Below are 57671 nucleotides of genomic sequence, written 5' to 3'. Positions count from 1 at the left end.
GGCCGCGCAGCTGGTTGTCGACGCGGCGCGACTCGTGGCGCTCGGTGCCGATGATGTGCAGGCCGCCGGCGTTGACCACGTGGTCGTGCAGCGATTGCCATTCGTCGCGCAGTTGCTGTGCCTTGGCCGCCTTGTCGGCGTCCGACAACGCGGCGTCGGCTTCGATCAGTTGCACCTGCTTGTCCACATTGCCGCCCAGCACGATGTCGGTGCCGCGGCCGGCCATGTTGGTGGCGATGGTGATCATCTTGGGACGGCCGGCCTGGGCCACGATCTCCGCTTCGCGCGCGTGCTGCTTGGCATTCAACACGTTGTGCGGCAGCTTGGCCTTGTTCAGGATGCCCGACAGCAGTTCCGAGTTCTCGATCGAGGTGGTGCCCACCAGCACCGGCTGGCCGCGGTCGTAGCAATCCTGGATGTCTTTCAGCATCGCCTGGTACTTCTCCTGCGCGGTCTTGTAGACCTGGTCCTGGCGGTCCTTGCGCGCGTTCGGGCGGTTGGGCGGGATCACCACGGTTTCCAGGTGGTAGATCTCCTGGAATTCGTAGGCTTCGGTGTCGGCCGTGCCGGTCATGCCGGCCAGCTTGGCGTACATGCGGAAGTAGTTCTGGAAGGTGATCGAGGCCAGGGTCTGGTTCTCGTTCTGGATCTTCACGCCTTCCTTGGCTTCCACCGCCTGGTGCAGGCCGTCGGACCAGCGGCGGCCGGTCATCAGGCGGCCGGTGAATTCGTCGACGATGGTGACTTCGCCGTTCTGCACCACGTAGTGCTGGTCCTTGTGGTACAGCGTGTGCGCGCGCAGCGCGGCGTACAGGTGGTGGATCAGGGTGATGTTGGCGGCGTCGTACAGCGAGGCGCCTTCCGGCAGCAGGCCCATCTGGGTCAGGATCTGCTCGGCCTTGTCGTGGCCGGCTTCGGTCAGCAGCACCTGGTGGCTCTTCTCGTCCTTGGTGTAGTCGCCCGGGACTTCGATCTTGCCCTTGCCGTCCGGCGTCTCTTCGCCGATCTGCAGCGTCAGCAGCGGCGGCACCGCGTTGATCTTGTGGTACAGCTCGGTGTGGTTCTCGGCCTGGCCGGAAATGATCAGCGGCGTGCGCGCCTCGTCGATCAGGATCGAGTCCACTTCGTCGACGATGGCGAAATTCAGGCCGCGCTGCACGCGGTCCGCGGCGTCGAACACCATGTTGTCGCGCAGGTAGTCGAAGCCGAATTCGTTGTTGGTGCCGTAGGTGATGTCGGCGGCGTAGGCCTGCTGCTTGACGTCATGGTCCATCTGCGACAGGTTCACGCCGGTGGTCAGACCCAGCCAGCCGTACAGACGGCCCATGTCGTCGGCGTCGCGCTGGGCCAGGTAATCGTTGACGGTGACCACGTGCACGCCCTTGCCGGCCAGTGCATTGAGGTAGGCCGGCAGCGTCGCCATCAGGGTCTTGCCTTCGCCGGTGCGCATTTCGGCGATCTTGCCGAAGTGCAGCGCCATGCCGCCCATCAGCTGGACGTCGAAGTGGCGCATCTTGAACACGCGGCGGCTGGCTTCGCGGCAAACCGCGAAGGCTTCCGGCAGGATCGCGTCGAGCGTCTCGCCGTTGGCGATGCGTTGCTTGAATTCGGGCGTCTTGGCTTGGAGTTCGGCATCCGTCAGCTTCTCGATCGACGGTTCCAGCGCGTTAATCTGGCGGACGATTTTTTGATATTGTTTGAGCAACCGCTGGTTGCGGCTGCCGAAAATCTTGGTCAGGAATGACATGCTTGGATTCTATAAAAGCGCCGATAGAAAGATCCGGCAGACAGACGTTTGGCACCCGGCCGATAGAACGCCCAATAATAAACCGCTGATTTTAGCATGCGGCCCCCGTGGCGATGGCTTTCCCGGCATGCCGGCCGGTCGCATCGCCTGTAGATCGGGCCCGATTGCAAAGATTCAATAGAAAAACCCGCCCAAAGGCGGGTTTTACGGGACGATGGAGCAAAAACCGCTCATCGGCCGGCCACGAATACCGGCATCTGCTTGGGCTGGTTGCCGCCGGTGGCGCCCAGCGCCAGGAACTTGCGCGGATCCTGGGCGATGCCCCGGATACGCACCTCGAAATGCAGGTGGGCGCCGGTCGAGCGGCCGGTGGAGCCGACGTCGGCCACGTGCTGGCCGCGCTTGACGATGTCGCCCACCTTCACATAAAGCTGCGAGGCATGGGCGTAGCGCGTGATGATGTTGTTGCCGTGGTCGATTTCCAGCATGTTGCCGAACTGATAATGATACTCCGAGGCAATCACCACGCCGGCCGCCGCCGCCACGATCCGGGTGCCGACCGGCGCCGGGAAATCCAGGCCTTCATGGAAGGCGTTGTGGCCGCTGAAGGGGTCCAGGCGCCAGCCGAAGCTCGACGAGTTATAGGCCACGTTGACCGGCTGGTTGGTCGGCAGCAGGCGCGACTTGATCTTGTCGCCCATCAGCGTCGATTCGACCGCGTTCAGGTAGTCGATGCGATGGCCGGCGCCGTCAGCCAGCGAATCGAGCATCCGGCGCAGCTCATCCATGCCGACCTCGCGGCCGGGGCCGGCGATGCTGGAGACTTCGGCGCCGCCGCGGCCGGGCAATTCCTTGAAGTTGAATTCCTCGGGACGGATGCCGGCCAGGCCTTGCACCCGCTCGCCCAACGCATCCAGGCGCATCATCTGGGCCTGCATCTCGCCGACCTTGACGGCCATCATGGCCAGGTTTTCCTTGAGGTATTTCTCTTTACGATCGTCTTCCTGCTGGCTCATCGAGACGGCCAGCTTGTGGAACATGGGCGAGGCATCGGGGTTGGCCGCATGGCGCAGCATGAGATAGGAGAGCAGTGCCGAGCAGCCGGCAATGACGCCCAGCAACAGAACCAGGATGAACAACAGGTGTTTGGACCCCAGCGTGACGGAACGGGCCCGGGTGAAACGGGGGTGCAACAGGATAATTTGCATCTTTGCTCCTTGGAACCTGTTCAACAGGCCTCCAGACTCCAGCCGCCTGATGGGCGGATGTGATAAGGTTTCAAGATGAAGTACGCATCCACTTTCACCCCTTATCGGCCGGCTCCCACGAGCGCCCAACGCATGGCGAAGAGCACGAAGGGAGCCTCGGATTTCCTGCGGTCGAATTCGGCGATGGCGGCGCTGCTGCCCGCCCTGTCGCGCATGGCCACGCTGCAAAAGGCAGTCGCCGCCGGGTTGCCCGCGATGTTCGCCGCGTGCGAGATCCTGCACTTCGAAGCCGGCGTGCTGGTGATGAGCGCGCCCAATGCTGCATTGGCGGCCCGGCTCAAACAACAGCTCCCCAGGCTGCAAGACCGCTTGCAAAAGGACGGATGGCAGGTTAATTCAATCCGTATCAAAGTGCAAGTTGGCAAGATCGCCCCGCCGCCCGCTCCCAAACGGGTGGTCGAACTGACGGACAACGCCTTGTCCTCCTTTGCCGAACTCAGCAGTACGCTATCGGACGACCCGCGCAGCCAGGGCCTGAAGGATGCCATCGACGCCATGATACGGCGTCGCCAGGGACGCGCATAAGCGAAACAGGGAAGGGAAAGCAGGCTTATTTTCCGCGCGGCAAAAGCGGGTGCCCTTGTTTCCGTAAAAAATTTACGCCTGAAAAGACAAACGCCCCGATGTATCGGGGCGTTTCTCATGGCGCGTTCAGTTCAGCGCCCATTCCTGCTTGGCCTGCATCACGTAAGTCTGCGGCGCGTCCTCCAGCGAATCGAAGGTGACCACCTCATACGCGTCGGGCTGCTTCAGCAGCTCGCGCAGCAACAGGTTGTTCAGGCCGTGGCCGGACTTGTGCGCGTCGTAGCTGGCCAGCAGCGGATGGCCGATGATGTAGAGGTCGCCGATGGCGTCCAGGATCTTGTGGCGCACGAATTCGTTGTCGTAGCGCAGGCCGTCGGCGTTGAGGATGCGATACTCGTCCATCACGATCGCGTTCTCGAACGAGCCGCCGCGCGCCAGGCCCATGCCGCGCAGGGTTTCCACGTCCTGCATGAAGCCGAAGGTGCGCGCGCGGGCGATTTCCTTCACGTACGAATCGCTGCCGAAGTCGACCTCGGCCACCTGGCCGGTGCCGTCCACCGCGGGGTGGTTGAACTCGATGAAGAACTTCAGGCGGAAGCCGTTGTAAGGTTCCAGGCGCGCCCATTTTTCCTTGTCGCCGGTGCCTTCGCGCACTTCGACCGGCTTTTTCACGCGGATGAATTTCTTGGCGGCGTTCTGCTCCTGCAAGCCGGCCTGCTGCAGCAGGAACACGAAGGAGGAAGCCGACCCGTCCATGATCGGGATTTCTTCCGCGGTCAGGTCGATATAGAGGTTGTCGATGCCGAGGCCGGCGCAGGCCGACAGCAAGTGTTCGACGGTGGAAACCTTGGCGCCGTCCTTGGTCAGGGTCGACGCCATGCGCGTATCGCCCACGCCGGTGGCGATCATCGGCAGCTCGACCACCGGGTCGAGGTCGATGCGGCGGAAGATGATGCCGGTGTCCGGCGCGGCCGGACGCAGGGTCAGCTCGACCTTGGTGCCGGAGTGCAGTCCGACGCCGACGGTCTGGACCAGGTTCTTGATTGTGCGCTGTTTCAACATCCAGCCATTATAGCCAAGGCAGGGGATGCCAGGCCGCCGGGTGTTGCAAATCCGGGTCAGCGGAACGCGACTTTTTCCATCGAGCAAGGCCCGGCCGCTTCCGCAAAAGCGGGGACGGCCGGGCCGGGGTTCTTACAGCTGGCCCAGCAGGGTTTCGGCGTTCGAGACTTCGAACTTGCCCGGCGCTTCCAGGTTCAGTTGCTTGACCACGCCGTCCTCGATCAGCATCGAGTAGCGCTGCGAGCGGATGCCCATGCCCTTCTCGGTCAGGTCGAACACCATGCCCAGCGCCTTGGTGAAGGTGGCGCTGCCGTCGCCCAGCATGCGCACGATGCCGGTGGCCTTCTGCTCGCGGCCCCAGGCGCCCATGACGAACGGGTCGTTGACCGACAGGCACCAGATCTCGTCGATGCCCTTGGCCTTGAACTGCGCGGCGTGGGCGATGTAGCCCGGCACGTGCTTGGCCGAACAGGTCGGGGTGAATGCGCCGGGCAGCGCGAACAGCGCGATCTTCTTGCCCTTGACCAGGTCCGACACCTTGAAGGTGTTGGGGCCGAGCGAGCAGCCTTCGGTTTCGGTCTCGATGAATTCAGCCAGGTTGCCTTCCGGCAGGCGGTCGCCGATCTTGATGGTCATGATGTTTCCTTGTCTGGTTGTAAATCTGTGTGACTGAGTGGCCCGTGCGGGCGAAAAAACGCCGCGCTCGGGGCGCGGCGTTAGTATGCCCTGTTACCGACCGGGCTGCTGGAAATCAAACAACCCGGCCAAGCAGGTCAACCGGCGATCAGTCCGCCTGCTTGCGCAGGAAAGCCGGAATGTCGTAGGTTTCCATGCCGTTCTTCTCCAGCGCGCGCACGGTGTCGGAAGCCGACTCGCGGCGCCACACGGCCGGCGCCTTCAGGCCGCCGAAGGTGGCCGCAGGCTGCGCGGCGCCTTGCATCATGGTGCCGGTGCCGGCCATCATCGGCTCGTTGTGGGTACCGGTACGCAGCACCGGGGTCTGCACCAGTTGCACCGTCTTGCGTGCACGGCCCAGGCCGGTCGCCACCACGGTCACGCGGATCTCGTCGCCCATCGTGTCGTCGTAGGCGATACCCTGGGCGATCGATGCGTCGGCGGCCGCGAAAGCGCGCACGGTCGCCATCACTTCCTTGATTTCCTTACCCTTCAGGCTGCGGCTGGCGGTCACGTTGACCAGCACGCCGCGCGCGCCGGACAGGTCGATGCCGTCCAGCAGCGGCGAGGCCACGGCCTGCTCGGCCGCCACGCGCGCGCGATCGACGCCGGAAGCGGTCGCGGTGCCCATCATGGCCTTGCCCTGCTCGCCCATGATGGTCTTGACGTCGTTGAAGTCGACGTTGATGTGACCCGGCACGTTGATGATCTCGGCGATACCGGCAACGGCGTTGTTCAACACGTCGTCGGCGTGCGACAGCCATTCGATCATGCTGTCGTCCTCGTAGATCTCTTCCAGCTTTTCATTGAGGATGATGATCAGCGAGTCGACGTGCTGGGACAGCTCTTCCAGGCCGGCGTCGGCGATGTCCATGCACTTCTGGCCTTCGTACGAGAACGGCTTGGAGACCACCGCAACGGTCAGCGCGCCCTGCTGCTTGGCCACCTGCGCCACCACGGGAGCGGCGCCGGTGCCGGTGCCGCCGCCCATGCCGGCGGCGATGAACACCATGTGCGCGCCGCGCAACGCATCTTCGATGCGCGAGCGGGTTTCTTCCGCCAGGCGGCGGCCGACGTCGGGCTGCATGCCTGCGCCCAGGCCGGTGTCGCCGATCTGGATGACGTTGTGCGCCTTGGACTGCTTGAGCGCCTGCGCGTCGGTGTTGGCGGCGATGAACTCGACGCCCGACACCCCCTTGTTGATCATATGCTGCACAGCGTTGCCGCCTGCGCCGCCGACGCCGACGACCTTGATGATCGTGCCCAGCGTCGCATTGTCGACCATATCGATTTCCATGATGACTCCTTTAAATATGTATGTCTGCAGCAGGCAGTTGATAGGCATCACGCGGTGTGACGACTAGCAACTGAACACTGCACATCCGTCCAATCAATTGATACTGCAAATCCAAAACCAAAAAACAAATACCGATACTGCGATGAAAACTAAACTTCCCAAACCCTACTGCCGTTGACTTTGCTGTCAAAAACCATTTGCCGCCAAACCTTTTACATCCTGAATCACCTTCGGCAACACACTTCAGAAGTTACCGAGGAACCATTCCTTCATGCGCTGCCATACCGCCTTCACCGAACCTTCCTGGCGCGTCACGATGTAGCCGCGCAGGTATTGCTTCTTGGCTTCCTGCAGCAGACCCAGCACGGTCGAGTAGCGCGGGCTGCGCACCACGTCGGCCAGCTGGCCGCTGTATTCCGGCGTGCCCAGGCGCGCCGGTTTCAGGAAGATGTCTTCGGCCAGCTCGGTCATGCCCGGCATCATTGCCGAACCGCCGGTGAGCACGATGCCCGAGGACAGCACTTCTTCGTAACCCGACTCGCGCACCACCTGGTGCACCAGCGCGAACAGCTCTTCCACGCGCGGCTCGATCACCGCCGCCAGCGCCTGGCGCGACAGGGTGCGCGGGTTGCGGTCGCCCAGGCCGGGCACTTCCAGCGTCTCGGTCGGATCGGCCAGGATTTGCTTGGCCACGCCGTAGCGCAATTTGATTTCCTCGGCTTCCAGCGTCGGCGTGCGCAGCGCCATCGCGATGTCGTTGGTGATCTGGTCGCCGGCGATCGGGATCACGGCGGTGTGGCGGATCGCGCCTTCGGTGAACACCGCCACGTCGGTGGTGCCGCCGCCGATGTCGACCAGCACCACGCCCAGCTCGCGCTCGTCGGTGGTCAGCACGGCGTCGGCCGAGGCCATCGGCTGCAGGATCAGGTCCGACACTTCCAGGCCGCAGCGGCGCACGCACTTGACGATGTTCTGCACCGCAGAGACCGCGCCGGTCACGATATGCACTTTCACTTCCAGGCGGATGCCGCTCATGCCGATCGGCTCGCGCACGTCTTCCTGGCTGTCGACGATGAATTCCTGCGGCACCGTATGCAGCAACTGCTGGTCGGTCGGGATGTTGACCGCCTTGGCGGTCTCGATCACGCGCGAGACGTCGGCCGCCGTCACTTCCTTGTCCTTGATCGCCACCATGCCGCTCGAATTGAAGCTGCGGATATGGCTGCCGGCGATGCCGGTATAGACATTTCTGATCTTGCAGTCGGCCATTAGTTCGGCCTCTTCAAGCGCGCGCTGGATGGACTCGACCGTGGCTTCGATATTGACGACCACGCCCTTCTTCAGCCCCTTGGATTCGGACTGGCCCAGGCCGATCACTTCGTGCCGGCCGTCGGCCAGCACCTCGGCCACCACCGCCACCACTTTCGATGTGCCGATGTCGAGACCGACGATCAAGTTCTTTGCGTCTTTTGTCATATCGTTCCGCTTATTTTTTCTTTCCGTTCAGTGCCGCCAGCACCATTCCATCCGCCTTGAGCGCCATCCCGTTCGGGTAGCGCATGTCGACGCTTTCAATCTTGCCCTGCAACCGTTCCATCAGCTGCGGGTACACCGCCACCAGCCGGTCGATGCGTTCCTTCAGCACCGCCTCGCCCTGGTCGCGCCCCAGCTCTACCGTCATGCCGTTATCCAGCCGCACCGTCCACGCATAGCGGTTCGACAGCACCAGCGACTCCGGCGCCAGCTTGAGCGGCGCGAACCACTGGCGGAACTGCGCCAGCCGCGCCACCACCTGCTTCTCGCTGCCTACCGGCCCTTCGAACTCCAGCAAGTCGCCGTCATCCTCTGCTTCGGCCAGGTTGGCGGTAAACACATCGCCTTTCTGCGACAGCAACTTGCCATCCTCGCCCCAGGTACCCAGGGCCTTATGTTCCTCTACCTTCACCACCAGCCGGTCCGGCCATTCGCGCCGCACCATCGCGCGACGCACCCACGGCACCGCCTCGAAAGCCGCGCGCACCGCCGACAGGTCGGTGGTGAAGAAGTTGCCGTGGATCCGCGGCACCGCCGTGGCCCTTACCGTCAACGCATTCACCTTCTCCAACGGCAACTCGCCGGCGCTCTCGATGCGGATGGTGTGCAGCGTAAACATCGGCCGCTGCGCCACCCACCACAGGCCCGACGCCAGCAGGGCCAGCACCACCAGCGCCAGCAGCGTGTTGCTGGCCGCATTGAGCATCTTCACGTCTTGCCACATTACCGCGCGCGCTCCACCATCAAGATTGGCCCGCCTGCGGCGTCCAGTCCTTCGAAGGCTTCATATCGAGCGCCGCCGACTGCAAAATCTCGCAACACAAATCCTCATAGCTCAGGCCGATCGCCTTGGCCGCCATCGGCACCAGCGAGTGGCCGGTCATGCCGGGCGAGGTATTGATTTCCAGCAGGTACGGCTCGGACTGCCCATCCTTCTCCCGCAGCATGAAGTCGACCCGGCTCCAGCCGCGGCAACCGAGCGCGTGGAAAGCCTGCACCGCCAGTTCCTGCACGCGGCGCGTCAGTGCTTCGTCCAGCGGCGCCGGGCACAGGTACTTGGTGTCGTCGGTGAAGTACTTGTGCTGGTAGTCGTAGTTGCCTTCCGGCGCGCGGATCTCGATCACCGGCAGGGCGCGCGCCGCGCTGCCGGTGCCGATCACCGGCACCGTCAGTTCGCGCCCGCGGATGAATTCCTCGGCCAGCACCACTGCGTCGTATTTGGCGCACATCTCGAAGCCCGACTGCATGTCGGAATAGCCGTTGACCTTGGCGATACCGATGGTCGAGCCTTCGTGCGGCGCCTTCAGCATCAGCGGCAGGCCCAGGTCATCGGGCACGGTGCGCAACACTTCGCGCGGGGTGTCCTTGTCCAGCACGGCGAAACGCGGCGTCGGCAAGCCGTGGCCCAGCCAGATGCGCTTGGTCATCACCTTGTCCATGGCGATGGCCGAGGCCATCACGCCGGGGCCGGTATAGGGCAGGCCCATCTGCTCCAGCGCGCCCTGGATCGTGCCGTCCTCGCCGTAGCGGCCATGCAGCGCGATGAAGACGCGGTCGAACTTTTCCGCTTCCAGCTCGCCCAGGCTGCGCTCGGCCGGATCGAACGGATGCGCGTCCACGCCCTTGCTGCGCAAGGCCTGCAACACACCGCTGCCGGACATCTTCGATACTTCGCGCTCGGCCGAACGGCCGCCGAACAGCACGCCGACGCGACCGAAACTCTTGATGGTGGCCTGGGCTATCATGCGCTTGCCTCATTCTTTTCAGTGGCCGCCACCAGGCGGCCGGGTACGGCGGAAATCGAGCCGGCGCCCATGGTCATCACCACGTCGCCGTCGCGCACCACGTTGCGGATGGTCTCGGGCATGTCGGCGATGTCGTCCACGAACACCGGCTCGACCTTGCCGGCCGCGCGCAGCGCGTGCGCCAGCGAACGGCCGTCGGCGGCCACGATCGGCGACTCTCCGGCGGAATACACCTCGGCCAGCACCAGCACGTCCGGCTGCGACAGCACCTTGACGAAATCTTCGAACAGGTCGCGCGTACGGGTGTAGCGGTGCGGCTGGAACGCCAGCACCAGGCGGCGGCCCGGATACGCGCCGCGGGCGGCGGCAATCGTCGCCGCGGTTTCGACCGGGTGGTGGCCGTAATCGTCGACCAGCGTGAAACTGCCGGCCGGCTTGCCCTCGGCATCGACCAGCGGCACCTCGCCGTAGCGGGTGAAGCGGCGGCCGACGCCGTTGAATTCGGTCAGCGCCTTTTGCGTGGCGGCGTCGTCCACGTCCAGCTCGCGCGCGATGGCAATCGCCGCGCAGGCGTTCTGCACGTTGTGCATGCCGGGCTGGTTCAGGCTCACCTGCATCGGCGCGTAGCCGTCCTGCTGCACCGTGAACACCATCTTGCCGTCGACCGCCTGGGCGTCGGTGGCGCGCACGTCGGCGTCTTCATGGAAGCCGTAGGTGAGGATGGGCTTGGACACCATCGGCATGATCTCGCGCACATGCGGGTCATCCAGGCACAGCACCGCCACGCCGTAGAACGGCAGGCGCTGGGTGAACTCGACGAAGGCCTGCTTCAGGCGCGCGAAATCATGGTTGTAGGTCTCCATGTGGTCGGCGTCGATGTTGGTGATCACCTCGATCACCGGCGTCAGGTTCAGGAACGAGGCATCCGACTCGTCGGCCTCGGCCACGATGAATTCGCCGGTGCCCAGCTTGGCGTTGGCGCCGGCCGAAGTCAGGCGGCCGCCGATCACGAAGGTCGGGTCCAGCCCGCCCTGCGCCAGCACGCTGGCCACCAGCGAGGTAGTGGTGGTCTTGCCGTGGGTGCCGGCGATCGCGATGCCCTTCTTCAGGCGCATCAGTTCGCCCAGCATCACCGCGCGCGGCACGATGGGGATATGTTTCTTGCGCGCCGCCAGCACTTCCGGGTTGTCGCCCTTGACGGCGGTGGAGGTGACGATGGCGTCGGCGCCATCGATGTTCTCGGCCGCGTGGCCGTAGCGGATGCAAGCGCCCAGCTGCGCCAGGCGCTGGGTCGCGGCATTGCTGCCCAGATCGGAGCCGGACACGCCGTAGCCGAGATTGAGCATGACTTCGGCGATGCCCGACATGCCGGAGCCGCCGATGCCGACGAAGTGGATATTCTTGACGCGATGCTTCATGGTGTTACCAGTCCTTCCAGCACATGCGCGATCGCCTCATTGGCGTCGCGCCGGCCTTGTTCGTATGCCGCCTGCGCCATTGCCTGGCATGCAGCGCGGTCCAGTTTCTGCAGCAAACCCGCCAGCGCGTCGGCGCTGAGTTCGCGTTGCGGCAGGTGAATCGCCGCCTTGTTTTGCGCCATCCATTTGGCGTTGTCGATCTGGTGCGAGGTGGTCGACACCGCCAGCGGCACCAGCACGCTCGCCACGCCCGCCGCCGTCAGTTCCGACACCGTGATCGCGCCGGCGCGGCAGATCACCAGGTCGGCCTCGGCATAGCGGCGCGGCATGTCGTCGATGAAGTCGACCACTTCGGCCTGCACGCCGGCCTGCTCATACGCGGCGCGCAACGCGGCGATATGCTGCTTGCCCGACTGGTGCGTGACCTGCGGACGCTGTTCCGGCGGCAACTTGGCCAGCGCGGCCGGCACGTTGTCGTTCAACACCTTGGCGCCCAGGCTGCCGCCCACCACCAGTATCTTCAGCGGACCGCTGTGGCCGGCATAACGTTCAGCCGGCAACGGCAGCGCCACGATTTCCTTGCGCACCGGATTGCCGGTGACCTCGGCCTTGCCGGCGGCACGGCCGAAGTCGGCCGGGAAACCGAACAGCACGCGGTCGGCCAGCGGCGTCAATGTCTTGTTGGACAGCAGCAGCGCCGCATCGGCATTGACCAGCACCAAAGGCTTGCCGCGCAGGCGCGCCATGGCGCCGCCCGGCACCGTCACATAACCGCCCATGCCCAGCACCACGTCCGGACGGCGGCGGCCGAGGATGGCGAAGCAACGGAAGAAGCTGGCCGCCATGCGCCACACGCCCTTGACCGTATGCATCAGGCCCTTGCCGCGCAGGCCGGCGAACACGATGGTGTCCATTTCCACGCCATGGCGCGGCACCAGGTCGCACTCCATGCCGTGCGAGGTGCCCAGCCAGCTCACCTGCCAGCCGCGCGCGCGCATGGTGTCGGCGATCGCCAGGCCGGGGAAGATATGGCCGCCGGTGCCGGCCGCCATGATCAGCAATTTACGGGGTGCGCTCATAGCCGCCCTCCCCGCATCAGCACGCGGTTTTCGTAATCGATGCGCAGCAGGATCGCCAGGCCGACGCAGTTCAGCAGCACGCCCGATCCGCCATAGCTTATCAGCGGCAGCGTCAGGCCCTTGGTCGGCAGCAGGCCGAGGTTCACGCCCATGTTGATGAAAGCCTGCACGCCCAGCCAGATGCCGATGCCCTTGGCCACCAGGCCGGCGAAGGTCAGGTCCAGCGCGATGGCCTGGCGGCCGATTTCGAAGGCGTGCTTGACCAGCCAGTAGAACAGCAGCACCACCACCAGCACGCCGGCGAAACCCAGCTCCTCGCCGATCACCGCCAGCAGGAAGTCGGTATGCGCTTCCGGCAGGTAATGCAATTTCTCCACGCTGCTGCCCAGGCCCACGCCGAACAGCTCGCCGCGGCCGAAGGCGATCAGCGAGTGCGACAACTGGTAGGCCTTGCCCAGCGCGTTTTCCTCTTCCCACGGATTGAGGTAGGCGAAGATACGCTCGCGCCGCCACGGCGACATCACGATCACCAGGGTGAACACGCCGCCCAGCATGGCGCTGATGCCGCCGAACCAGATGCCGTTGATGCCGCCCAGGAACAGGATGCCCATGGCGATGCAGACGATCACGCCGAATGCGCCCAGGTCGGGCTCCAACAACAATAACAGGCCGACGAAACCGACGGCGGCGGCCATCGGCACGAAACCCTTGACCAGCTTGTGCATCACCGCCTGCTTGCGCACCGTGTAGTCGGCCGCGTACAACACGATGAACAACTTCATCAGTTCGGAGGGCTGCAGGTTGATGACCTTCAGCGACAGCCAGCGCTTGGCGCCGTTGACGCCCTTGCCCACGCCCGGGACCAGCACCAGCACCAGCAGGATCAGCGTGCCGGCGAACAGGTACGGCGCCCACTTCTGCCAGTCTTCGATGCGCACGCGGAACGCCAGCGCGCCGGCGACGATGGAGAGTACGATGAAGATCGCCTGGCGCATCAGGAAGTGATAGTTCGAATAAGAGGCGTACTTGGGCGAATCCGGCAATGCCACCGACGCCGAGTACACCATCACCATGCCGAACAGCATCAGCAGCAGCACCACCCAGATCAGCGGCTGGTCGTATTCCATCATGCGCGAACGCTGTTCGAAGCCGACGCCGCCGTAGCCGCTGCGTCCGCCCACACCGCCTTTGAGGCGGCCAGCGGCGGCCGGCGCGGCGTCTTTGTCGCTGCCCAGCCATCCACGCAGTGACGACAGTCCGAGCTTCATGCGATCACCTCGCCGCGCGACAGCGCCAGTTCGCGCACCGAGTCCACAAAGACTTCGGCGCGATGCGCGTAGTTGCGGAACATGTCCAGGCTGGCGCAAGCCGGCGACAGCAGGACGATCTCGCCCGCGCGCGCCATGTCGCCCGCCTTCTGCACGGCCTCTTCCAGGGTCGCGCAATCGACCAGCTCGACGCCGGTATTGGCCAACGCGGCGCGCACGGCCGGGCCGTCGCGCCCGATCAGGAACACGGCGCGGCCGTATTTTTCCACCGGCAGCGCCAGCGGCGAGAAATCCTGCCCCTTGCCGTCGCCGCCGGCGATCAGCAGGATGCGGTTGGGACGGCCGCCCAGGCCCAGCCCGTTCAGGGCCGCCACCGTGGCGCCGACATTGGTGCCCTTGCTGTCGTCGTAGTACTCGACCTCCTGCACCACCGCCACCAGCTCCACGCGGTGCGGTTCGCCCGCGTAGTCGCGCAAGCCGTGCAGCAGCGGCGCCATCGGCAAGTCGATGGCGCGGCACAGGGCCAGCGCGGCCAGCGCGTTCATCGCATTGTGCGCGCCGCGGATCTTGAGCGCGTCGGCCGGCATCAGGCGCTTGACCGTCACCGGCGGCGGCACCAGTTCCTTTTGCTTGCGGCGGCGCTTGCCCTCGGGCTGCTCGTCGTCCTCATGCACGAAGGCATTGGCCAGCCACAGCATGCCGTTGTCGTTGATCAGGCCGAAGCTGTCCGGCGCGGACGGCTCGTCCAGCCCGAACGAGGAAACCGGCGCGGCGGCCGATGCCATCTGCATCACCGTCGCATCGTCGCGGTTGAGCACGCGCACGGTGTGCTCGCCGAAAATGCGCGCCTTGTCGGCGGCATAGGCCTGCATGCTGCCGTGCCAGTCGAGATGGTCTTGCGTGACGTTGAGCACGGTGGCCGCATCGGCCTGCAGGCTGTACGTGGTGTGCAGCTGGAAGCTGGACAGCTCCAGCACCCAGGCCTGCGGCATCGAGCCGCGATAGGTCGGCTCCGGCGGCGGAGGCGGCGGCACTTCGGCCAGCGCGTCCTCGTCGGCGGTGCGCGAGACGGCCATGAAGTCGTCCAGGTTCATCGCTTCGGCTGCATTGCCGGCGGCATCGCCCTGCGGTGCGGCGTCCGCGGGCTCTTCCGCATGGGCAGTTTCGCCGGCGGCGGCTTCAAGCGCTTGTTGCGGTTCTTGCGGCTCCTGCGGCTCCTGCGGCTGGCCGTCCGCTTGCGCATCGCCGGCTTCGGGCGCGCCCGTTTCCGGAGCCGACGCCGATACCGCGGCGCTGGCTGCCGCTTCTTCGATACGCGCCTCGGCCTGCTTGCGCTTGGCTGCCTCGGCCGCTTCCTGCGCCGCCAGCTCGGCCTGGTGCGCGGCTTGCGCCTCGGCTTCGGCGGCCGCCTGGGCGGCGGCGATGGCATCCTGCTCGGCCAGTTCGGCCAGGAACACCTTGTCCTTGATCACCGCTTCGCGCAGCACGTCCAGCGCGGCCGGGCTGATATTGCCCGCCACCCGCACCGACAGGCCGGCGCGCTGGCACAGCATGCCGGTCAGGCTGGTGACGGTGGTCTTGCCGTTGGTGCCGGTCACAGCCAGCACCTTGGGCTTGTAGAGGGTTTCTTCGCGCAAGGCGGCCAGCGCCTGGGCGAACAATTCGATCTCGCCCCACAGCGGCAGGCCGCGCTCGGCGATGGCCGGCATCAGCGGCGCCAGTTCGCCGTCCGGCGCCAGGCCGGGACTGACGGCGACGAAATCCACGCCGTCCAGCAGTTCGGGCGACAAGGGACGGCCCAGCACGGCCTGGGCATCGGGCGCGTCGGCGCGCAGGGCGGCCAGGCGCTCGGCCAATGCCGCCTCGCCGCGCGTATCGGCCACGCGCACGCCGGCGCCGCAGTAGACCAGCCACCGCGCCATTGCCAGGCCGGACTCGCCGAGTCCGAGCACCAGTACGTGTTTGCCCGAGTAATTCATCCGTTAAAACTCACTTCCATTACTTGCTTCAAACTGCCAAGGGCGCCGCCTTGCATCGCTTGCGAGGGGCGCCGTGCTTTCCATTTTCGTTCCGGTCAACGCAGTTTCAACGTCGACAGGCCCACCAGCACCAGCATCATGGTGATGATCCAGAACCGCACCACCACCTGGGTTTCCTTCCAGCCCTTCTGTTCGTAGTGATGGTGCAGCGGCGCCATCAGCAATACGCGGCGGCCGGTGCCGAAACGCTTCTTCGTGTATTTGAAATAGGCCACCTGGATCATCACCGACAGCGTTTCCACCACGAAGATGCCGCCCATGATGAACAGCACGATCTCCTGGCGCACGATCACGGCGATGGTGCCCAGCGCGCCGCCCAGCGCCAGCGCGCCGACGTCGCCCATGAACACCTGCGCCGGGTAGGCGTTGTACCAGAGGAAGGCCAGGCCCGCGCCGCCCATGGCGCCGCAGAAGATCAGCAGTTCGCCGGCGCCGGGGATGTGCGGGATGAACAGGTATTTGGCGTAGTTGGCGCTGCCGGTCAGGTAGGCGAACAGGCCCAGCGCGGCGCCCACCAGCACGGTCGGCATGATGGCCAGGCCGTCCAGGCCGTCGGTCAGGTTGACCGCGTTGCTGGTGCCGACGATGACGAAATAGGTCAGCGCGATGAAGCCCCACACGCCCAGCGGATAGCTCACGCTCTTGAAGAACGGCACGATCAGGTCGGCCTTGGGCGGCAGGTCGAGGCTGAAGCCGGACTGCACCCAGGCCACGAACAGGTCGAGCACCTTCATGTTGCTCACTTCGGACACCGAGAAGGCCAGGTAGAACGCCGCCACCAGCCCGATCAGCGACTGCCAGAAATACTTTTCGCGCGAGCGCATGCCTTGCGGGTCGCGGTAGACCACCTTGCGGTAGTCGTCGACCCAGCCGATGGCGCCGAAGCCGAGCGTGACGATCAGCACGATCCAGACGAAGCGGTTGGACAGGTCGGCCCACAGCAGGGTCGAGATGCCGATGCCGATCAGGATCAGCACGCCACCCATGGTCGGGGTGCCGGACTTGATCAGGTGGGTCTGCGGGCCGTCGGTGCGCACCGCCTGGCCGACCTTCATGCGCGTGAGCATGCGGATCACCGCCGGGCCGGCGATCATGCCGATCAACAAGGCGGTCAGCGTGGCGAACACCGCGCGGAAGGTGATGAAGCTGAACAGGCGCAAGAAGCCGAAGTCCTGTTGAAAATTCTGAGCGAGCCAGACCAGCATGTCAGTGGGTCTCCTGTTGATGTTGCGTGTTGGATTCAACGTTGACCAGATGCTGTACAACTCGCTCCATCTTCATGAAGCGTGAACCTTTTACCAAAACGGTCGCCCCTTGCGGAGCGGCTTGCTCGACCGCTGCATTGAGCGTGTCGATATCGGCGAAGTGGACGGCCTGCGCCGTCGCTTCGCCCGGTGTTTCCTGATACGCCTGCACCGCGTGGCGCATCAGTTCGCCCAGGCCGAACAGGCGGGCGATGCCGCGGCTCTTCGCATAGGCGCCGATCTCGCGGTGGAACTGCGGCCCCTGGTCGCCGACCTCGCCCATGTCGCCCAGCACCAGCACACGCGGACCGTCGATGGCGGCCAGCACATCGATGGCGGCGCGCACCGAATCCGGATTGGCGTTGTAGGTGTCGTCGATCACCAGCGCGCCGCTTTTCGCGGCCTTGCGCTGCAGGCGGCCGTTGACCGGAGCGAAGCTTTCCAGCCCGCGCACCACGGCATCCACCGGAATGCCCGCGCCCAAAGCGCAGGCGGCGGCGGCCAGCGCGTTGCGCACATTGTGTTCGCCTACCGCGGCCAGTTCCACCTTGAAGTGCGCCGGCGGCACCGCGATGCCCTTGATCGTCACCTGCAGCGTGCTGCCGAAAACGCCGGGCTTGTAGGTGGCGCCGACATCGGCCGCGTCATTCAAGCCGAAGGTCAGCACGCGGCGGGCGCCGGCTTCCTCGCGCCATAGCGGCGTGAAATCGTCGTCGGCCGGGAACACCGCCACGCCGTCGGCCGGCAGATGGCGGATCACCGCGCCGTTCTCGCGCGCCACCGCCTCGACGGTGGCCATGAATTCCTGGTGCTCGCGCTGGGCGTTGTTGACCAGCCCCAGCGTCGGCGCGGCGATGCGCGACAAGACAGCGATCTCGCCCGGATGGTTCATGCCCATCTCGATCACCGCTGCCTGATGCGAAGGCCGCAGGCGGAACAAGGTCAGCGGCACGCCGACTTCGTTGTTGAAGTTGCCGCGCGTGCCGAGATAGCCGTCGTCGCCGAACGCGGCGGCGAGGATGGACGCGATCATTTCCTTGACCGTGGTCTTGCCGTTGCTGCCGGTCACGCCGATCACCGGCACCTGATACAAGGAGCGCCAGCCGTGGGCGATCTGGCCCAGCGCGGCGCGGGTATCCGGCACCACGATGGCGGGCACGGCCAAGCCTTGCGGCACGCGCTCGACCACTACGGCGGCGGCGCCCTGCGCGGCCACGGCGTCAAGGAAATCATGCGCATCGAAACGCTCGCCGCGCAGCGCGACGAACACGTTGCCGGGCTTGACCGCGCGGCTGTCGGTGACGACATCGTTGAGTTCCAGCGCGCCGGCCGGCGCATTGGCGACCGTCGGCACGGTATGGGCCGACGCCGCCGCTTCGGCGGCGCGGATCCATTCCAGCAATTGCTTGAATTCGAACCGCATCACGCGCCCCCCATCATGGTCGAGCGCGCGGCCAGCGCCAGCGCGACGTGGTCGGCGTCGAGGAAGGGCAGCTTCTTGCCGGCGATTTCCTGGTAGGCCTCATGGCCCTTGCCGGCCAGCAGGACCACATCGGCCTTGGTGGCATGGCGGATCGCCCACAGGATGGCGCCGGCGCGGTCTTCCAGGATCACCGGTTCGATGCGGCTGATGCCGGCGCGAATCTGGGCGATGATGGCCTGCGGATCTTCGCTGCGCGGGTTGTCGCTGGTCAGCACCACATGGTCGGCCTGCTCGGAAATCTGTCCCATCTGCGGACGCTTGCCCGGATCGCGGTCGCCACCGCAGCCGAACACGCACCACAGTTCGCCGCCGCGCTGGGTGGCGACTTGGCGCAGCGTGGCCAGGGTCTTGTCGAGCGCATCAGGGGTATGCGCGTAGTCGATCACGATCAGCGGCACGTCCGGTCCGCCGAACTGCTGCATGCGGCCGGGCGCGGCGGTCAGCGCGCCGGCGGCGGCCACCACGGCATCCCAGGCCACGCCCTTGGCCAGCAGCACGCCCATGATGCCCAGCACATTGCTGACATTGAAGCGCCCCACCAGTTGCGTCTTGACCTGGCCGCTGCCGAACGGCGAATCGACCTGGAACACGGTGCCGGCATGGCTGCCGCGGATATTGCTGGCGCGCAGCGCGGGAATGCCGGCGGCCTGCGCATCGACCTCGTCTTCCAGCGCATAACCAATCACCGGCACCTTGCGCCCCTGCACCAGCGGCAGCAGGCGCACGCCCATGGCGTCGTCGAGGTTGATCACCGCATGCTGCAAGCCATCCCATTCGAACAACTTGCGCTTGGCGTCCTCATAGGAAACCATGTCGCCGTGGTAGTCGAGATGGTCGCGCGTGAAATTGGTAAACAGCGCCACGTCGACATGCATGCCGTTCATGCGGCCCTGCTCCAGCCCGATCGAGGAAGCCTCGATGGCCAGCGCGCCGACCTTGGCCTTGGCCAGGATGGCCAGATTGCGTTGCAGCAGCACGGCATCCGGCGTGGTGTAGCCGGTGACGTCGAACGCCTGGGCGCGGCCGCCCAGGAAAGTGCCCACGCCCAGGGTGCCGACCACGCCCGCCAGGCCCGCGCCGGGCAGGCGCGACAGCGCGGAGCCCAGCCAGTAAGCGCAGGAAGTCTTGCCATTGGTGCCGGTCACGGCCACGGTGAACATGCCCTGGTCCGGCCGGCCGTACCAGTCGGCGGCGATGTCGCCGGCCAAGGCCTTGAGATTGTCGACCGCCAGGCCCGGCACGCCGAGATGCTCCGGCCAGGCGAAACCGGCCGCCTCATAGACCACGGCGGCGGCGCCGCGCTCGACGGCGTCTTCTATATAAGAGCGGCCGTCGGCATCACCCACATAGGCGAAGAACACGTCGCCCGGCGCCACCCGGCGCGAGTCGGCGGTCAGTTGCGCACCGGCGGCAACGGCTGCGTCGGTGCGCAGCCAGTCGGCGATGTCCTTGATATTGAGCGCTCGCGGGGCCATTACATGCTCTCCTCAAGCGGTTCTTTGGGAATGATGATGTTGGTCACGCTGGAATCCGGCGGCACGTTCAGCGCGCGCAGCGCGTTGGCGGCCACACTGGCGAACACCGGGCCGGCCACCGGGCCGCCGTAGTGCTGGCCCTGCGGCTCGTCGATCATCACGGAAATGATCAGGCGCGGATCCGACATCGGCGCGATGCCGGAGAACGAGGCCACGTACTTGCGCACATATTTGCCGCCTTCGATCTTGTAGGCGGTGCCGGTCTTGCCGCCCACGCGGTAGCCCGGCACCTGCGCCTGCGGCGCGGTGCCGCCGGGGGCGACCACGGTTTCCAGCATGCGGCGCATCTGCAGCGCGGTGTTTTCGGAAATCACGCGCTGGCCGATCGGCGAATCGTTCACCTTGGTGAAGGACAGCGGAATGATGTCGCCGTTGCGGGCGAAGATCAGGTAGGCGTGCGCCAACTGGATCAGCGACACCGAGATGCCGTGGCCGTAGCTCATCGTGGCCTGCTCGATCGGGCGCCACGACTTGTAGGGGCGCACGCGGCCGGCCACCGCGCCGGGGAAGCCGTACTTGGGCTGCTGGCCGAAGCCGACCGTGGTGAACATGGTCCACATCTCTTCCGGCGGCATTTGCAGCGCGATCTTGGCGGTGCCGATGTTGGACGATTTCTCGATGATCTGCGCCACCGTCAGCGGACCGTGGGCATGCGAGTCGCCGATGGTCGCAGTGCCGATGGTCATCTTGCCGGGGGCGGTCTGGAACACGGTGGCGGGCGTGACGCGCTTGGTGTCCAGCGCCAGCGCCACGGTGAACGGCTTCAGGGTCGAGCCCGGCTCGAAGGTGTCGGTGACGACGCGGTTGCGCAGCTGCGCGCCGGTCAGCACCGAGCGGTCATTTGGATTGTAGGTCGGCATGTTGGCCAATGCCAGCACCTCGCCAGTCTTGGCATCGACCACGATGATGCCGCCGGCCTTGGCCTTGAACTTGTCGACCGCTTCCTTCAACTGGGTGAAGGCGATGTACTGGATCTTGCTGTCGATGGACAGGGTCAGGTCGCGCCCGTCGTGCGGATCGCGGATCGAGCCGATATCCTCGACCACCCGGCCCAGGCGGTCCTTGATCACGCGGCGGCTGCCGGTGACGCCGGCCAGCGTCTTCTGCGCGGCCAGTTCCATGCCGTCCTGGCCGGCATCTTCGACGTTGGTGAAGCCGACCACGTGCGCCATCACCTCGCCTTCAGGATAGAAGCGCTTGTACTCCTTGCGGGTTTCGATGCCGGGGATGCCGAGCTTGACGATCTTGTCGGAAATGTCCTGCTCCACCTGGCGCTTGAGGTAGACGAAGCTGCGGTCGGAGTCGAGCTTCTTGCGCAGGTCGGCGTCGCTCATCTCCAGCAGCTTGGCCAGTTCGCGCAGCTTCTCCTTGGGCGCGGCCTGCACGTCTTCGGGAATGGCCCAGATCGCCTTGACCGGCACCGACGAAGCCAGCACCTGGCCGTTGCGGTCGGTGATCTTGCCGCGCGTGGCCGGCAGCTCCAGCGTGCGCGCGTAGCGCGACGCCCCCTGCTTCTGCAGGAAATCGGTCGACACGCCCTGCAGCCACAGCGCGCGCGCCGCCAGCGCCGCGAAGGCGATGAACAGCACGAACAGCACGAAGCGCGAGCGCCAGGCCGGCAGCTTCACCTGCAGGATCGGGTTGGAAGAAAACGCCACCCCCTTGGAAGCCGCGACGCGGCCGCCGGAGAGATTGGTGCGCGGGGGCATGCGGGTCATTTGCCCCCCACGGTGAGATATTGGGTGCGGGCCGCGGTCAGCGGCACCATGCCGAGGTCGCGCCGGGCCAGCTCTTCGATGCGGGCGTTCTTGCCCAGCGTGGACTGGTCCAGCTGCAGTTGCGCCCAGTCGACGTCGAGCTGGCGCGCGGCGGTCTGCGAGCGCTCCAGTTCGATGAACAGGCTGCGCGCCTTGTATTGGGCGCTGACCACGGACAGGGCGCACCCCACCAGCAGGATGGTCAGCAGGATGCACAGGCGCCCGGTCATGGCTGGGCTCCCGTGCTATCGGAATGAATGAGGCGTTCGACGCTGCGCATCACCGCCGAGCGCGCGCGCGGGTTGGCGGCGACTTCGGCGTCGCTGGGCTTGACCCGCCCCAGCAGGCGCGCCGCCGGGCGCGGCAGGTCGGCCGCACGGATCGGCAGGCGGCGGTCAGGCTGCGGCGCATGGGCTTTGGATGCCATGAACTGCTTGACGATGCGATCTTCCAGCGAGTGAAAGCTGATCACAACCAATCTCCCGTGCTGCGCCATCTGCCGAAATGCCTTCTCCAGCCCTATTTCGAGTTCTTCAAGCTCTTGATTGACGAAAATCCGTACAGCTTGAAAGGTACGAGTGGCCGGGTCTTTGCCTTTCTCGCGGGTTTTGACGGCTTGTGCCACGAGCGCGGCAAGCTGTCGTGTGCTTGAAATTGGCTCGACTGCCCGGCCAGCAACAATCTTCTTTGCAATCTGAAGAGCAAACCGTTCTTCCCCATAATCTCGTATCACCTTTGCAATCTGCTGTTCGTCCGCCGTTGCCAGCCAATCCGCTGCCGACATGCCGCGCGTTGTGTCCATGCGCATGTCCAGCGGGCCATCCAAGCGAAAACTGAAGCCGCGCGCGGCGTCATCCACCTGCGGCGACGAAATGCCCAAATCCATCAATACCCCGTCGACCTTGGCGATGCCACGTGCGGCAAGCGCCTCGTCCAGCGTGGCGAAGCTGTCGTGCACGATCTCGAAGCGAGGATCGGCGATCTTCTCCGCCGTGGCGATGGCCAACGGGTCCTTGTCAAATGCGATCAGCCTGCCGCGCGGCCCCAGCTTGGCCAGGATCGCCCGGCTGTGGCCGCCGCGCCCGAACGTGCCGTCCAGGTACACGCCATCGGCGCGCTCGCCCTCGATGGCCAGCGCTTCGACCGCCTCTTCCAACAGCACGGTGCGGTGCTGCAATTCGGGCACCGGTTGCAATGTCATCTCGCCCGGCCGTCAGAAGGAAAAATTGTTCAACACATCGGGCATGCCCGCCGCGACCGCTTCCGATTCGCTCTCGGCCAGCTTGGCGGCATCCCAGATTTCGAAATGGCTGCCCATGCCCAGCAGCATCACGTCACGCTGCAGGCCGACCGCGGCGCGCAGCTCCGGCGCAATCAGGATGCGGCCGGCGGTGTCGAGCTCGACGTCGGAGGCATTGCCGAGGAAGATGCGCTGCCATGCGCGGGCCGACATCGGCCAGGCGGCGATCTGCTCGCGATGCGCTTCCCAGGTCGGACGCGGGAAAAACAGCAGGCAGCCGTGCGGGTGGCGGGTCAGCGTGACGCGCCCTTCGCACTGCACAAGCAGGGCGTCACGATGCTTGGCCGGAATGGTCATCCGTCCTTTGGCATCGAGATTGAGTGCTGACGCGCCCTGAAACACTGTGTTTGTCCTGTTCGCCGTGGCGAGTGAAATAGCTGATCGGGTGTCTTAAGATGGCGGCGGATGCAAATAAATCCGAAAATTCCCCACAAAAAAACACTTTTTGACACTGCCGCCCACTTTAGAGGATGCACTAATACAGGTCAAGCGGTATACCGAGGGAAAAACCGGGATTTTGCTAATAAAGTCAAAGACTTAGCGCGCTTCTTTAAAACGCCGTTTTAAGCAGTTTTCCGAGAAAAATGAAGGACTTAGGATTTACATTGAATGTGCAATCTGAGATATACACATGTGTTTATCGACAAGATTGCGTAACCACGCGGATTTGCGAGCGATGATCATGGCGCCGGAAGCGCTCCGGGCAAACCCGGGCCTCCCTGCTTCGACCACAGGATGCCGAAGGGATTTTGCAAACGGGGAAGAAGAAACCGGAGCGGGATTTTGCGCTGCAACTTGAGTTCATCCGGCTTCGAATTCTGTAATCGCTGTTTTTTTATTTTGACTAAAACACCGCGCTACTTTTACTATCCACGGTTTTGGAGATATATCGATCAAGACAGTTTTTTACAAAGCCGTTTCGATGCATCGATATTTTTCAATCGAGGGCGATCCGCCCAGGTCAAATCGGCTGAAAACGCAGATAGGGCTTGCTGATTCGCCATATTCCAGTGCTAAAATCTCGGCACCTTAACAGTGAAAGGAATTTTAAAGTGAACAAATCTGAATTGGTTGACGTTATCGCCGCCGACACCGAAATCTCCAAGGCTGCAGCCCAGCGCGCGCTGGACTCCGTCATCGAGAACATCATCAAGGCCGTGACCAAGGGCGATACCGTGCAATTGGTTGGCTTCGGTTCCTTCTCGACCGGCAAGCGCGCTGCCCGCACCGGCCGTAACCCGCAAACCGGCGAAGAAATCAAGATCGCCGCTGCGACCACCGTCAAGTTCTCGGCTGGCAAGGCTTTCAAGGAAGCCGTCAACAAGAAGAAGAAGTAATTCAGAATTTGAATGCCATGAACCCGGTTCATGGCATTCAAATGCCTCCTGCAGTACTCCCCGCATCCCCCCTTCCCGCAGTACCTCTCCCGCTCGTAAAACCCGGCCCCCGTTGCGCCTGCATCGTGGCGACTATCCGTTCCGACGTGAAAACGCCGCTGTACGGCCGGAACCGATACAGCGGCGTCAGCTCGCCTCTTTACGCCTGGGCCGGTCAGGCCCCCAGGTCGGCCAGCGGATGCTCTTCCTTCTTCCACGGATCGTCGAAGAAACCCTCGACCCATGCCGGCGTCGCCTCGGCCAACGTGGCCGGCTGCCATTTCGGCTTCTGGTCCTTCTCGATGATCAAGGCGCGCACGCCCTCGACGAAATCCGGCCGCGCCGCGCAATGCAGCGACACCACGAACTCCAGCCGGAACACCTCGGCCAGCGACAGGTGGCGCACCCGCTTTTGCAGCGCGTAACCGAGCCAGGCCGAACCTGGGGAACCGGCGCGCAAGGTGGCAATGGCCTTCTGCAGCCAGGCGTCGTCGGTCTGGATCGACAGGATGCCGTCGACAATCTCCGGCAGCGTGGGCTGGCGGCACAGCGCCTCGATCTGGTCGAAATGGCTACGCAGGTTGGATGGCGCGAAAGCGACGGCGCCGTCATCCAGCGAAGCGGCCTGCGCCTCGGCCAGCGTGCGCTCCAGCAGTTGCGCATCGTCGTCGCCGCCCCAGGGCTGCGCCAGCAGCGCATCGATGACGGACTGCTTGGAAGCCTGTGCGATGCAGTAATCGGCCAGGCCGGCGAACACGGCGTCCTTGGCGTTGAGCAGGGCGCCGGTCAGCGCCAGGAACACCCCGGTCTTGCCCGGCATGCGCGACAGGAACCAGCTTCCGCCCACGTCCGGATACAGGCCGATGGTGATCTCCGGCATCGCCAGGCGCGATTTCTCGGTCGCCACCCGGTGGCTGCAACCGGCCATCAGGCCGATGCCGCCGCCCATGACGATGCCGTGGCCCCAGCACAGGATCGGCTTGCCGAAGGTATGGATCAGGTAATCCAGGCGGTATTCATGCTCGAAGAATTCGGCGGCATAGCGGTTGCCTCGGATGTCGCCGCGCTCGGGCGAGGCATGGTGCTCGCGCATGGTGCGGTACAGCTGCTGCAGGTCGCCGCCGGCGCAGAAGGCCTTTTCGCCCTGCGCCTGCAGGATCACCAGCGCCACGCCCGGATCGGCCTGCCACTTGCGCAGTTGCGGCGTCAGCAAGTTGACCATCTCCAGCGAAATGGCGTGCAGGGTCTTTTCGGAAGCCAGCGTGGCCACGCCGATGCGGCGGCCATTGCTGGCGGTCAGCTCTTCAAACAAAACCGGTTGGGTCATTGGGTTCCTGACGTGTCTCTCGCGAAACCCGCAGTCGCCCGCGGGCCGCAGTATTGTTTTATAAGGGATGGCCGCACGCGCACCGGACATCGCCGGGCGCATGGGAATTCAATGAAGCAGACCGGTAGGCCGGATTCTGTTACGGCGGTTGCCCGCTATGACAGCCATTCCTCTAGGCGCCGGATTGCTCCGCCGCTCAAGCTTTCTACCCGCACGCTCCGCGAGCAACATCATCGCGTGCCTATTTGAAATTGCTCCGGGTGGAGGTTACCGCGTTTCACCGTAACTTAATACGCTCGTCTCTGTGGCCCTGTTCCTCGCCTTATGCCGGTTCGCACCGGGGTTCGGCGGACGGCCGTTAACCGTCACCCTGCTCTGTGGAGTCCGGACCTTCCTCCCGCCGCGCCCTTGCGGACGCGGCCAGCGGCTGTCTGGCCTGCATCGGGCGCTATTGTAACGCAGCATGGACCAAGGAGCCGGCACGGCGTCCGCAAAACGGTTTTGCACAAGTGCACAGGGCTTGGCGATAGGCAATTCAAGCCATGCCGTTGCACAACCGTTAAACTGCTGCAAACCAGCGCGCTGGCGACCACGCAACGCGCCGCTATTCGAATAGCCGACCATCCACTCAATCACGGGAGCATTGTGACCGCACTGCAAATGCCTAAACGCTTCCGGCCCCGACTCGGCCGGCGACGGCTGCTGGCGGCCTGCCTGCTGGCGCCGGCCCTGACGCCGGCGGCACTGGCGCAGGAGGCTACCGACACCATACCGATCGGTTTCGCCGGACCGCTCTCGGGTAGTTCCGCCAAGGTCGGCCAGAGCCAATTGCACGCGGTCGAGCTGGCCCTGCAGGAGATCAATGCCCGCGCACCGCGCCTCAACGGCCGCAGGATCGCCTACAAGCTGGTCATTGGCGACGACCGCGGCGATGCGCAAACGGCGGCGCTGATCGCCGAGTACCTGGTGCGCACGCGCGTGGCGGCGGTAATCGGGCACTGGAACACCGCCGCCAGCCTGGCCGCCGCGCCGCTCTACGCCGCCGCCGGCATCCCGCAGGTGGCAGCCGGCTCGAGCGGGCGCCAATACACCGCCAACGGGCTGGCCGGAAGCTTCCGCATCATCGGCCATGACGACGACGGCGGCGCCTACGCCGGCTCCTACGTGGCGCGCGTGCTCGACGTGCGCCGGGTGGCGGTGATCGACGACGACACCCCGTTCGGCCGCAACCTCGCCGTCACGTTCATCCGCAGCCTGCACGACAACGGCATGAACGTGGTGGCGCAGGAACGCGTCAACGCCAAGACCTCGGACTTCAACCAGCAACTCGGCCACATCCGCACCAAGAACCCGGACCTGGTGTTCTTCGCCGGGCTGGGGGCGCAAGCTGCGATCCTGGCGCGCAGCATGCGGCGCATGCAGATCCACGCGCCCCTGATGGCGGCCGACGGCACGGTCGGCCCACTGTTCATCGAACTGGCCGGCGCCGATGGCGATGGTACGTTGGGGCTGGCCTTCGGATCGTCCGAAGACAGGATGCCGGGCTGGAAGTCTTTCGAGAAGAAATACCGCGCCCGGCACAGCGACGACATCGAGCGCTTCGCCCCCTTCGCCTACGACGCCGCCCAGGTGCTGGCTGCCGCCATCCAGGCCGCCGGCACGACCGATGGCCGCAAGCTGGCCGACGCGTTGCACGCGATCCGCTACCAGGGCCTGACCGGAACTATCGCCTTCGACAATCAAGGCAACCTGCTCAACGCCACCTACACCATGTACGTACTGGCGCAGGGTAAATGGATGCCCGTGCGCAGCTTCGGCGGCACCCGTTAAGAAGCGATCCACGATTCAATCCGATCCCTGGCGGCACCATGCCGATTCGGCATGTGACACCCCCGGCGAATCTTCGTATAGTGGCCCACAATGATGCCGAGCATCCCGCGCCTCTCCGGGGCGGGATACCGGCAAACACTCCCGAACGGTACACAACAAGAACACCATGCATATCTGCGTATTGGGCGCCGGCGTAATCGGCGTCACCACCGCCTGGCGCCTGCTGCAGGACGGCCACCAGGTCACCCTGGTGGACGGCCGCGCCCAGCCCGGCGACGGCACCAGCCTGGGCAACGGCGCGCAACTGAGCTATTCCTACGTGGCGCCGCTGGCCGATCCGTCGGTCTGGTCCAAATGGGCCTACTACATGTTCAGCAGCGACTCCCCGCTGACCATCAAACCCACGCTCGACCCGGCCCAGTACCGCTGGTTGTTCGAATTCCTGCGCTGCTGCAACGCCGACCGCGTGCGCCGCACCACCATCGAGCTGCTGCAACTGGCCTTCTTCAGCCGCGACCAGCTCAAGCAATGGAACGCGCAGCTGAACCTGCAGTTCGACTACCAGACCTCCGGCAAGCTGGTGATGTACACCGACCATGCCGGCCTGGACAGCGCCGGCAAGCAGGTGCGGTTCCAGTCGCAGTTCGGCTGCCAGCAGGAAGTGCTGGACGCGGCGCGCTGCATCGCCATCGAACCGGCGCTGGCCAAGTCCTCACGCGACTGGGCCGGCGGCGTCTACACTCCCAGCGAGGAAGCCGGCGACTGCCCGCAGTTCTGCCGCGAGCTGGTGGCGGTGATGCAGGCCAATGCCAATTTCCGCTTCATCGGCAACGCCAGCGCCACCAATGTGCGCACCAGCGCCGGCGCCTTGCGCGCGGTGCAGGCCGGCGACGAATGGATCGAAGCCGACAGCTTCGTGCTCTGTTTCGGCCCGGAAAGCCCGGCGTTCGCGCGCCGCCTCGGCTTGTCGCTGCCGCTCTATCCGTTGAAAGGCTACAGCATCACCGTGCCGCTGCGGGATGCCGCCAGCCGCGCAGCCGCGCCGCAGGTTTCGATCACCGACATCTCGCGCAAGATCGTCTACGCGCGCCTGGGCGAGCGCCTGCGCGTGGCCGGCCGGGTCGAACTGGTGGGCATGGACCGTTCCATTCCCCAGCGCGCCATCGACGAACTCAAGCAAGGCGTGCATGAGCTGTTCCCCGGCTGCGCCCTGGGCGAGGATGCCGCGCTGTCGCCGTGGACGGGTTTCCGTCCCGCCACCCCGAGCGGCGTGCCGGTGGTCGGCCCCTCGCCGGTCAAGAACCTCTACCTCAACATCGGCCAGGGCGCGCTGGGCTGGACGCTGGCCTGCGGCAGCGCCACGCTGCTGGCCGACCAGGTCGCCGGCCGCAAATCCGAGATCGACGCCGCGCCTTTCCGCTTCGCTGCCTGAAGAAGTTTCACGCCCGGCTGAGAAGCTTTCACCGTAATCCGCCCTGCAAGTGCTGCCGGTTGCGTCTACCATAGGCGCAACCAACCACAACCGACGGAGACTGGAAGATGCGGGAAAACCGGCTGCGCACCCTGTTCGCGCAAAAGACGATGGCCTTGAGCGGCTGGGTATCGATGGGCAATTCGCTGCTGGCCGAAGTAGTCGCCAACAGCGGCTACGATGCGGTGACGGTGGACTTGCAGCACGGCCTGTTCTCGGTCGAATCGGCGGTGCCGATGCTGCAGGCGATCTCCACCACCGGCGCCGTGCCGCTGGTGCGCTGCTCCGAAAACAGCCTGGGCGAAATCAACAAGCTGCTCGACGCCGGCGCCTACGGCGTGATCTGCCCGCTGATCAACACCGCCGAAGACGCCGAACGCTTCGTGCGCGCCTGCCACTACTCGCCGCGCGGCGGCCGCAGCTACGGCCCGGCGCGCGGCTTCATGTACGGCGGCGGCGACTACTTCGCGCACGCCAACCGCACCATCCTGACGCTGGCCATGATCGAGACCAACCAGGGTTTCGCCAACGCCGAAGCCATCCTGCGCGTGCCCGACCTGGACGGCATCTTCATCGGCCCGGCCGACCTCAACATCGAGATGGGCCTGGCGCCCGACGCCTACGACGCGCCGCAACTCAACGACGCCATCCGCTCGCTGGTGGCGCTGGCCAGGAAGCTGGGCAAGTATGTCGGGATCTTCGCCGGCACCATGGACATGGCCCAGCGCATGAAGGAGTTCGGCATGGACCTGGTGGCGCCCGGCACCGACATCCAGCAGATCAAGGCCGAGGCGGCGCGCCGGATCGCGGCGTTGCGCTGAACCCCGCCCACCTTCTTCGGCAGCGTCGGAATGGCGATACCCGTACGAAGTTAATTTGAGAATCGTCCTATAGAAATCCCCTGCCCCGTCGCCGGATAATTTCCAAAAAACGGGGAGGGGATGACGCGCATCCGTTCCCGCCAAGGGAGCCCGCATGCCGACACCGCCATTCCATTCCGACATATTCTCCAACACCGCCTGGCGGCAACGCGCCGCCCGCATCGCGCAGGCCATGGACGGCAACTTCACCTGGCTGGCGGCTTGCATCATGCTGTTCGCGCTATGCCTGCAACTGGCAAGCGCGGGCAATCTCGGGTCCGACAGCCCAACGGAAAGCACTGTCGCCAGCGTACCGCCGCCGGACGCGACGGCCGCCGATATCGCCGCCATGCCATCCTGCAGCCCGCAACGCGACGCGGCGCTGCAAAGCCATTTCATGCTGTTGCACATGTGCACCGTCGAACGCCAGCCGCGTCCCGGCATCGAGGCGGCCCCCCCCAGGAGAAGCGGACGCGCCATCAGGCAGCGCATGACATGATTTGCCTGAATCCTCTTTCCGAAACGCGCAAAAAAACCGCTGCATCACTCCCCGCAGCGGCTTTTCCACTTGCGGACGCCGCCGGCGCGGCGCCCCATCTTCAGATCATCCTCTCGCCACGCGCCCGAAGAACGGATAGTTGGGGTCGTTGTAGCCATGCGTCGAAGCATGGCCCGGCGTCACCAGGCTGTCCACCAGCGCCTCTTCCTCGGCGCTGATCTTCAGTTCGACGGCATTGTAGTAATCCTCCATCTGCGCCAGCGTGCGCGGCCCGGCGATCACGCTGCTGACCGCCGCATTGGCCATCACCCAGGCCGTGGCGAACTGCCCCAGCTTGACGCCGCGCGCCTCGCAATGCTGCTGCAGGCGCTGCGCGATGAGCAGCGACTCTTCGCGGAATTCGGTTTCCATCATGCGCTTGTCGCCGCGCCCGGCGCGGGTATCGGCGGCCGGCTTGGCGCCCGGCTGGTACTTGCCGCTCAGCACGCCGCGCGCGATCGGGCTGTACGGCACCACGCCCAGGCCGTAGTTGGCGCAGGCCGGCAGGATCTCCACTTCCGGCTGGCGGTTCAGCAGGTTGTAGTAGGGCTGGCACACCAGCGGCAGCGGCACGTTGTTCTTCTCGCACAGGCGCACGATCTCGGCGATGCGCCAGCCGCGGAAGTTGGAGACGCCGAAACCGCGGATCTTGCCGGCGCGAATCAGGTCGCCCAGCGACTGCACCGCCTCTTCCAGGTTTTCATCCTGGTAGTCGCGGTGCATGTAGAGGATGTCGAGGTAATCGGTGTCCAGGCGGCGCAGGATATTGTCGGTCTCGCGCACGATCCAGTGGCGCGAATAGTGCGACTCATTGGGCGCATCGCTCATCGGGTTGCCCAGCTTGCTGGCCAGCACCCAGTGCTGGCGCTGGCCCTTGAGCAGCTGGCCGACGATTTCTTCCGAACGGCCCTTGGTGTAGACGTCGGCCGTGTCGATGAAGTTGACGCCATGCTCGCGCGCCGAGGCGACGATGCGGCCGGATTCTTCGATGTCGGTCTGGTCGCCGAACATCATGGTGCCCAAACACAGTGCCGAAACCTTGAGGTTGCTCTTGCCGAGGCGACGATATTGCATGCTCTCTCCGTTGAGATAGGAATAAGGGGATTGGGAATTCTAGCGTCGTCCGGCAATGCCTGCCGGACGGCCTCCAAACACGTTACAGCAGCGCCGCTTCCTCTTCCTGCCAGCGGCGCTTGTCGCGCAGCGGCGGCGCGCCGAACAGGCGGCTGTATTCGCGGCTGAATTGCGAGGAGCTTTCATAGCCCACCGTGTGCGCGGCCATCGCCACGCTCATGTCGTCGGTCAGGATCAGCTTGCGCGCTTCCTGCAGGCGCAGGTTCTTCTGGTATTGCAGCGGACTCATCGCCGTCACCAGCTTGAAGTGGTGGTGCAGCGAAGACACGCTCATGTGCACGTCGCGCGCGATGTCTTCCATGCGCAGCGGCTGCGCGTAGCCGTCCTTCATCAGGCGGATGGCCTTGGCGATGCGGTTCATCTGGCTGTCCTGCAGCACGGTCTGGCGCAGCAATGCGCCCTGCCCGTTCATCAGCAGGCGGTACAGGATCTCGCGCCGGATCATCGGCGCCAGGATGGGGATGTCGCGCGGCGTCTCATGCAGGCGCAGCAAACGCAATACGGCATCGAGCAGCGTGGCGTCGAGCCGGTTGACGTACAGCCCGCGCGCGGCGGCGGCCGCATCGGCGGCGGTGGCCTGGGGCAGGTTCTCGTCGCCGATCAGCGCGCCGATCTCACGCGTATCCAGTTCCAGCCGCACGCCGAGATACGGTTCGTCAGGACTGGCCGTCATCACCTTGCCCACCACCGGCAGGTCGACCGACGCCACCAGGTAGTGCATCGGGTCGTATTCGTAGACATCGTCGCCGATGAACAGGCGCTTGGAACCCTGGGCGATCAGCGCGAACACCGGCTTTTGCACCGCATGCTTGGGGCCGCCCGCGCAAGTGATGCGATGGATGCCCAGGCCTTCGACGGCGGTATCCAGCGATCCCTCTACTCCCTCGGTATAGCGATGGATCAATTGCAGCAGCTCGCGCCGCATGGCATCGAAACGCTGCAGTTCGTCGGCCGGGGACGGCATGGCGGCAGGCGTTGTTCCGGTGTTTCCGATCGCGTCGGCGGCGGCTTCGGAAACGATGTGTTCGTTCAGATCCATGGCGGCTCCGGGTTCAATAGGAAGGCAGCTTAGCCCAATTCACCATTTTGCCTGATTCTCCGTCGCAAACCTTGCAGGAATAGGCAAATAATTAGCAGGATCAGGTATGCTCGCCATCCCCCGCAGGGAGAAAATCGCCTGCAGACGCCTTATCCGGCACACAAAACAGGCCTCTGCTCAATATAGGGGATTTATTGAAAACTGCCCAATCGTCGATCACTTTGCAGGATTGGGCAGGAAATCGGCAGTTTTCGGCACGAAATTTTTGCTGCGATCCAGCATAATCCTCCCCAGCCTGAGAGCATTCCTATTCACGATGTGAGCATCGTCCCGGCGCCCTGCTGAAACGGGCGCCACCGCCGGCCCCAGGGCCGCCACGCAATACCAGCATCCCCGGCGCAGACCAGCGCGCCGCTTCTTCATCAACCCGATTTTCCCGCCTCTTCACCGGCATCGCGCCGGCGGGGATGACGCTTTCCGCTTTCCGTTCGATGCAGGCCGCCCCGCGCGGCACTGCGCGGAGCAGTGCCGGCGCGAAAAACCGCAAGACAAGAGAAAGGCCAGCGATGAACCACACCAGCCATGGCGATAGCGCAACCGCAAAGGCGGCATGCCGCCTTGCGCCAGAGTCAGAACACGCTCTCGGCGATGTTGTGCTGCTCGACCACGTTGCGCACGGTGGTGGCTTCGCCCTTGTCGACGAAGCGGCATTCGCCCTCGACCTTTTCCATGCCCATGGTACAGGCACGGTGCAGCGGGCAAGTGGAGAACAGTTCGGCCACCCAGTCGACGAAGGCGCGCACCTTGGGCGAAAGATGGCGGTTGTGCAGGTAGACCACCGAGATCGGCAACGGTGCGGGCTTCCATTGCGACAGCACCTCGACCAGGCGGCCTTCCTCGATGTGCGGCATCACCATGTACAGCGGCGCCTGCACCATGCCGAAACCCTGCAGCGCGCAGGCCACGTAGGCATCGCCGTCGTTGACGGAGAGCTTGCCGTCCATCTTGACCTCGCGCGTGACGCCGTCGACCACGAAGTCCCAGTCGATGGTGCGGCCGGTGCGGCTGGAGAAGTAATGCACCGACTTGTGCTGCTGCAGATCCTCGATGGTATGCGGCATGCCATGCCGCTCAAGGTAGCTGGGCGCGGCGCAGGTCACGGTCTGGAAAGTGCCGATGCGGCGCGCCACCATGGACGAATCCTGCAGCTCGCCGATGCGGATCACGCAGTCGACCGCCTCCTGCACCATGTCCACCGGGCGGTCGCCCATGCCCATGACCAGTTCGATGTCGGGGTACTTGGTGTAGAAGTCGCACAGGTTGGGCAACAGCAGCAGGCGGCCGACCGAGGCCGGCACGTCGATGCGCAGCCGGCCTTGCGGGCCGCGCGTGACGTTGCGGAAGGATTGTTCGGTTTCGTCGACATCGGCCAGGATGCGCACGCAACGCTCGTAGTAGGCAGCGCCGTCGGGCGTGAGGCTGATGCGGCGCGTGGTGCGGTTCAACAGTCGCACCTGCAGCAGGCTTTCCAGCCCCTGGATGATGGTGGTGACGGTGGTGCGCGGCAGGTTCAGGTTGTCCGCGGCTCGCGTGAAACTGTTGGCATCCACCACGGCGGTAAATACCTGCATGGCCTGGAAACGGTCCATCGCTCTCTCCTTTCGGCCGCGCGGCCGAATTACCGCGGAAACCGACTAAAAAACCAGAAAAATCACCGAAAAACAGATAAGGCGTCAGCCGCCATCCAAGGCTGGATCCGGCTTTCCTGCGCCTTGGCTGGCCTGGTCGACCTGCTGGCCAGCCTCGTGTTGGGCCGAATTATGACGAATATTGATGCCGCGATTGTTCGAACTTGGCGAACAGTGTTGTTGGATTATATGAGTTTATTTGAGACCGTGCCGTGGCGCACAATCCGCTTCACTTTCCGACAAAGGGCTTTGGCCCAGAAGCAGACCATGGACGGCTCGCGTTCCCTCGACATTCGCAACTTCTTCGTTCCCGGCCCGCTCGGGCGCATCCCGGTGCGCCTGTACCAGCCGGCACAGGAAGCCGGCCAGCAGCAGCGCTTGCCGCTGGTGCTGTACTTCCACGGCGGCGGCTTTATCGGCGGCTCGCTGGACGACGCCGACGCCCCGGCCAGCTTCATCGCCCGCTACAGCGGCAGCGTGGTGCTGGCGGTGGGCTACTCGTTGGCGCCGGCCAAGCCGTTCCCGGCCGCGCCGGAAGACGCTTACGCCGCCGCCGTGTGGGCCTGCAAGCATGCCGCTGAACTCAACGCCGACATCGACCGCATGGTGGTAGCCGGCGACGACGCCGGCGGCAGCCTGGCCGCCAGCCTGACGCTGATGGTGCGCGACCGCTGCGCCAAACCGCTGGCCGCGCAAGTGCTGATCAGCCCCATGCTCGACCCCAGCATGCGCCTGGTGGGCGACGCCGTGCGCATGCAGTCGGACCTGACCGCCGAGCGCTGCGCCGCGTCTTATCGCCAGTACCTGCCGCAGACCATGCAGCGCCTGCACCCGTATGCCGCGCCGCTGGAAGTGAGCCGCCTGGCGGGCCTGCCGGCCGCCTTCATCGCCACCGCCGAACGCGACGTGCTGTGCCCGGAAGCCGAGAAGTACGCCTCCAGCCTGATCCTTGCCGGCGTGCCTACGCAAGTGTCGCGCTTCGCCGGCATCACGCATGGCGCGCTGCGCACGCATATTCCGCTGCTCAAGGAAATCGTCAATTTCCTGCGCTGCCGTTTCGCCCATACCCATCGCGACGACAAGAACAACACCGACTACACCCCGTTCAACCTGCAAGCATCTCCCACTCTCTGAGGACAAGAACATGAACACTCCCACTACCCTACGCAAGCGTTTCGCCCTCACCGCCACCGTCCTGGCCGTCGTCGCCCTGACCGTCGGCGGCGCCATCTCCGCCGTCGGCATCTCGGCCAATGCCAGCACCGCTCCGGCGGCGCCGCCGGCCGCCCCGGTCGACGTGGCCGAGGTGGTCAGCAAGCAGATCATCGACTGGCAAGCCTATTCCGGCCGCATCGAAGCGGTCGACCGCGTCGAAGTGCGCCCGCTGGTGGGCGGCACCCTGACCGCGGTGCACTTCAAGGATGGCGCGCTGGTCAAGAAGGGCGATGTGCTGTTCACCATCGACCCGCGCCCCTACGCCGCTGAAGTGGCCCGCGCCGAGGCGCAACTGGCCGGCGCCGAAGCCCGCGCCGCCTACACCTCTTCCGACGTCGCGCGCGGCCAGCGCCTGCTTGGCGACAACGCCATCGCCAAGCGCGACTTCGAAGAAAAGCAGAACGCCGCGCGCGAAGCCGCCGCCAACGTGCAAGCCGCCAAGGCCGCCGTGCGCGCCGCCCGCCTGAACCTGGAATACACGCAGATCACCGCGCCGGTCTCCGGCCGCATCTCGCGCGCCGAAGTCACGGTGGGCAACGTGGTCAACCCCGGCTCGGCCAACGCGCCGCTGACCACGCTGGTGTCGGTGGCCAAGGTCTACGCCTCGTTCGACGTCGATGAACAGAGCTTCCTGAAGTACGTCAACCCGGCCCGCGCGGCCGGCGCTTCGGTACCGGTCTACCTAGGCCTGGCCAATGAAGACGGCTATTCGCGCCAGGGCAAGGTCGGCTCGGTCGACAACCGCCTCGACACCGCCTCCGGCACCATCCGCGTGCGCGCCGTGTTCGACAACGGCGACGGCCAGCTGGTCCCCGGCCTGTACGCCCGCGTGCGCTTGGGTGGCGGCAATCCGCACGAAGCCGTACTGATCGATGAAAAGGCCATCGGCACCGACCAGGACAAGCGCTTCGTCATGGTCGCCGGCAAGGACAACCATGCGACCTATCGCCAGGTACGCGTCGGCGCCGCCCAGGATGGACTGGTGGTGGTCGAGAGCGGCCTGAAGAGCGGCGAACGCATCGTGGTCAACGGCCTGCAGCGCATCCGTCCGGGCGACGCCATCACGCCGACCGAAGTGCCGATGCAGGCCGAGCCCAAGACCGCCGAAGCCAAGCCGGCTGACGGCAAGGCCTGATCGCCGGCCCGGCCCTCTCTCGCTTTCAAGATAGAAAAAAGCTGCGGGATGCCCGCCGCTAAGGACAGTTGCATCCCAAACGCTGACAAGGAACCTTCATGAACATCTCAAAATTCTTTATCGACCGCCCGATCTTCGCGGGCGTGCTGTCGATACTGCTATTGCTGGGCGGCGTGCTGGCCATGTTCCAGCTGCCCATTTCCGAATATCCCGAAGTGGTGCCGCCCTCGGTGGTGGTGCGCGCGCAATACCCCGGCGCCAACCCCAAGGTGATCGCCGAAACCGTGGCCTCGCCGCTGGAAGAGCAGATCAACGGCGTGGAAAACATGCTGTACATGCAGTCGCAGGCCAACAGCGACGGCAACCTGACCATCACCGTCAACTTCCGCCTGGGCGTCGATCCCGACAAGGCCCAGCAACTGGTGCAGAACCGCGTCGCGCAAGCGCTGCCGCGCCTGCCGGAAGACGTGCAGCGGCTGGGCGTGACGACCATCAAGTCCTCGCCCACGCTGACCATGGTGGTGCACCTGATCTCGCCCGACAACCGCTACGACACCACCTACCTGCGCAACTACGCGGTCCTGAACGTCAAGGACCGCCTGGCGCGTATCCAGGGCGTCGGTGAAGTGGGCCTGTTCGGCTCCGGCAACTACGCCATGCGCGTGTGGCTGGACCCGAACAAGGTGGCGCAGCGCGGCCTGACCGCATCCGACGTCATCAAGTCGATTCGCGAACAGAACGTGCAGGTGGCCGCCGGCGTGATCGGCGCCTCGCCCAGCTCGCCCGACGTGCCGGTGCAGCTTTCCGTGAATGCGCAGGGCCGCCTGAAGACCGAAGCAGAATTCCGCGACATCATCCTCAAGGCCGCGCCGGACGGCGCCACCACCAAGCTGGGCGACGTCGCCCGGGTGGAACTGGCCGCCTCCGAATACGGCCTGCGTTCGCTGCTGGACAACAAGCCGGCCGTCGCCATCCCCATCTTCCAGGCGCCCGGCGCCAATGCGTTGGACGTCTCCAAGCAGGTGCGCGCGGCGATGAAGGAATTGTCGGCCGACTTCCCCAGCTCGGTCGAATACAGCATCGTGTACGACCCGACCCAGTTCGTGCGCGCTTCCATCGAAGCGGTGGTGCATACGCTCTTGGAAGCCATCGCGCTGGTGGTGATCGTGGTGATCATCTTCCTGCAGACCTGGCGCGCCTCGATCATTCCGCTGCTCGCCGTTCCCGTTTCCATCATCGGCACCTTCTCGCTGATGCTGGGCTTCGGCTACACCATCAACGCGCTGTCGCTGTTCGGCATGGTGCTGGCCATCGGCATCGTGGTCGACGACGCCATCGTGGTGGTGGAAAACGTCGAGCGCAATATCTCCGCCGGCCTGTCGCCACGCGACGCGACCTACCGCGCCATGCAGGAAGTCTCGGGCCCGATCATCGCCATCGCGCTGACGCTGGTGGCCGTGTTTGTGCCGCTGGCCTTCATGACCGGCCTGACCGGCCAGTTCTACAAGCAGTTCGCCATGACGATCGCGATCTCGACCGTGATCTCAGCCTTCAACTCGCTGACCCTGTCGCCGGCGCTGGCCGCCATGCTGCTCAAGGGCCACGGCGAGAAGCCGGACTGGCTGACGCGCGTGATGGATCGCTTCCTGGGCGGTTTCTTCATCCGTTTCAACCGCTTCTTCAACCGTTCCTCCGAAAACTACGGCCGCGGCGTAACCGGCGTGATCAAGCGCAAGGGTTCCACCATGATCGTGTACGCGGTGCTGCTGGCCGCTACCGTGGGCATCGCCAACATCGTGCCGGGCGGCTTCGTGCCGGGCCAGGACAAGCAATACCTGGTGGCCTTCGCGCAGTTGCCCAACGGCGCCTCGATCGACCGCAGTGAAGAAGTGATGCGCAAGATGAGCGACATCATGTTGAAGGAACCCGGCGTGGCCAGCGCCATCGCCTTCCCGGGCCTGTCGATCAACGGCTTCACCAACAGCTCCTCGGCCGGCATCGTGTTCGTGGGCCTGAAGCCGTTCGAGGAACGCAAGTCCAAGGAACTGTCGGGCAACGCCATCGCCGCTTCGCTGAACAAGAAGTTCGGCGGCATCAAGGAAGCCTTCACCGCCGTCTTCCCGCCGCCGCCGGTGATGGGCCTGGGCACGCTGGGCGGCTTCAAGATGCAGATCGAAGACCGCGGCGCGCTGGGCTATGCCGAACTGGACAAGGCGGCGCAAGCCTTCATGAAGGGCGCCGCCAAGGAACCGGCGCTGGGCCCGATGTTCTCCAGCTACCAGATCAACGTGCCGCAACTGGACGTCGACCTCGACCGCGTCAAGGCCAAGCAGCTCGGCATCGCGGTGACCGATGTGTTCAACACCATGCAGATCTATCTCGGCTCGCTGTACGTCAACGACTTCAACCGCTTCGGCCGCGTGTACCAGGTGCGGGCCCAGGCTGACGCGCCCTTCCGCGCCAAGGCCGAGGACATCCTGCAGCTGAAGACCCGCAACGACGCCGGCGAGATGGTGCCGCTGTCGTCGGTGGTCAAGGTCAAGCAGACCTTCGGCCCGGAAATGGTGGTGCGCTACAACGGCTACACCGCCGCCGACATCAACGGCGGCCCGGCGCCCGGCTACTCGTCCGACCAGGCCCAGGCCGCGGCTGAACGCGTGGCGGCCGCCACCCTGCCGCGCGGCATCAAGTTCGAATGGACCGACCTGACCTACCAGAAGATCCTCGCGGGCAATGCCGGCGTGTGGGTGTTCCCGATCAGCGTGCTGCTGGTGTTCCTGGTGCTGGCCGCGCTGTATGAAAGCCTGACCCTGCCGCTGGCGGTGATCCTGATTGTTCCCATGAGCATCCTGGCCGCGCTGACCGGCGTCTGGCTGACCAAGGGCGACAACAACATCTTCACCCAGATCGGTTTGATGGTGCTGGTGGGCCTGTCGGCCAAGAACGCGATCCTGATCGTGGAATTCGCCCGCGAACTGGAAATGCAGGGCCGTACTGCGGTACAAGCCGCGATCGAATCGAGCCGCCTGCGCCTGCGTCCGATCCTGATGACCTCGATCGCTTTCATCATGGGCGTGGTGCCGTTGGTGACCTCTACCGGCGCCGGTTCGGAAATGCGCTATGCGATGGGTATCGCGGTGTTCTTCGGCATGCTGGGAGTGACGCTGTTCGGCCTGTTCCTGACCCCGGTGTTCTACGTGCTGCTGCGTACCGTCGACCGCCGCAAGTTGCACTCGGCCTCGCACCATGAAGCGCCGATGACGGCCGGCTCGCACGTGCCCCACGCGGTACCCAGTTCGCAGGATGACCGCTGATCTACCGGATCGCTAAATGAATGGAGCAATCAACATGAACGCACTCAACATGACATCCCTACTGCGCCCCGTGCGTATCGGTTCAGCCTTGCTGGCGGCACTGCTGGTGCTGGCCGGCTGCTCGGTGGCGCCGACCTACGAGCGCCCTTCGGTCGACACCCCGGCCGCCTTCAAGGAAGCCGCCGTGCAGACCGGCGAAAACGGCAGCCAGTGGAAGGCCGCCCAGCCGTCCGAAGACATCGCCCGCGGCGAATGGTGGAAGATCTTCGGCGACGACAGCCTGAACGCATTGGAAGACCGCGCCCAGCAAGCCAACCAGGACCTCAAGGCCGCCGCCGCCCGTCTGGGCCAGGCGCGCGCCCTGACCCGCGATGCGCGCTCGGCCTACTTCCCGCAGGTGGACGCCGGCCTCGGCGCCACCCGCCAGCGCCCGTCGCCGGCTTCGCAAGGCCTGCCGGCCGATGCCGATACGCGGCCCTCGACGCTGTACCGCGCCCAGATCGGCGTGTCGTATGAGGTCGACCTGTTCGGCCGCGTCTCGTCCAATGTCGACGCCGCCACCGCCGACGCCCAGCGCAGCGAAGCGCTGTTCCACTCGGTGCTGCTGGCCTTGCAGGCCGACGTCGCCCAGCAGTACTTCCTGGTGCGCGAACTGGATGCGGCGCTGGAGCTGTACCGCGGCACCGTGCAGCTGCGCCAGGAATCGCTGCGCCTGGTGCAACGCCGCTTCGATGAGGGTGACATCAGTGAAGTCGATGTCGCCCGCGCCAAGTCGGAACTGGCATCGGCGCAATCGGAGGCGCTCGGCATCGCCCGCCAGCGCGCCGTCGCCGAACACGCACTGGCGATCCTGCTGGGCAGCACGCCGGCCGAATTCGCCCTGCCGGCCCGGCCGCTAACGCGCATCTCGATCGGCATCCCGTCCGGTCTGCCGTCGACGCTGCTGGAACGCCGCCCCGACATCGCCGCCGCCGAACGCGCGATGGCTGCCGCCAACGCCCGCGTCGGCGTGGCCAAGTCAGCCTTCTTCCCCAGCCTGAACCTGACCGGCGGCTTCGGCTACGAGTCGGCGCAACTGGGCGACCTGTTCAACTGGTCCAGCCGCACCTTCCTGCTGGGCCCGCTGGTGGGCACCGCGCTGTCGATGCCGCTGTTCGACGGCGGCCGCCGCCAGGCCGGCGTCGACCGGGCGCGCGCGAGTTATGAAGAGCAAGTCGCCGCCTATCGCGGCACGGTCTTGAACGCCTTCCGCGAAGTGGAAGACAACCTGGCCAACCTGCGCATCCTGGGCGACCAGAACCAGGCCCAGGACGAAGCCGTGGCCGCCTCGGCGCGCGCCGCCAAGCTCTCGCACACGCAGTACCAGGAAGGCGCGGTCAGCTACTTCAACGTGATCGACGCCGACCGCACCGTGCTGCAGCAGCAACGCGTCTCGGTGCAACTGGACGGCGAACGCGCGCGTTCGACCGTCAACCTGATCCGTGCCCTGGGCGGCGGCTGGGGCAAACTGCCCGCACCTACCCAATTGTCGTCGGCCAAGTAAACGCCGGGAAACCACTGAAAGAGAATCCACCATGTCCATCACCCTGCACCAAGCCAGCATCCCGCTCCTTATCCGCGGCCTGCAAACCCTGTCCACCCTGCTCGACAAGGCCGAGCGGCACGCCGACGAACACAAGCTGGAAGCCGACGAACTGGTCAACGCCCGCCTGTTCGACGACATGTACCCGCTGTCGGCGCAGATCCAGCGCGCCAGCGACACCGCCAAGGCCACCGCCAGCCGCCTCTCAGGCCTGGCCGCGCCCAACTTCCCGGATGACGAAAGCAATTTCGACGAACTGCAGGCGCGCATCAACAAGACCATCGTGTTCCTCGAAGGCATCCCGGCCGACGCCATCGACGGCCAGGAAGAACGCAAGGTCAAGATGATGCTGCGCGGCGAGGAACAGAGCATGAACGGCCTGGCCTACCTGACCCGCTTCGGCCTGCCCAATTTCATGTTCCATGTGGTGACCGCCTACGGCATCCTGCGCCACAAGGGCGTCAAGCTGGGCAAGCTGGATTACCTCGGCCTGTAAGCGTCCGCCAAAAGAAAACCGGCCCGCATCTTGCGCGATGCGGGCCGGCTGCGATGGATTTTCCCGTGGTACTTGCCCGCTTCGAGCGGGCTTTTTTACAGGTAGTTGACCTCGATGGTGGTCGAACCGTCCAGCGGCACGTCCTGCGACAACGGCAGGTTCTCCGGCTTGTTCAAGGTCGTCTCCACGTTGATCTTGGCATTGAGCTGCTTGAACGCGACGGGCAGGTTGGAGCCGTTGCCAAAGGAAAACAGCTGGCCGTCATGCTGCAGATAAACGACACCGCCGTTCCAGGTCCGGCCGTTGTCGCCCGAATAGATATTGCGCGCGGCAACGCCGTCAACCGTGCTGTTCGCGTCAAAGGACAAGGCATAACCGCCGACATTCTTTCCTGCCACCGCGCCCAGGCCGAAGTTGTAAGGATCGGTAGCCCTGCCGGTGATACCGGCGACCCGGGAGCTGGCACGGTTATCGGTGAACTTCACCGACATCTTGGCGGGGCCGTCGCAGGTGATCGAAAGATCGACCTGCCGGGTCTCGAGTTTCTTGTTCTGCCCGGCAGTCAGGCTGGATGCCGGGATGATGCCGTAGTCGACCACGCCGCCCGCGGCCAGGTTAGGCGTGCAGGCCGGCGGCTTGATGACGCCGGTGACCTTCAGTTCCGCGGTAGGAGCGGCAAAGGCGACGGCAGCGGCCAGCGTGGCGATGGCGGTGAAGGCGGTGCGGGCAATAGCGTTTCGCATGGTGTTTTCCCCCAATTGGATATGACGTTGGACTTGGATGCATCATGCCTTTTCACCAACTTCGTTCGCCTGATGCAATGACCTTATCTTGTCCTGTTTCACCTCATCTCGATACGAGAATAATCTCAAAAATATTTGAAATTCTTTTTGCAAGCAAAAGGCAACTTACATAGGGCGTACAGGCAACATCAGAGATATTTCACTTCGATGGTGGCCGAACCGTCCAGTGGCACGTCTTGTGTCAACGGCAACTCTTCCGGTTTGTTCAGCACGACCTGGACGTTGATCATCACACTGAGCTGTTTGACGGCAACCGGCTTGTTGTCGCCTTTGGCGGCGAAAGCGAACAGGTTGATGTGGTCCAAACCCACCGCGGCCGACCAGGTTCTGCCGTTGTCGGTCGTATAAATATTGTCTACCGGCGCGCCATCGCCGGTCGTCAATGCCGGTTCCAGCGTCAGCGCATAGCCGCCGACATTCTTGCCGGCCACGGTACCCAGGCCGAAATTGAAGCGTTCGTTGGGATTGGCGGAAACGGCCGACACGATTCCCCCTACCCGGCTGGTGGCGCGATTGTCGTTGAAGGTCACTCCCATCTTGACCGGCGCATCGCAACTCACCTGAAAAGACAGCTGCTTCTTGTCCAGCGTCTTGTATTGGCCAGCATTCAGCGAAGCGGCGGGAATCACGCCGTAGTCAACAACACCGCCACCGGAGAAGGTCGGCAGGCAAGCCGGAGGCTTGATGACGCCGGTGACCTTCAATTCGACGGTAGGGGCTGCAAGGGCCGCGCCAGCGGCCAAGGCAGCGATGACGGCAAAGATGGAACGCGCAATGGCGTGCTGCATGATGCTTCCCCCGGTTCAATATGGTCTTGGGTTCGTACGCACCATGTACTTTTATCAATTTCGTTTGCCTGATGCGATGACGTCAGTATGGCTATTCAATTCTCGAATTTATATGAGAAAAATCTCAAAGAATACTAGCAAGAATTAAGGGAAACGGCTCACGCCACCCCTGCGCCATCACGGTCGGCCGCCAATCCGACGCCTGCGCGCAACAACAGCTTGCGGCAACGCTCGGACAAGGCCGTGACCTGCAGCCGCTTGCCGGCGCGCGCATAGCGTTCGCTCAACACCTGCACTGCCGCAATCGCCGAATGGTCCGCCAGGCGCAGATAACGGCAATCCAGCACGACCTGCTGCGGGTCGCGCTGCGCATCGAACAGTTCCAGGAAGCGCGCCGTCGAGGCGAAGAACAGCGTGCCGTGCGGCAGGTAGGTGCGCGAGCCGTCGGCATTGTCGGCGACATCGGCGCGGATCTCGCGCGCATGCTGCCAGGCGAAGTTGAGCGCGGCGATCACGATGCCGCACAGCACCGCCACGGCCAGGTCGGTGAAGACGGTGATGATGGTCACGGCGACGATGACGATGGCGTCGTTCCTCGGCACCTTGCCCAGCACCCGCAGCGAACCCCAGGCGAAGGTTTCCTGCGCCACCACGAACATGACGCCGGCCAGCGCCGCCAGCGGGATGCGCTCGATGGCCGGCGACAGGAACAGGATGAACATCAGGATCATCACCCCGGCCACCACGCCGGACAGGCGCGAGCGTCCGCCCGAGCCGAGGTTGATCATGGTCTGGCCGATCATGGCGCAGCCGCCCATGCCGCCGAACAGGCCCGATACCACGTTGGCCGCGCCCAGCGCCAGGCATTCGCGGTTGGGCTGGCCGCGGCTGGCGGTGATCTCGTCGGTCAGGTTGAAGGTGAGCAGGGTTTCCAGCAGGCCGACGATGGCCATCAGCACCGCGTACGGGGCGATGATGCGCAACGTCTCCAGGTCCAGCGGCACGCTGGGGAACTGGAACAGCGGCAGGCCGCCGGCGATCCTGGCCATATCGCCCAGCGTCGGCGTGGGGACATTGAACACATGCGTGAGCACGCCCACGCCGAGGATGGCGACCAATGCCGGCGGCACTGCACGGGTCACGCGCGGCAGCAGCCAGGTGACCAGCATGGTGAGCAGGGTCAGGCCCAGCATGATGGCCAAGGGCGTGCCTTGCAGCCAGACCGGGCCGCTTGGCGTGGGATGGTGGAAGTGTTCGAGCTGGGACAGCGCGATCACGATGGCCAGGCCGTTGACGAAACCCAGCATCACCGGATGCGGCACCATGCGCACCAGCTTGCCCAGGCGCAGCGCGCCGAACAGCATCATCGCCAGCCCCGACAACAGCACCGTCGCCAGGAAATATTGCGCGCCGTGCTGCGCCACCAGCGCCACGATCACCACCGCCATCGACCCGGCCGCGCCGGAGATCATGCCCGGCCGGCCACCGAACAGCGCGGTGATGGTGCAGATGAAGAAGGCGCCGTACAGCCCCATCAGCGGATTGAGCTGGGCCACCAGGGCGAACGCGATGCACTCGGGCACCAGCGCGAAGGCGGTGGTCAGGCCGGCCAGCGTGTTCTGGCGGATGTCGCGCAGGCGCGAAGGGGAGTCGTGGGAATCGGAAGAAGCGGCGGCGTCGGTCATGGCGGCGGCAAAACCTGCCGCTGGCGGCAGGCCTGCTTGGATCTTGTCAGAGGAAGGCAGCGCCGGCGGTCGCCGGCATGTGGTGAAGACCTTATTTTACTGCAACGCAATAACATGGCGGGGGTCAGCGATCTCCCCGATGCGATCCGATCCGGCGCGCAATCTGAAACCCGCCTATTCGCCGCGCGAATACAGCACCCGCAGCGCCACCTTGCGTTCATCTGCCGGCAGTTCGTTGACGGCGCGCAGATAGGCAATCGAGGCATCGCAGGTGGCATCCGGGTCAGCCTGCCGCCGTTCCGGCGAAGACAGCAGCTTGAGCTGCTCCTGCGACAGCGGCGCCAGCGCGCGGCGGATCACGCGGGTGCGCTCGCCCAGCGTGAAACGCGCCGCATTGGCCGGGTCGGCGTCGCGCAACAGGTGCTGCGTCATCGCCATCTCGCGGTTGGCGAATTCCTGCGGCAAGGCCGCTTGCGGCGCCTCGCGCCCGGCCGCGGCGTCGGCGCGCGAGCGCGGGTAGATCAGTTCGGTACAGGCCGCCGCGCTGATGCCGCGCAAGGCCACCGCCTGGTCCAGCACCAGTTGCTGGAATTCCGCCAGCGACGCATCGGAAGCGATGGGCAGCAGCCTGCGGCTGAGGATGCCGACCTGTTCGCGCCCCACCGCCAGGATCGCGGCGTCGGGAGCATGCGCCTGGACCTGCGCCCAGGCCAGGTCCACCATGCGCGCGAAGTCTTGCTGATAGTGGCGCGCCATGATGTCGAACAGCGCGCCTTTCTTGAATTCCGCCTCCAGGACGTCGCGCGAGGTGGCGAAGGTGGCCAGTTGCGCGGTCTCGCCGCCGGGCGCCAGGCGCGTCAGCACGCCGGCCTGCAGCATCTGCCCCTGGCCGGGATACCAGCTCTTGTCGGACGGCGTGTCGGCGATGCGCTCGATGAACTCGCGCGGCAGGCCCAGCTTGCCGTAGGTGGCGATGGTCAGGTTGCGGTCGAAGGTCTTGTTGATGCGGTCGTCGCCGCCCACCGTATAGAGCGTATGGAAACCGATATGCGCGCGCGGATCCATCGCGCGGTCGCGCCCGGCCATGAAGGCCAGCGTGCAGGAGGAAGAGCACTCCTGCTCGACATAGGTGTCGAGGCCGTGGCGGCGGATCACCTCGCCCACCAGCTTGCCCTCGCGCACCCAGCCGCCGGCCGAATACAGCACCACGGTGGTGACCGACGGGTGCGCCTGCAGCAGGCGTTCCAGGCCGTCGGCGGCGCCGTCGTTCATGCCGCCTTGCAGCAGGATGGACTTGCCGTCGACCCGCAGCTGGTAGACCACCGGCGGCCCCAGTTGCTTGCCGCGGGCGATGTCGAACTGCTCCCGGAAGGAATGGGAGGCGCGCAAGGTGCTGGACACCAGGCTGATGGCGCCGAACACGATCAGCACCTTGACCGTGACCTCGGCCCAGCGCCGCCCGCCGCGCGCTACATGCCGGCCGGCCGACATCCAGCAACCGCGCACGCCCCAGATCCACGCCAGGTAACTGAAGGCGGCGATCGCCAGCACGCCGGCCACGCCGTAGCGCGCCGGCATGTCGTTGGTCAACCGAGCCAGTACCGAGATGGAAAAGGCCGGCAACAGCGACGACAGCAGCACCGTGTGCAGCCAATAGGAACGGCCGAGCGAATAGTCGCCGCGCCAGTGGCGGACGATGAAATTACCTGGTTTTCCGCCGGCGGGTGGGAGTGGGGTTGTGCTGGTTACTGCCTGGGACACGTATTACGCTTCCTCGATGCGCGATGGGTGAATTCCTGCAGCCGCCAGCATATCACCTGCGGCTGCGGATTCCGCCTCAGCCGCCGTGCCCCGGAATCTTCGACAGGTCGACCTCGTCGATCTGGCTGGGATGCATGAACTTGTCGGCGTACTGCTGGTAGACCTTGCTGCGGATGAAGATATCGAACAGGTCCGGGTCGATGTGGTCGCGCGCGCGGAAACCGGCCAGGATCTCGACCGCCTCGTTGAGCGTGTTGCCGCGCTTGTAGGGACGGTCGGCGGCGGTGACGGCCTCGAAGATGTCGGCCACCGCCATGATGCGCGCCGGCACTGACATCTGATCGCGCGTGAGACCCTTGGGGTAGCCCTTGCCGTCCATCCGCTCGTGGTGGCCGCCGGCGTATTCGGTGACATTGCGCAACTGCTTGGGCCAGGGCAGCGACTCCAGCATCTTGATGGTGATCACGATGTGGTTGTTGATGATCTGGCGCTCGGCGTCGTTGAGGGTGCCGGCGCGGATGCGCAGGTTAGCGGCTTCCTCCTCGTCCAGCAGCTTGCGCATCTGGCCGTCCGGGCCGCGCCACCGGCGCTCGGCGATGTCGAGCACGCGCTGCTGGTCTTCCGGCTTCATGCCTTCGGTGCCGACATTGCTCTTGCGCAGGAAGGCGCGCTCGTCGTCCAGCGATGCCAACTCGGCCTGCAGGGCGGCGTCCAGCGCGGCGGCCTTGTCCGCGGTCAGGGCCGCGCCCAGCGCCAGCTTTTCCTGCAGCACGCGGATCTCGGCGTCGCGCTTCAAGACTTCGAAACGGGTGTCGACCAGGTGGATGCGGTCGAAGATGGTTTCCATCTTGGTCGACTTTTCCACGATGTGGGTAGGCGTGCTGATCTTGCCGCAGTCGTGCAGCAGGCCGGCCACCCACAGCTCGCGGCGGTCGGCCTCGGTCATGCGGAAATCCGCCAGCGGGCCTTCGGTGGTCGCATGCGCCGCCTCGGCAATCATCATCGCCAGTTCCGGCACATGCTCGCAGTGGCGGCCGGTGTGCGGCGACTTCTCGCCGATGCCGATGTTGATCAGTTTGATGAAGCTTTCGAACAGGTTTTCCAGACGATGGATCAGTTGCTGGTTGGTCATCGCGATGGCGGCCTGCGAGGCCAGCGCTTCGATGAAATGCTGGTCGGTCTCGGAGAACGGGACCGTCCTGCCCTGCTCCCTGTCGGTGGCATTGATCAGCTGCAGCACGCCCAGCAGCTCGCCGCCGTGGTCCTGCATGGGCACGGTCAGGATCGACTGCGAACGGTAGCCGTACTTCTCGTCGAACATGCGCATGCCGTTGAAGTTGAAGCCGGCTTCCGCCTGCGCCTGGTACACGTCGGGGATGTTGACCGACTTGCGCGTGTTGGCCGCATACGCCGCCACCGCCGCCAGGTTGGGCGCGCCGTCGGGAAGCTTCAGCTGGATGTTGGGGATCGAGATCGCCTGGCCGCTGCTGCCGCCCTGGTGCATCTTCAGGCTGCCGTTGACCGAGATGTAGAACTGCAGGCTGTCGCCGTTTTCGTCGATGCGGTACAGCGTGCCGCCGTCGGCCTGGGTGATGTCCATGGCGGTCAGCAGGATGCGCTCGAGCAGCAACGGCAAGTCGCGGTTGTTGCTCAGCGCCACGCTCAGCTCGGTGAGCTGGTCGAGCCGGTAGGAAATGTCTTGGTGCTTGTCCATGGCGGTTGCCTGTGCTGCGGTGGATGAAGGGTTGGCCAGGATGCTCTAAGAGCCTGTTTATGATCTCGCCGGGGATTGTACGACCCGGCGCCGGTGCGGCTTACGGCGAGCTTGCGGCTAAATATCCTGCAATTCCTTGGCTTACTTTACTGAAATATTGCCAGACGGATCATACCTGCTGCCCGCTTCTTTTCATTGATTTAGGAACGCGAATAACTTAACATCGACCACTGTTGCATAATTAACCACATTATGCAAACCCCAGTCCCGGCGGGGGTTTCCGGGGCGCAACCAAAGTTCGGCAGCGGCGATGGGGCCGCCTTCCGAAGCCAACAATCATATTAAACGGCAAGCCACGATGCGTGTAGAAATTCTCGGTTGCAGCGGCGGTATCGGCGGAAACGGCATGCGCACCACATCCCTGCTGGTCGACCACGACATCCTGATCGATGCCGGCACCGGCGTCGGCGACCTGTCGCTGGCGCGCCTGGCCGCGATCGACCACGTCTTCATCACGCACGCCCACCTGGACCATATCGCCTGCCTGCCGATGATGGTCGACAGCGTGGGTGAGCTGCGCACACGCCCGATCACCATGTACGCCACGCGCGAGACGCTGGAGATCATCCGCGCCCATATCTTCAATTGGAGCATCTGGCCCGACTTCAGCCAGATCCCGACGCCGGAAAACCCATTCCTGCGCTTTGCCGAGATCGAAATCGGCCAAACGGTGACATCAGGCGCGCGCGAGATCACTCCGCTGCCGGCCACGCATACCGTGCCGGCCGTGGGCTACCACCTGCGCAACCAGGCCAGCGGCGCCTCGCTGGCCTTCAGCGGCGACACCTGCATCTGCGACCCGCTGTGGGAAGCCCTCAATGCCATCGGCGACCTGCGCTACCTGATCATCGAAGCGGCTTTCGCCGACTGCGAGCGCGAGTTGGCGCTGCTGTCCAAGCATCTGTGCCCCAGCCTGCTGCTGGATGAACTGAAAAAACTGCGGGCCCGGCCGGAGGTGCTGATCACCCATGCCAAGCCCAGCCAGCAGGAGCAGATCGCCCGGGAAATCGCCGCCGGCAACAGCCCGCACCGGCCGCGCATGCTGGCGCCGGGCATCGTCCTCGAATTCTAGGGCCTGTTTCAGCGCACCACGCAATCAACCGTGTTGCTCGCCCCCGACTGCTGGCCGGGCTGGGAACCTGGGCTGTTAAACACCGGCGGCGGCGCGAACTTCAAGCCAGGATTCTGCGGCAGGATGATCGGCGGGGTATTGAAGTTAGGCGTAAAACCGAACTGGCCTGCCCCGAAAAGCTGCGACCCGGCCGGATTTTTCACTTGGATCAGGCCGTCCAGCACCTGCACGTACAAACCGTTTGCCATCGATGGAGGAGGTTGCGGCGCCGAAGGTTGCGACACTGAACCTTGCGGCGACGAAATTGGCAATCCGACGGCTTGCGGTGGCGCGCTTCTGACAATATCCGCCGTTCCGCCGCAGTCGTTCTGGCAGAACTGCGCCACGAAAGTGGTGCCGCGGATACCGATGGTCGCCGTCGGCGTATCGAAGTTGACCGCATCGTGATTGCGCTTGCCGACCAGGCCGGTCACGGCGCGCAAGCCACCTTTGACCAGATTGATCGCCACCGCGTCGTTTTCCGGCTTCTTTTCATCGTAGATGTATTTGGCCACCGCCACTTCGCTGCCCGGACGCAGCACGATCTCGGCGTTATCCAGGAATTGCACCCTGGTATACGTCCCGCGCTCGGTAATGAGCGTATCGCCCTGGAAGATGGACGACTTCACCGCCAGCACGGTGCGCGTGCCGTCGGCATGGCGCGCCGTGAGCAAGCCCGACAGGTGGGTCACCGTGCCCACCGGCTGCGATTGCGCCTGCGCTGCACCGGCGATGGCCAGCATGGCCAATGCCACCCACCACAGGGCCAGCCGCCGCGTCATGCTTGTCCAACCAGAATAATTCAACGATTTCATACTGAGTCCTGAAAACCGGCGCCGCAAGCTGGCGCCAGGCAAACCATACGATCCTGCGCGTCAGCTGCAATACATCTTGGGATTGGCGCTCGGCTTCGATCCCACTTTTTCCTCCAAAACATTATCGTGCTTGCCCTCATCCTTGTGCTGCACATCAGCAGTTGATGACGAAGACGAACTCGTACCCGACGTCGTAATGACCGAATTAATCGTATTGATCACCGTGTTCGCGGCCTGCTGGATCGGCGCCACCGGAACAGGTGACGAATCAACGGAAGGCAGAGGCAGCACCGGCATCCGCACGCCATTCGCATCCGTGATCGTCACGCCCGGCGCATAGTTCACGATCGGTGCCGACGGCGTTGGCACCAGGCCCGGCAACAGGGTACTGATGTTGGCGTTGATATTGATGACATTGCCGGCGGTGAGCGTGATGTTGCCGCCTTGCGATGACAGCAGGCCGTTGATGGTCAGGTTGTCCGTACTGTTGCCGGACAAAGTGCCAGCTGTCAGTGTGATGCCGCCGCTGGCGCTGACGCCGCCCGAACCGATGGTCAGCGGGCTGTGCGTGGCCAGGCTGACCGAGCCGTTGGCGGTATTAACCTGGCCGCTGCTGCCGATACCCAGCGTCGCCAGTTTGGCGGCGGTGCCGACCGCCGTACCGTTGGCATTGCTGGGCAGGTTGCCGAGGAAATCGGCGTTCGAACCGAGCGCGGCCGTGGCCATGCCGCCGGTATTGTCGACATTGATGTTGCCGTTGGCGTTACTGATGCCGTTGAGCGTGACAACGCTTGCGTCGGCGGGGTTGAGGGCGTTGATCAACGTAATGTCGCCAACGCCTTTATTGTTGGCCGCGAAAGCCGCGATCTGGTTGCCGTCATTGGTCAGCGTAGTGCCGGTGACCGATGAGGTGATCAGTTGCTTCTTCACATGCAGCGAAGCGCCGCTGAGCTGGACGATGTTGCCGCCCTGCGCTTCCAGCACCAGGTTGTCGGCGGTGATGTTGCCCGCCATCAGCGGGCCGCTCGCCTGCGACAGCGCGGCATCGGCCAGCGTCATGTTGCCCCCGGCCTGGATAAAGGAATCCGACACATTCAGGCGTGAACCGGCACTGCCGGTGATGTTGCCGCTACCCATCAACAGGCTGGAGAAACGCGCATTGCCGCCGAACGCCAGATTGCCGCTACTGACGGTGAGATTGGCATCGGTAACGGCATTATTGAGCGTGAGCGTGGTAGTCGCACCGATGATCTCCGACGTCGAAGACAAGGTAATGTTGCCGCTGCCCGAAGCCGATGTGGCCACGGTCAGATTGCCGCCGTACACGCCCAGCGTGCCGCCATTGAGCACCAGCTTATCGATGGTGTCGGCGCCAAAACCGTGCTGGAGGCTCGCGCCGCTGTTGACGACAACGGTGTCGATCGCGGTCGGGATATAACCGGCCGAACCCCAGGTCGAGAGGCTGTCCCAGCTGGCATCCGGGCTGCTGACGGTCAGCGTTTCAGCGCCGGTCATGGCCAGTGTCAGGCCGCTGGCATTGGTGGCCTTGATCATTTGCTTGGCGCCGCCGACGGTCAGCACATCGCCGGTCACGTTACGGAAGTAAGAGCCCGCCCCGAATTGCGCGCCGACGGTCATGTTGAACACCTGGTAGGCCGTGCCCACCGATGCCGTGTAACCGTTGAGCAGGCGCGTACTGAGCGTGCCGCCGAGGCTGACCGTGCTGCAGGTAAGGAGATTGATCTTGTCGTTGCCGGCGCTGGAGAAGTCCAGCAACAGCTTGCTGTTGCTGCCGAACGTCAGGTCGCCGCTGATGTTGAGGGTGCCGACGCTGCCGTCGCCGCCCGGCGCCAGCGTGCCGTTGTTAACGAAACCTGCTGCAGTTGAGATGGTGCCGTTGACGGCAACCATACCGTTGTTGGCGAAGCTCCCTGAAGTAGAGATGGTGCCATTGACGGAGATCGTGCCGTTGTTGGCAAGCCCACCCGCCATGGTAGTGATGGTGCCGTTACCGGAAACAGTGCCATTGTTTGTCAAACTCGACACCCCCACCGAACCGGCGCTGCCCAGATTAAGCAAGCTGCCGCTGTTCACGGTGACATCCCCCGCATTCAAGGTCCCACCGGTACCCAGCGCGACGGTGCCGTTGCTCAGGAGCAGGGTGCCGTTGCCTTGCTTGCCGCCGCCGTCGGAGACGGTCATCGTGCCGCCGTTGAGCACCACGCGCGCGCCGTTGTTGACGCTGATATCGCGGCTGACGGTGACGACATTGCTGAAATCGTTATGCCTTGTACTCAAGGCCAGGTCCAGCCCGTTCGAGGTGCTGGTGATATTGGCATTGATGTTGATGTCGTTGTCGGCATTGAGCGTCAGGTTGGCCGCCGCGCCCGCGCTCTTGACGATATCCGCGCTGACCGTGATGTTGCCGGCCGCGCTGTTGCCGCCGTTGCCGGTGGTCAGCGTGACATTGATTCCCTGGTTGAGCTGGGCGTTGATGGTGCTGTTGAGGATCTCGGTGCCGCCATCGCTCGATCCCACCGCGTACACCGTGCCGCACATGCCGCCTGAGATCGGGCTGCTGCTGGAAGACACCACCGTCAGGTCGTACGGGTCGATCAGCCAGGTCCCGCCCGAACCCACCGTCGGCACCTTGACCACGTCCAGCTGCTTCAGGCCGGAGGTCTCGACGAAGCCGCCATGCCCCGGCGCGCCGGTGGCCGATACGTCGCCGTCGATGAAAGCCTTGTTCTCGGCATACAGCGTCACATTGCCGCCGGCCGTGCCGGCGGCGCTGATGCTGGAAGTCGCCGTAGTAGTCAGGTTCTGCGACGCGCGCAGGAAGATGCGGCCGCCTTCGCGCACCACGCTGGAAGCGCTGATGCTGCCGCTGTTGCTGATCAGGCCGGCGGCGATGCCGATGCGGCCCGCCTCGGCGGTGATGCTGCCCAGGTTGGTGACGCTGCCGCTGCTGCCGGTCACAGCCACCGTAACGCCGGGCGTGGCGGTGTCGGCCAGGGTAACGGTTTCACCGGCGGCCAGGATCACCTCGCCGCGCGGACTGCTGATGACACCGCCGTTGGTCACGCTGCTGCCGATCAGGTAGACGCTGCCGCCGGTGGCGGCCTTGATCGTGCCCTGGTTCTCGACCGTGCCGGCAGTACTGCCTTGCCGGGAGAAAGTCAGCTTGCCGGCCAGGAAATCGCTGTCGTTGATGTTGAGCGTGGTGGCGATGAAGCGGTTGACGTCGACCGTTCCGCCCGGGCCGATCAGGATGCCGTTCGGGTTATACAGCGCCACCAGGCCCGGCGCCGTCAGCTTGCCGTAGATCTGCGAAATGTCGCCGCCGGTCACCTTGGCCAGAAAGGCCGCCGCCGAACTGGGCTGGCTGATGTTGACGACGGCACTCGAGCCGATCGAGAAGGACTGGAAATTGGCAATCGCCTGCGGCGAGAGCTGGTTGATGTTGAGCGTATTGCCGTTCTGCGTGAACACCACGTTGCCATTGACCACGCTCCAGCCGATGGGCAGCGTGCCCGGCGCGGGCGCGGCGGCCAGCGCGGGCGCCTGCCAGGCGCCGCACACCGCGGCGGCGGCCACCGAGACGCGCAGCACCGGCGCCAACACCCGGCGCCAGGAACGCAGCAGGAGGCGATCCAGCAGCGCCGGCAGCGGCTTGCGCGCGCGCCAGCTCAGGGTCAGGCGCCGTTTGCCCAGGCGCACCGTCAGCGACGGCGGCATCAATTCGACCGCGCACGGCGCGCTGCGCGCGGCCAGGTCTGCGGAAGCGGAGGATGGGACGGTATTTTTCATGTCAGAACCCCAGGGTAGCGCTCAGGTGGGCATTCAGGTCGCCACGTTTTTCTGTCTGCGATGTGCCGGCGATGGAGACGCGCGCGACGTCCAGGCGCAGGTTGAAATCGCGTCCGATGTTGTAGCGCGCGCCGAAACCGACGCTGGCCACCGTCATGCTGGATGCCAGCGCGCTGCCGGCGGTCTTGTTGTTGTAGCCGCGCCCGATGTCGTAGAACGCCAGCAGCCGCAGGTTGCCCTTCAGGTCGCTCTTGGCCAGCAGCTCGGGCGTATAGGCCTCGGCATTGATGATCGCGCCGCTGTCGGCAGCGACCGCGCGTTCGGAAAAACCGCGCACGGTGGTCGCGCCGGCCAGGCCGAACTGCTCGGCCGGCACCAGCGGATCGGGCGCGTACTGCGCCGTGCCGGCCAGGCGCATCTGCCAGTCGCTGGCGAATGCCTTGAACAGCGAAGCGCCGCCGCGCAGGATGACGAAGTTGTCCGTCGTGTCGCGGTTGCCGGCGATGAACGAGTAATGGTCGGTGCGGCCGCTGGTGCTGGTATAGCTGGGGCCGACCGCCCAGTTGCGCGCGATGCCGACGTTGTAGTCGAGGATCTGGCCCACGCTCTGGCGCTGCGCGCTGTAGGTGGCCGACAGCGGCAGCGTGGAATAACCCTGGCAAGTGGAGAGCGCGATGCCGGCGAAATTGCAGGTCGAATCCATCTTCTTGTAGTCGGCGCCGAACACCAGCTTGCTGGTCCATTCGCCGCTGCGGGCGAAGAAATGGTTCCAGCGCAGCGCGTAGACGTCACCCTTGCCCGTGAAGCCGAACAGCGATCCCAGCGTCGGCGAAGTGCCGCTGCTGACGCTGGATTTACCGTAGATGAAATCCATGCTGTCGCCGATGCCATACAACGGCAGGCGATAACCCAGCGAGTACAGGTCGACCTTGGAGCCGGCCGGGCTGTCGGGCGAAGTGGTGTAGGCCAGCGTGGCGACGTGGTCGCGGTTGAACAGGTTGGAATGCTGCAAGGCCACGCCGGTGCGCCATTGCCCGGTTTCCGGCGAGCCGGTGTTGTCCAGCGTGAGGATCACGCGCAGCGGGTCGTTGTCGGTCACCGCCACCTTGGCGTCGATCTTGCCCTCTTCCGGCGCGCTGGAGAGTTCAACGTTGACCTGCTTGGCCGGATTGTCGTTGGCCAGTTGCACCGACTCCGAAATCCTGCGCATGTTGGGCGCCATGCCCGGCTGCAGCGCGGGAAGGCTGGCGCGGATATTGGCTTCGCTGAAATGCTTGTTGTCGGTGACGGTGACCTTGCCGATCGTGCCTTCCATCACCTGCAGGCGCACCACGCCGGAAGTCAGCTCCTGCTCCGGCACGCTGACCTGGACGGTACTGTAGCCTTCCTTGCGGTAAGTATTTTCCAACTCCTCCAACGCCTGCTGTATGTCGCCATAGACGCGGCCGGCGCCGGTGAACGGCCCGACGGCCTGTTCGATCTGGCGCGCCGTGAGCAGGGTATTGCCATCGACCTGGAAACGTTTGATCTCGAAGCGGTCGTCGGCCGGCGCCATCGCCTCCGCTTGCGGCGCAGCCTGCGCCATGGCCCCCGGCATCGCCGCGGCCAGCGCCATCCCCATCAGATAATGCCCAAATGCGTGTTTCATCATGTGTGCGGGCGGGTCGCCTGTACGGCCCACCTCCCCTTGTTCTTTTTGCTGATGCATGTCCGCGCGGAGACGGACGATGCCGGTTCGGTCTTCCTGGATTCCCGCCAACGCAAAACGGGCGCGCACGCGTCGCGCTCCATTGCGACGGATGACAAACTGAAAATCGGTGGAATCCCCTGAAACAGAATCGCCAGCGCCGGTACCCGATACGTCTTTCCGCTGTGACCGGGAGCCGGCAAAAACGGCCTTGCCCTCCCTCAGCACAGCCGTATCTTGACGCTCGTAAAGTATAGAGATTCGCTTCTTGCGCGTCGACAAAATTCGCTCAAAAAGCGCGCCAGCTCTGGCTTAGCGACATTTTTGCCACGCCGAAATTTTCTTTATGGAAATTATTTTGCCTGCCGGCGCAATGGCGCGGCAGGCAAACGGCAGCTTGCCAATTTGCCATGTCCGCGCCGCCGCTGAGCTACCGCCTTATTTGGTGTCGAAGGTGGTGACGCCGTCCCAATCGGCGGGCGGAGGATCGTTGCGATAGTGGGCGATGCGCCCGAGATACAGCGCATACAGGCCATGCGCGGATTTTTCCTGCAGCGCGAGAATTGCACGTTCAGCCTCGTCCCAACGTTGCGCGCGCAAAGCCGCCAACGCCGCATGCCATTGCTCGACATCGGCGCGCAGGCCGGCATCAAGCTCACCCTCGAGCCCCAGTGGCTCATAGATCGGTACCGGTTCGTTCTTGCCCTTGACGCGCACCCTGTCCAGTTCGCGGTAGGCGAATTGCGGCGCGGCATCGCGCGTGGCCTGGCCGACCAGCACGCCCACGCCGTAGACCTTGGTGATCGATTCCAGCCGCGACGACAGGTTGACCGCATCGCCCATCACCGTGTACGCCTTGCGGATCCTGGAGCCCATGTCGCCCACGCGCATCGAGCCGGTGTTCAAGCCGATGCCGATCTTCAGCGACGGCCAGTTGCGCTTGGCGAACTCCTGGTTCAGCGCGATGGTGGTCTGCTGCATCTTCAGCGCGGTGGCGACCGCGCGCGCGGCGTGGTCGGGCAGTTCCAGCGGCGCGCCCCAGAAGGCCATGACGGCGTCGCCGATGTACTTGTCGAGCGTGCCCCGGTTGCCGCGGATGTCTTCCGACATGGCGGTCAGGTAGGCGTTGATGTATTCGCGCAATTCGTTGGGCGGCAAACCTTCGGAGATGGTGGTGAAGCCGCGCACGTCGGAGAACATCACGGTCAGTTCGCGCACCTCGCCTTCCATGTTGTAGCTGGCGGGATTGGCCGCCATCTCGGCCACCAGTTCGGGCGCCACGTACTCGCCGAACAGGTTGACGATGGCCTTGCGGTTGCGATACTCGAACAGGTAGCCCCAGCCCAGGTTGCAGATGAACAGCGCGGCGATCAGCAGCAAGGCGGTCGCCAGCGGCAGCACCAGCCCGCCGGCGTTGTACAGCCAGAAATTGAAGGCGCCCAGGCCGAACGCCGAGG

45 protein-coding genes and 1 other RNA gene (2 of these 46 cut by a window edge) are annotated in these 57671 nt (G+C 64.8%); 12 read left to right on the top strand and 34 right to left on the bottom strand.

Features of this window, described 5'->3' with window-relative positions:
* Both secA and J7548_RS09315 read right to left on the bottom strand, forming a co-directional pair.
* Positions 1-1747, bottom strand: the 5' portion of a protein-coding gene (secA, locus tag J7548_RS09320) for a preprotein translocase subunit SecA (RefSeq protein WP_290973635.1). Its footprint begins 1010 nt before the window's first position; the window shows 1747 of its 2757 coding nt (coding positions 1-1747); its start codon is at positions 1745-1747; the stop codon falls past the left edge of the window.
* Positions 1748-1977: 230 nt separating this feature from the next.
* Entirely contained in the window at positions 1978-2955 is a 978-nt protein-coding gene (locus J7548_RS09315) for a M23 family metallopeptidase (protein WP_290973632.1), read from the bottom strand.
* Positions 2956-3030: 75 nt separating this feature from the next.
* Between J7548_RS09315 and J7548_RS09310 the strand changes: the two genes are divergently transcribed.
* Positions 3031-3540 (top strand): DciA family protein, encoded by a 510-nt coding sequence (locus J7548_RS09310; protein WP_290973629.1) that lies wholly within the window; start codon positions 3031-3033, stop codon positions 3538-3540.
* 126 nt (positions 3541-3666) lie between these two features.
* On the opposite strand, the gene lpxC is transcribed toward J7548_RS09310, so the two are convergent.
* The 17 genes from lpxC to mraZ all read right to left on the bottom strand — a co-directional run bounded on the left by lpxC (position 3667) and on the right by mraZ (position 23317).
* Positions 3667-4602 (bottom strand): UDP-3-O-acyl-N-acetylglucosamine deacetylase, encoded by a 936-nt coding sequence (gene lpxC, locus J7548_RS09305; protein ID WP_290973626.1) that lies wholly within the window; start codon positions 4600-4602, stop codon positions 3667-3669.
* 132 nt (positions 4603-4734) lie between these two features.
* Positions 4735-5238, bottom strand: a complete 504-nt coding sequence (locus tag J7548_RS09300) for a peroxiredoxin (RefSeq protein ID WP_290973623.1) — start codon at positions 5236-5238, stop codon at positions 4735-4737.
* A 148-nt stretch (positions 5239-5386) separates the two neighbouring features.
* Complete coding sequence (gene ftsZ / locus J7548_RS09295) at positions 5387-6574, bottom strand: cell division protein FtsZ (protein ID WP_290973620.1); 1188 nt, start codon at positions 6572-6574, stop codon at positions 5387-5389.
* A 243-nt stretch (positions 6575-6817) separates the two neighbouring features.
* Positions 6818-8050 carry a cell division protein FtsA gene (gene ftsA / locus J7548_RS09290; RefSeq protein ID WP_290973618.1) on the bottom strand — a complete coding sequence of 411 codons (1233 nt, stop codon included), beginning with the start codon at positions 8048-8050 and terminating at the stop codon, positions 6818-6820.
* A gap of 10 nt (positions 8051-8060) precedes the next feature.
* A complete protein-coding gene (locus J7548_RS09285; protein ID WP_290973616.1) occupies positions 8061-8831 on the bottom strand; it encodes a cell division protein FtsQ/DivIB in 771 nt (256 codons plus the stop codon).
* A gap of 19 nt (positions 8832-8850) precedes the next feature.
* Positions 8851-9852 carry a D-alanine--D-alanine ligase gene (locus J7548_RS09280; RefSeq protein WP_290973613.1) on the bottom strand — a complete coding sequence of 334 codons (1002 nt, stop codon included), beginning with the start codon at positions 9850-9852 and terminating at the stop codon, positions 8851-8853.
* Entirely contained in the window at positions 9849-11270 is a 1422-nt protein-coding gene (gene murC / locus J7548_RS09275; RefSeq protein WP_290973610.1) for a UDP-N-acetylmuramate--L-alanine ligase, read from the bottom strand. Before murC ends, J7548_RS09280 begins: the two co-directional genes overlap by 4 nt.
* Positions 11267-12349: an undecaprenyldiphospho-muramoylpentapeptide beta-N-acetylglucosaminyltransferase gene (gene murG, locus J7548_RS09270; protein WP_290973607.1), complete on the bottom strand. Its 1083-nt coding sequence runs from the start codon at positions 12347-12349 to the stop codon at positions 11267-11269. The genes murC and murG overlap by 4 nt, the downstream gene beginning before the upstream one ends.
* Positions 12346-13617, bottom strand: a complete 1272-nt coding sequence (gene ftsW, locus J7548_RS09265; RefSeq protein WP_290973605.1) for a putative lipid II flippase FtsW — start codon at positions 13615-13617, stop codon at positions 12346-12348. Before ftsW ends, murG begins: the two co-directional genes overlap by 4 nt.
* Entirely contained in the window at positions 13614-15596 is a 1983-nt protein-coding gene (gene murD / locus J7548_RS09260; RefSeq protein ID WP_290973603.1) for a UDP-N-acetylmuramoyl-L-alanine--D-glutamate ligase, read from the bottom strand. The genes ftsW and murD overlap by 4 nt, the downstream gene beginning before the upstream one ends.
* Positions 15597-15691: 95 nt before the next feature.
* Entirely contained in the window at positions 15692-16861 is a 1170-nt protein-coding gene (gene mraY, locus J7548_RS09255) for a phospho-N-acetylmuramoyl-pentapeptide-transferase (RefSeq protein WP_290973600.1), read from the bottom strand.
* A gap of 1 nt (position 16862) precedes the next feature.
* Entirely contained in the window at positions 16863-18326 is a 1464-nt protein-coding gene (gene murF / locus J7548_RS09250; RefSeq protein WP_290973597.1) for a UDP-N-acetylmuramoyl-tripeptide--D-alanyl-D-alanine ligase, read from the bottom strand.
* Entirely contained in the window at positions 18323-19858 is a 1536-nt protein-coding gene (locus J7548_RS09245; RefSeq protein WP_290973594.1) for a UDP-N-acetylmuramoyl-L-alanyl-D-glutamate--2,6-diaminopimelate ligase, read from the bottom strand. Before J7548_RS09245 ends, murF begins: the two co-directional genes overlap by 4 nt.
* Complete coding sequence (locus tag J7548_RS09240) at positions 19858-21636, bottom strand: penicillin-binding protein 2 (protein ID WP_290973591.1); 1779 nt, start codon at positions 21634-21636, stop codon at positions 19858-19860. Before J7548_RS09240 ends, J7548_RS09245 begins: the two co-directional genes overlap by 1 nt.
* Entirely contained in the window at positions 21633-21905 is a 273-nt protein-coding gene (gene ftsL, locus J7548_RS09235; protein WP_290973588.1) for a cell division protein FtsL, read from the bottom strand. The genes J7548_RS09240 and ftsL overlap by 4 nt, the downstream gene beginning before the upstream one ends.
* Positions 21902-22876 (bottom strand): 16S rRNA (cytosine(1402)-N(4))-methyltransferase RsmH, encoded by a 975-nt coding sequence (rsmH, locus tag J7548_RS09230; protein ID WP_290973586.1) that lies wholly within the window; start codon positions 22874-22876, stop codon positions 21902-21904. The genes ftsL and rsmH overlap by 4 nt, the downstream gene beginning before the upstream one ends.
* Before the next feature lie 12 nt (positions 22877-22888).
* On the bottom strand, positions 22889-23317 hold the full coding sequence (mraZ, locus tag J7548_RS09225) for a division/cell wall cluster transcriptional repressor MraZ (RefSeq protein ID WP_290973584.1): 429 nt from the start codon (positions 23315-23317) through the stop codon (positions 22889-22891).
* A 710-nt stretch (positions 23318-24027) separates the two neighbouring features.
* Between mraZ and J7548_RS09220 the strand changes: the two genes are divergently transcribed.
* Positions 24028-24312 (top strand): HU family DNA-binding protein, encoded by a 285-nt coding sequence (locus J7548_RS09220; protein WP_006465510.1) that lies wholly within the window; start codon positions 24028-24030, stop codon positions 24310-24312.
* Positions 24313-24526: 214 nt separating this feature from the next.
* On the opposite strand, the gene J7548_RS09215 is transcribed toward J7548_RS09220, so the two are convergent.
* Together J7548_RS09215 and rnpB are read right to left on the bottom strand one after the other, a co-directional pair.
* Positions 24527-25678: an enoyl-CoA hydratase/isomerase family protein gene (locus J7548_RS09215; RefSeq protein ID WP_290973569.1), complete on the bottom strand. Its 1152-nt coding sequence runs from the start codon at positions 25676-25678 to the stop codon at positions 24527-24529.
* A gap of 109 nt (positions 25679-25787) precedes the next feature.
* An RNA gene (gene rnpB, locus J7548_RS09210) (RNase P RNA component class A) lies at positions 25788-26121 on the bottom strand.
* A 217-nt stretch (positions 26122-26338) separates the two neighbouring features.
* On the opposite strand from rnpB, the gene J7548_RS09205 reads away from it, so the two are divergent.
* From J7548_RS09205 to J7548_RS09190, 4 genes are all read left to right on the top strand, one after another.
* The gene (locus J7548_RS09205) at positions 26339-27508 is read left to right on the top strand and encodes a branched-chain amino acid ABC transporter substrate-binding protein (protein ID WP_290973566.1); all 1170 of its coding nucleotides are present in this window, start codon (positions 26339-26341) and stop codon (positions 27506-27508) included.
* 166 nt (positions 27509-27674) lie between these two features.
* Positions 27675-28940, top strand: a complete 1266-nt coding sequence (locus tag J7548_RS09200; protein ID WP_290973563.1) for a D-amino acid dehydrogenase — start codon at positions 27675-27677, stop codon at positions 28938-28940.
* 107 nt (positions 28941-29047) lie between these two features.
* The gene (locus tag J7548_RS09195; protein ID WP_290973561.1) at positions 29048-29800 is read left to right on the top strand and encodes an aldolase/citrate lyase family protein; all 753 of its coding nucleotides are present in this window, start codon (positions 29048-29050) and stop codon (positions 29798-29800) included.
* Between the two features lie 154 nt (positions 29801-29954).
* Positions 29955-30338 carry a hypothetical protein gene (locus J7548_RS09190; RefSeq protein ID WP_290973558.1) on the top strand — a complete coding sequence of 128 codons (384 nt, stop codon included), beginning with the start codon at positions 29955-29957 and terminating at the stop codon, positions 30336-30338.
* Between the two features lie 105 nt (positions 30339-30443).
* On the opposite strand, the gene J7548_RS09185 is transcribed toward J7548_RS09190, so the two are convergent.
* The 3 genes from J7548_RS09185 to J7548_RS09175 all read right to left on the bottom strand — a co-directional run bounded on the left by J7548_RS09185 (position 30444) and on the right by J7548_RS09175 (position 34199).
* Complete coding sequence (locus J7548_RS09185) at positions 30444-31451, bottom strand: aldo/keto reductase (protein WP_290973555.1); 1008 nt, start codon at positions 31449-31451, stop codon at positions 30444-30446.
* Positions 31452-31533: 82 nt separating this feature from the next.
* On the bottom strand, positions 31534-32550 hold the full coding sequence (locus tag J7548_RS09180) for an AraC family transcriptional regulator (protein ID WP_290973552.1): 1017 nt from the start codon (positions 32548-32550) through the stop codon (positions 31534-31536).
* A 629-nt stretch (positions 32551-33179) separates the two neighbouring features.
* Positions 33180-34199, bottom strand: coding sequence for a LysR family transcriptional regulator (locus tag J7548_RS09175; RefSeq protein ID WP_290973550.1), 1020 nt, complete (start codon positions 34197-34199; stop codon positions 33180-33182).
* A 306-nt stretch (positions 34200-34505) separates the two neighbouring features.
* Between J7548_RS09175 and J7548_RS09170 the strand changes: the two genes are divergently transcribed.
* The 5 genes from J7548_RS09170 (at position 34506) to J7548_RS09150 (ending at position 41980) form a co-directional block, all read left to right on the top strand.
* Positions 34506-35372 (top strand): alpha/beta hydrolase, encoded by an 867-nt coding sequence (locus tag J7548_RS09170; protein WP_290973548.1) that lies wholly within the window; start codon positions 34506-34508, stop codon positions 35370-35372.
* Positions 35373-35382: 10 nt separating this feature from the next.
* Complete coding sequence (locus J7548_RS09165) at positions 35383-36588, top strand: efflux RND transporter periplasmic adaptor subunit (RefSeq protein ID WP_290973544.1); 1206 nt, start codon at positions 35383-35385, stop codon at positions 36586-36588.
* Between the two features lie 98 nt (positions 36589-36686).
* A complete protein-coding gene (locus tag J7548_RS09160) occupies positions 36687-39902 on the top strand; it encodes an efflux RND transporter permease subunit (protein WP_290973541.1) in 3216 nt (1071 codons plus the stop codon).
* A gap of 34 nt (positions 39903-39936) precedes the next feature.
* Entirely contained in the window at positions 39937-41445 is a 1509-nt protein-coding gene (locus J7548_RS09155; protein ID WP_290973538.1) for an efflux transporter outer membrane subunit, read from the top strand.
* 31 nt (positions 41446-41476) lie between these two features.
* Positions 41477-41980 carry a DUF1993 domain-containing protein gene (locus J7548_RS09150; RefSeq protein WP_290973534.1) on the top strand — a complete coding sequence of 168 codons (504 nt, stop codon included), beginning with the start codon at positions 41477-41479 and terminating at the stop codon, positions 41978-41980.
* 95 nt (positions 41981-42075) lie between these two features.
* Here J7548_RS09150 and J7548_RS09145 read toward each other — a convergent pair whose 3' ends face one another.
* From J7548_RS09145 to J7548_RS09125, 5 genes are all read right to left on the bottom strand, one after another.
* Positions 42076-42723: a DUF1120 domain-containing protein gene (locus tag J7548_RS09145; protein WP_290973532.1), complete on the bottom strand. Its 648-nt coding sequence runs from the start codon at positions 42721-42723 to the stop codon at positions 42076-42078.
* A 188-nt stretch (positions 42724-42911) separates the two neighbouring features.
* Positions 42912-43571, bottom strand: a complete 660-nt coding sequence (locus tag J7548_RS09140) for a DUF1120 domain-containing protein (protein ID WP_290973529.1) — start codon at positions 43569-43571, stop codon at positions 42912-42914.
* 158 nt (positions 43572-43729) lie between these two features.
* Positions 43730-45256 (bottom strand): SulP family inorganic anion transporter, encoded by a 1527-nt coding sequence (locus tag J7548_RS09135; RefSeq protein WP_290973526.1) that lies wholly within the window; start codon positions 45254-45256, stop codon positions 43730-43732.
* Positions 45257-45430: 174 nt separating this feature from the next.
* Complete coding sequence (locus tag J7548_RS09130) at positions 45431-47017, bottom strand: hypothetical protein (RefSeq protein ID WP_290973523.1); 1587 nt, start codon at positions 47015-47017, stop codon at positions 45431-45433.
* 76 nt (positions 47018-47093) lie between these two features.
* Complete coding sequence (locus tag J7548_RS09125; RefSeq protein ID WP_290973520.1) at positions 47094-48731, bottom strand: HD family phosphohydrolase; 1638 nt, start codon at positions 48729-48731, stop codon at positions 47094-47096.
* A 358-nt stretch (positions 48732-49089) separates the two neighbouring features.
* On the opposite strand from J7548_RS09125, the gene J7548_RS09120 reads away from it, so the two are divergent.
* Positions 49090-49863, top strand: coding sequence for a 3',5'-cyclic-nucleotide phosphodiesterase (locus J7548_RS09120; RefSeq protein ID WP_290973517.1), 774 nt, complete (start codon positions 49090-49092; stop codon positions 49861-49863).
* A gap of 8 nt (positions 49864-49871) precedes the next feature.
* Here the strand turns inward: J7548_RS09120 and J7548_RS09115 are convergent, their stop codons facing one another.
* The 5 genes from J7548_RS09115 to J7548_RS09095 all read right to left on the bottom strand — a co-directional run.
* Entirely contained in the window at positions 49872-50684 is an 813-nt protein-coding gene (locus J7548_RS09115) for a FecR domain-containing protein (RefSeq protein ID WP_290973515.1), read from the bottom strand.
* Positions 50685-50777: 93 nt separating this feature from the next.
* The gene (locus J7548_RS09110) at positions 50778-54527 is read right to left on the bottom strand and encodes a filamentous hemagglutinin N-terminal domain-containing protein (protein ID WP_290973513.1); all 3750 of its coding nucleotides are present in this window, start codon (positions 54525-54527) and stop codon (positions 50778-50780) included.
* A gap of 1 nt (position 54528) precedes the next feature.
* Positions 54529-56148 carry a ShlB/FhaC/HecB family hemolysin secretion/activation protein gene (locus tag J7548_RS09105; RefSeq protein ID WP_290974915.1) on the bottom strand — a complete coding sequence of 540 codons (1620 nt, stop codon included), beginning with the start codon at positions 56146-56148 and terminating at the stop codon, positions 54529-54531.
* Between the two features lie 355 nt (positions 56149-56503).
* Entirely contained in the window at positions 56504-56626 is a 123-nt protein-coding gene (locus J7548_RS09100; protein ID WP_290973511.1) for a hypothetical protein, read from the bottom strand.
* 26 nt (positions 56627-56652) lie between these two features.
* Positions 56653-57671 carry the 3' portion of an adenylate/guanylate cyclase domain-containing protein gene (locus J7548_RS09095; protein WP_290973508.1) on the bottom strand. The gene runs 1255 nt beyond the window's last position, so 1019 of the gene's 2274 nt are visible here — the last part of the coding sequence; the start codon falls outside the window, past its right edge; it ends in the stop codon at positions 56653-56655.

The sequence above is a fragment of the Herbaspirillum sp. genome, assembly GCF_017744395.1.
GTDB lineage: Bacteria > Pseudomonadota > Gammaproteobacteria > Burkholderiales > Burkholderiaceae_D > Herbaspirillum.
Note: the sequence above shows the minus strand (reverse complement) of the source record. Positions and strands in the feature narration are given on the sequence as shown.

Bases quoted from the DNA above. Each gene is read 5' to 3' on its own strand.
- J7548_RS09315 (WP_290973632.1), bottom strand. From the start codon at position 2,955: ATGCAAATTATCCTGTTGCACCCCCGTTTCACCCGGGCCCGTTCCGTC.
- J7548_RS09310 (WP_290973629.1), top strand. From the start codon at position 3,031: ATGAAGTACGCATCCACTTTCACCCCTTATCGGCCGGCTCCCACGAGC.
- lpxC (WP_290973626.1), bottom strand. From the start codon at position 4,602: ATGTTGAAACAGCGCACAATCAAGAACCTGGTCCAGACCGTCGGCGTC.
- J7548_RS09300 (WP_290973623.1), bottom strand. From the start codon at position 5,238: ATGACCATCAAGATCGGCGACCGCCTGCCGGAAGGCAACCTGGCTGAA.
- ftsZ (WP_290973620.1), bottom strand. From the start codon at position 6,574: ATGGAAATCGATATGGTCGACAATGCGACGCTGGGCACGATCATCAAG.
- ftsA (WP_290973618.1), bottom strand. From the start codon at position 8,050: ATGACAAAAGACGCAAAGAACTTGATCGTCGGTCTCGACATCGGCACA.
- J7548_RS09285 (WP_290973616.1), bottom strand. From the start codon at position 8,831: ATGTGGCAAGACGTGAAGATGCTCAATGCGGCCAGCAACACGCTGCTG.
- J7548_RS09280 (WP_290973613.1), bottom strand. From the start codon at position 9,852: ATGATAGCCCAGGCCACCATCAAGAGTTTCGGTCGCGTCGGCGTGCTG.
- murC (WP_290973610.1), bottom strand. From the start codon at position 11,270: ATGAAGCATCGCGTCAAGAATATCCACTTCGTCGGCATCGGCGGCTCC.
- murG (WP_290973607.1), bottom strand. From the start codon at position 12,349: ATGAGCGCACCCCGTAAATTGCTGATCATGGCGGCCGGCACCGGCGGC.
- ftsW (WP_290973605.1), bottom strand. From the start codon at position 13,617: ATGAAGCTCGGACTGTCGTCACTGCGTGGATGGCTGGGCAGCGACAAA.
- murD (WP_290973603.1), bottom strand. From the start codon at position 15,596: ATGAATTACTCGGGCAAACACGTACTGGTGCTCGGACTCGGCGAGTCC.
- mraY (WP_290973600.1), bottom strand. From the start codon at position 16,861: ATGCTGGTCTGGCTCGCTCAGAATTTTCAACAGGACTTCGGCTTCTTG.
- J7548_RS09245 (WP_290973594.1), bottom strand. From the start codon at position 19,858: ATGGCCCCGCGAGCGCTCAATATCAAGGACATCGCCGACTGGCTGCGC.
- J7548_RS09240 (WP_290973591.1), bottom strand. From the start codon at position 21,636: ATGACCCGCATGCCCCCGCGCACCAATCTCTCCGGCGGCCGCGTCGCG.
- ftsL (WP_290973588.1), bottom strand. From the start codon at position 21,905: ATGACCGGGCGCCTGTGCATCCTGCTGACCATCCTGCTGGTGGGGTGC.
- rsmH (WP_290973586.1), bottom strand. From the start codon at position 22,876: ATGACATTGCAACCGGTGCCCGAATTGCAGCACCGCACCGTGCTGTTG.
- J7548_RS09215 (WP_290973569.1), bottom strand. From the start codon at position 25,678: ATGACCCAACCGGTTTTGTTTGAAGAGCTGACCGCCAGCAATGGCCGC.
- J7548_RS09205 (WP_290973566.1), top strand. From the start codon at position 26,339: ATGCCTAAACGCTTCCGGCCCCGACTCGGCCGGCGACGGCTGCTGGCG.
- J7548_RS09200 (WP_290973563.1), top strand. From the start codon at position 27,675: ATGCATATCTGCGTATTGGGCGCCGGCGTAATCGGCGTCACCACCGCC.
- J7548_RS09195 (WP_290973561.1), top strand. From the start codon at position 29,048: ATGCGGGAAAACCGGCTGCGCACCCTGTTCGCGCAAAAGACGATGGCC.
- J7548_RS09190 (WP_290973558.1), top strand. From the start codon at position 29,955: ATGCCGACACCGCCATTCCATTCCGACATATTCTCCAACACCGCCTGG.
- J7548_RS09185 (WP_290973555.1), bottom strand. From the start codon at position 31,451: ATGCAATATCGTCGCCTCGGCAAGAGCAACCTCAAGGTTTCGGCACTG.
- J7548_RS09180 (WP_290973552.1), bottom strand. From the start codon at position 32,550: ATGGATCTGAACGAACACATCGTTTCCGAAGCCGCCGCCGACGCGATC.
- J7548_RS09175 (WP_290973550.1), bottom strand. From the start codon at position 34,199: ATGGACCGTTTCCAGGCCATGCAGGTATTTACCGCCGTGGTGGATGCC.
- J7548_RS09170 (WP_290973548.1), top strand. From the start codon at position 34,506: ATGGACGGCTCGCGTTCCCTCGACATTCGCAACTTCTTCGTTCCCGGC.
- J7548_RS09165 (WP_290973544.1), top strand. From the start codon at position 35,383: ATGAACACTCCCACTACCCTACGCAAGCGTTTCGCCCTCACCGCCACC.
- J7548_RS09160 (WP_290973541.1), top strand. From the start codon at position 36,687: ATGAACATCTCAAAATTCTTTATCGACCGCCCGATCTTCGCGGGCGTG.
- J7548_RS09155 (WP_290973538.1), top strand. From the start codon at position 39,937: ATGAACGCACTCAACATGACATCCCTACTGCGCCCCGTGCGTATCGGT.
- J7548_RS09150 (WP_290973534.1), top strand. From the start codon at position 41,477: ATGTCCATCACCCTGCACCAAGCCAGCATCCCGCTCCTTATCCGCGGC.
- J7548_RS09145 (WP_290973532.1), bottom strand. From the start codon at position 42,723: ATGCGAAACGCTATTGCCCGCACCGCCTTCACCGCCATCGCCACGCTG.
- J7548_RS09140 (WP_290973529.1), bottom strand. From the start codon at position 43,571: ATGCAGCACGCCATTGCGCGTTCCATCTTTGCCGTCATCGCTGCCTTG.
- J7548_RS09135 (WP_290973526.1), bottom strand. From the start codon at position 45,256: ATGACCGACGCCGCCGCTTCTTCCGATTCCCACGACTCCCCTTCGCGC.
- J7548_RS09125 (WP_290973520.1), bottom strand. From the start codon at position 48,731: ATGGACAAGCACCAAGACATTTCCTACCGGCTCGACCAGCTCACCGAG.
- J7548_RS09120 (WP_290973517.1), top strand. From the start codon at position 49,090: ATGCGTGTAGAAATTCTCGGTTGCAGCGGCGGTATCGGCGGAAACGGC.
- J7548_RS09115 (WP_290973515.1), bottom strand. From the start codon at position 50,684: ATGACGCGGCGGCTGGCCCTGTGGTGGGTGGCATTGGCCATGCTGGCC.
- J7548_RS09110 (WP_290973513.1), bottom strand. From the start codon at position 54,527: ATGAAAAATACCGTCCCATCCTCCGCTTCCGCAGACCTGGCCGCGCGC.
- J7548_RS09105 (WP_290974915.1), bottom strand. From the start codon at position 56,148: ATGGGGATGGCGCTGGCCGCGGCGATGCCGGGGGCCATGGCGCAGGCT.
- J7548_RS09100 (WP_290973511.1), bottom strand. From the start codon at position 56,626: ATGGCAAATTGGCAAGCTGCCGTTTGCCTGCCGCGCCATTGCGCCGGC.